Origin of the sequence: Bacteroides faecis MAJ27, from assembly GCF_900106755.1 — a bacterium.
In the GTDB taxonomy this organism is placed as follows: domain Bacteria; phylum Bacteroidota; class Bacteroidia; order Bacteroidales; family Bacteroidaceae; genus Bacteroides; species Bacteroides faecis.
In genome coordinates this window covers 403,700-461,370 of sequence record NZ_FNNN01000001.1, presented here as the reverse complement: position 1 = coordinate 461,370, position 57,671 = coordinate 403,700, and the positions used below count along the sequence as shown (strand labels likewise).

The 57,671-nt window shown below is 45.1% G+C and carries 52 protein-coding genes (2 of these 52 running past the window's edge); 34 read left to right on the top strand and 18 right to left on the bottom strand.

The window, feature by feature from the left end; translation table 11 throughout:
* The 7 genes from BLW31_RS01465 to BLW31_RS01435 all read left to right on the top strand — a co-directional run.
* Window positions 1–1,144: the 3' portion of a S8 family peptidase gene (locus BLW31_RS01465; protein WP_010536517.1), read on the top strand. It extends 212 nt beyond the left edge of the window; 1,144 of the gene's 1,356 nt are visible here — the last part of the coding sequence; its start codon lies off the left edge, out of view; the stop codon is at window positions 1,142–1,144.
* 42 nt (window positions 1,145–1,186) lie between these two features.
* A complete protein-coding gene (gene xseA / locus BLW31_RS01460; protein WP_010536518.1) occupies window positions 1,187–2,422 on the top strand; it encodes an exodeoxyribonuclease VII large subunit in 1,236 nt (411 codons plus the stop codon).
* Window positions 2,423–2,515: 93 nt separating this feature from the next.
* Window positions 2,516–2,725: an exodeoxyribonuclease VII small subunit gene (gene xseB, locus BLW31_RS01455; RefSeq protein ID WP_010536519.1), complete on the top strand. Its 210-nt coding sequence runs from the start codon at window positions 2,516–2,518 to the stop codon at window positions 2,723–2,725.
* Window positions 2,726–2,773: 48 nt separating this feature from the next.
* Window positions 2,774–3,793 carry a branched-chain amino acid aminotransferase gene (locus BLW31_RS01450; RefSeq protein WP_010536520.1) on the top strand — a complete coding sequence of 340 codons (1,020 nt, stop codon included), beginning with the start codon at window positions 2,774–2,776 and terminating at the stop codon, window positions 3,791–3,793.
* Between the two features lie 40 nt (window positions 3,794–3,833).
* A complete protein-coding gene (locus tag BLW31_RS01445) occupies window positions 3,834–4,457 on the top strand; it encodes a DUF975 family protein (protein WP_022300863.1) in 624 nt (207 codons plus the stop codon).
* A 108-nt stretch (window positions 4,458–4,565) separates the two neighbouring features.
* Window positions 4,566–5,324, top strand: a complete 759-nt coding sequence (gene trmB, locus BLW31_RS01440) for a tRNA (guanosine(46)-N7)-methyltransferase TrmB (protein ID WP_010536522.1) — start codon at window positions 4,566–4,568, stop codon at window positions 5,322–5,324.
* Window positions 5,325–5,414: 90 nt separating this feature from the next.
* The gene (locus tag BLW31_RS01435) at window positions 5,415–6,515 is read left to right on the top strand and encodes an Mrp/NBP35 family ATP-binding protein (RefSeq protein ID WP_010536523.1); all 1,101 of its coding nucleotides are present in this window, start codon (window positions 5,415–5,417) and stop codon (window positions 6,513–6,515) included.
* Between the two features lie 120 nt (window positions 6,516–6,635).
* Here BLW31_RS01435 and BLW31_RS01430 read toward each other — a convergent pair whose 3' ends face one another.
* From BLW31_RS01430 to BLW31_RS01420, 3 genes are all read right to left on the bottom strand, one after another.
* Window positions 6,636–8,558: a TlpA disulfide reductase family protein gene (locus BLW31_RS01430; protein WP_029425276.1), complete on the bottom strand. Its 1,923-nt coding sequence runs from the start codon at window positions 8,556–8,558 to the stop codon at window positions 6,636–6,638.
* A 140-nt stretch (window positions 8,559–8,698) separates the two neighbouring features.
* Complete coding sequence (locus BLW31_RS01425; RefSeq protein ID WP_010536525.1) at window positions 8,699–10,528, bottom strand: M56 family metallopeptidase; 1,830 nt, start codon at window positions 10,526–10,528, stop codon at window positions 8,699–8,701.
* A gap of 17 nt (window positions 10,529–10,545) precedes the next feature.
* Window positions 10,546–10,911 carry a BlaI/MecI/CopY family transcriptional regulator gene (locus BLW31_RS01420; RefSeq protein WP_010536526.1) on the bottom strand — a complete coding sequence of 122 codons (366 nt, stop codon included), beginning with the start codon at window positions 10,909–10,911 and terminating at the stop codon, window positions 10,546–10,548.
* A gap of 391 nt (window positions 10,912–11,302) precedes the next feature.
* Between BLW31_RS01420 and BLW31_RS01410 the strand changes: the two genes are divergently transcribed.
* Window positions 11,303–11,863, top strand: a complete 561-nt coding sequence (locus tag BLW31_RS01410; protein WP_010536527.1) for a porin family protein — start codon at window positions 11,303–11,305, stop codon at window positions 11,861–11,863.
* 169 nt (window positions 11,864–12,032) lie between these two features.
* On the opposite strand, the gene BLW31_RS01405 is transcribed toward BLW31_RS01410, so the two are convergent.
* The 4 genes from BLW31_RS01405 to BLW31_RS01390 form a co-directional block, all read right to left on the bottom strand.
* Window positions 12,033–13,292 (bottom strand): ABC transporter permease, encoded by a 1,260-nt coding sequence (locus tag BLW31_RS01405; protein ID WP_010536528.1) that lies wholly within the window; start codon window positions 13,290–13,292, stop codon window positions 12,033–12,035.
* Window positions 13,292–14,473: an ABC transporter permease gene (locus BLW31_RS01400; protein ID WP_010536529.1), complete on the bottom strand. Its 1,182-nt coding sequence runs from the start codon at window positions 14,471–14,473 to the stop codon at window positions 13,292–13,294. Before BLW31_RS01400 ends, BLW31_RS01405 begins: the two co-directional genes overlap by 1 nt.
* 2 nt (window positions 14,474–14,475) lie before the next feature.
* A complete protein-coding gene (locus tag BLW31_RS01395; RefSeq protein WP_022300855.1) occupies window positions 14,476–15,468 on the bottom strand; it encodes an HlyD family secretion protein in 993 nt (330 codons plus the stop codon).
* 78 nt (window positions 15,469–15,546) lie between these two features.
* On the bottom strand, window positions 15,547–17,001 hold the full coding sequence (locus BLW31_RS01390; RefSeq protein ID WP_010536531.1) for a TolC family protein: 1,455 nt from the start codon (window positions 16,999–17,001) through the stop codon (window positions 15,547–15,549).
* 236 nt (window positions 17,002–17,237) lie between these two features.
* On the opposite strand from BLW31_RS01390, the gene BLW31_RS01385 reads away from it, so the two are divergent.
* Genes BLW31_RS01385 through BLW31_RS01365 form a run of 5 tightly spaced genes read left to right on the top strand, consistent with a single transcriptional unit; the run spans window position 17,238 to window position 24,510 of the window.
* Window positions 17,238–18,566 (top strand): SWIM zinc finger family protein, encoded by a 1,329-nt coding sequence (locus BLW31_RS01385; RefSeq protein ID WP_010536532.1) that lies wholly within the window; start codon window positions 17,238–17,240, stop codon window positions 18,564–18,566.
* Complete coding sequence (locus BLW31_RS01380; protein WP_010536533.1) at window positions 18,553–20,028, top strand: DUF5691 domain-containing protein; 1,476 nt, start codon at window positions 18,553–18,555, stop codon at window positions 20,026–20,028. The genes BLW31_RS01385 and BLW31_RS01380 overlap by 14 nt, the downstream gene beginning before the upstream one ends.
* 18 nt (window positions 20,029–20,046) lie before the next feature.
* Window positions 20,047–21,126, top strand: a complete 1,080-nt coding sequence (locus tag BLW31_RS01375; RefSeq protein ID WP_010536534.1) for an ATP-binding protein — start codon at window positions 20,047–20,049, stop codon at window positions 21,124–21,126.
* Between the two features lie 14 nt (window positions 21,127–21,140).
* On the top strand, window positions 21,141–23,369 hold the full coding sequence (locus tag BLW31_RS01370; protein WP_010536535.1) for a DUF5682 family protein: 2,229 nt from the start codon (window positions 21,141–21,143) through the stop codon (window positions 23,367–23,369).
* A gap of 10 nt (window positions 23,370–23,379) precedes the next feature.
* Window positions 23,380–24,510 (top strand): vWA domain-containing protein, encoded by a 1,131-nt coding sequence (locus BLW31_RS01365; protein ID WP_010536536.1) that lies wholly within the window; start codon window positions 23,380–23,382, stop codon window positions 24,508–24,510.
* Between the two features lie 87 nt (window positions 24,511–24,597).
* Here the strand turns inward: BLW31_RS01365 and mdh are convergent, their stop codons facing one another.
* Window positions 24,598–25,539: a malate dehydrogenase gene (gene mdh, locus BLW31_RS01360; protein ID WP_008760830.1), complete on the bottom strand. Its 942-nt coding sequence runs from the start codon at window positions 25,537–25,539 to the stop codon at window positions 24,598–24,600.
* A gap of 183 nt (window positions 25,540–25,722) precedes the next feature.
* Here mdh and BLW31_RS01355 point away from each other — a divergent pair, with 183 nt between their 5' ends.
* The 5 genes from BLW31_RS01355 (at window position 25,723) to BLW31_RS01330 (ending at window position 30,668) form a co-directional block, all read left to right on the top strand.
* Window positions 25,723–26,595, top strand: coding sequence for a DUF8429 coiled-coil domain-containing protein (locus BLW31_RS01355; protein ID WP_008764168.1), 873 nt, complete (start codon window positions 25,723–25,725; stop codon window positions 26,593–26,595).
* Between the two features lie 108 nt (window positions 26,596–26,703).
* The gene (locus tag BLW31_RS01350; protein WP_008760832.1) at window positions 26,704–27,279 is read left to right on the top strand and encodes a DUF5034 domain-containing protein; all 576 of its coding nucleotides are present in this window, start codon (window positions 26,704–26,706) and stop codon (window positions 27,277–27,279) included.
* Window positions 27,280–27,290: 11 nt separating this feature from the next.
* Window positions 27,291–28,193, top strand: coding sequence for a hypothetical protein (locus BLW31_RS01345; protein WP_011109018.1), 903 nt, complete (start codon window positions 27,291–27,293; stop codon window positions 28,191–28,193).
* Between the two features lie 783 nt (window positions 28,194–28,976).
* A complete protein-coding gene (locus tag BLW31_RS01335; protein ID WP_010536539.1) occupies window positions 28,977–29,927 on the top strand; it encodes a tyrosine-type DNA invertase cluster 3b in 951 nt (316 codons plus the stop codon).
* Window positions 29,928–30,476: 549 nt separating this feature from the next.
* The gene (locus BLW31_RS01330; protein ID WP_074759417.1) at window positions 30,477–30,668 is read left to right on the top strand and encodes a hypothetical protein; all 192 of its coding nucleotides are present in this window, start codon (window positions 30,477–30,479) and stop codon (window positions 30,666–30,668) included.
* 308 nt (window positions 30,669–30,976) lie between these two features.
* Here BLW31_RS01330 and BLW31_RS01325 read toward each other — a convergent pair whose 3' ends face one another.
* Entirely contained in the window at window positions 30,977–31,885 is a 909-nt protein-coding gene (locus BLW31_RS01325) for an NAD kinase (protein WP_008760837.1), read from the bottom strand.
* A gap of 112 nt (window positions 31,886–31,997) precedes the next feature.
* On the opposite strand from BLW31_RS01325, the gene BLW31_RS01320 reads away from it, so the two are divergent.
* The 14 genes from BLW31_RS01320 (at window position 31,998) to folE (ending at window position 43,629) form a co-directional block, all read left to right on the top strand.
* The gene (locus tag BLW31_RS01320) at window positions 31,998–32,711 is read left to right on the top strand and encodes a pyridoxine 5'-phosphate synthase (RefSeq protein WP_008760838.1); all 714 of its coding nucleotides are present in this window, start codon (window positions 31,998–32,000) and stop codon (window positions 32,709–32,711) included.
* Window positions 32,711–33,430, top strand: a complete 720-nt coding sequence (locus tag BLW31_RS01315; RefSeq protein ID WP_010536542.1) for a MotA/TolQ/ExbB proton channel family protein — start codon at window positions 32,711–32,713, stop codon at window positions 33,428–33,430. The genes BLW31_RS01320 and BLW31_RS01315 overlap by 1 nt, the downstream gene beginning before the upstream one ends.
* Window positions 33,431–33,475: 45 nt before the next feature.
* Window positions 33,476–33,892 (top strand): ExbD/TolR family protein, encoded by a 417-nt coding sequence (locus BLW31_RS01310; protein WP_008760840.1) that lies wholly within the window; start codon window positions 33,476–33,478, stop codon window positions 33,890–33,892.
* 41 nt (window positions 33,893–33,933) lie between these two features.
* On the top strand, window positions 33,934–34,812 hold the full coding sequence (locus tag BLW31_RS01305) for a TonB family protein (protein ID WP_008760841.1): 879 nt from the start codon (window positions 33,934–33,936) through the stop codon (window positions 34,810–34,812).
* 25 nt (window positions 34,813–34,837) lie between these two features.
* The gene (locus BLW31_RS01300) at window positions 34,838–35,389 is read left to right on the top strand and encodes a DJ-1 family glyoxalase III (RefSeq protein WP_010536543.1); all 552 of its coding nucleotides are present in this window, start codon (window positions 34,838–34,840) and stop codon (window positions 35,387–35,389) included.
* A 7-nt stretch (window positions 35,390–35,396) separates the two neighbouring features.
* Entirely contained in the window at window positions 35,397–36,056 is a 660-nt protein-coding gene (locus BLW31_RS01295; RefSeq protein ID WP_010536544.1) for a 2-C-methyl-D-erythritol 4-phosphate cytidylyltransferase, read from the top strand.
* Complete coding sequence (gene recG, locus BLW31_RS01290) at window positions 36,057–38,153, top strand: ATP-dependent DNA helicase RecG (protein ID WP_010536545.1); 2,097 nt, start codon at window positions 36,057–36,059, stop codon at window positions 38,151–38,153.
* A gap of 223 nt (window positions 38,154–38,376) precedes the next feature.
* A complete protein-coding gene (gene ndk, locus BLW31_RS01285; protein ID WP_008760845.1) occupies window positions 38,377–38,841 on the top strand; it encodes a nucleoside-diphosphate kinase in 465 nt (154 codons plus the stop codon).
* A gap of 18 nt (window positions 38,842–38,859) precedes the next feature.
* Window positions 38,860–39,732, top strand: coding sequence for a peptidoglycan DD-metalloendopeptidase family protein (locus BLW31_RS01280; protein WP_010536546.1), 873 nt, complete (start codon window positions 38,860–38,862; stop codon window positions 39,730–39,732).
* 108 nt (window positions 39,733–39,840) lie between these two features.
* Complete coding sequence (locus BLW31_RS01275) at window positions 39,841–40,383, top strand: DUF1599 domain-containing protein (RefSeq protein ID WP_010536547.1); 543 nt, start codon at window positions 39,841–39,843, stop codon at window positions 40,381–40,383.
* Window positions 40,373–41,689, top strand: a complete 1,317-nt coding sequence (locus BLW31_RS01270) for a BT_3928 family protein (RefSeq protein WP_010536548.1) — start codon at window positions 40,373–40,375, stop codon at window positions 41,687–41,689. The genes BLW31_RS01275 and BLW31_RS01270 overlap by 11 nt, the downstream gene beginning before the upstream one ends.
* A 28-nt stretch (window positions 41,690–41,717) precedes the next feature.
* Window positions 41,718–42,476, top strand: coding sequence for a triose-phosphate isomerase (gene tpiA / locus BLW31_RS01265; protein ID WP_010536549.1), 759 nt, complete (start codon window positions 41,718–41,720; stop codon window positions 42,474–42,476).
* A gap of 105 nt (window positions 42,477–42,581) precedes the next feature.
* Window positions 42,582–43,031, top strand: coding sequence for an SPOR domain-containing protein (locus BLW31_RS01260; protein WP_008760850.1), 450 nt, complete (start codon window positions 42,582–42,584; stop codon window positions 43,029–43,031).
* A 7-nt stretch (window positions 43,032–43,038) separates the two neighbouring features.
* Window positions 43,039–43,629, top strand: a complete 591-nt coding sequence (folE, locus tag BLW31_RS01255; protein ID WP_008760851.1) for a GTP cyclohydrolase I FolE — start codon at window positions 43,039–43,041, stop codon at window positions 43,627–43,629.
* A 113-nt stretch (window positions 43,630–43,742) separates the two neighbouring features.
* On the opposite strand, the gene dnaG is transcribed toward folE, so the two are convergent.
* The 8 genes from dnaG to recJ form a co-directional block, all read right to left on the bottom strand.
* Window positions 43,743–45,911 (bottom strand): DNA primase, encoded by a 2,169-nt coding sequence (gene dnaG, locus BLW31_RS01250; protein WP_010536551.1) that lies wholly within the window; start codon window positions 45,909–45,911, stop codon window positions 43,743–43,745.
* 449 nt (window positions 45,912–46,360) lie between these two features.
* Entirely contained in the window at window positions 46,361–47,134 is a 774-nt protein-coding gene (locus BLW31_RS01245; RefSeq protein WP_010536552.1) for a prephenate dehydrogenase, read from the bottom strand.
* A 100-nt stretch (window positions 47,135–47,234) separates the two neighbouring features.
* Window positions 47,235–48,296, bottom strand: a complete 1,062-nt coding sequence (locus BLW31_RS01240; RefSeq protein WP_010536553.1) for a bifunctional 3-deoxy-7-phosphoheptulonate synthase/chorismate mutase type II — start codon at window positions 48,294–48,296, stop codon at window positions 47,235–47,237.
* Window positions 48,297–48,386: 90 nt separating this feature from the next.
* On the bottom strand, window positions 48,387–49,568 hold the full coding sequence (locus BLW31_RS01235; RefSeq protein WP_010536554.1) for a pyridoxal phosphate-dependent aminotransferase: 1,182 nt from the start codon (window positions 49,566–49,568) through the stop codon (window positions 48,387–48,389).
* Window positions 49,543–50,391, bottom strand: coding sequence for a prephenate dehydratase (locus tag BLW31_RS01230; protein WP_010536555.1), 849 nt, complete (start codon window positions 50,389–50,391; stop codon window positions 49,543–49,545). Before BLW31_RS01230 ends, BLW31_RS01235 begins: the two co-directional genes overlap by 26 nt.
* A gap of 350 nt (window positions 50,392–50,741) precedes the next feature.
* The gene (locus BLW31_RS01225) at window positions 50,742–51,704 is read right to left on the bottom strand and encodes a tetratricopeptide repeat protein (protein WP_010536556.1); all 963 of its coding nucleotides are present in this window, start codon (window positions 51,702–51,704) and stop codon (window positions 50,742–50,744) included.
* 39 nt (window positions 51,705–51,743) lie between these two features.
* On the bottom strand, window positions 51,744–53,648 hold the full coding sequence (locus BLW31_RS01220; protein ID WP_010536557.1) for a RecQ family ATP-dependent DNA helicase: 1,905 nt from the start codon (window positions 53,646–53,648) through the stop codon (window positions 51,744–51,746).
* Complete coding sequence (recJ, locus tag BLW31_RS01215) at window positions 53,641–55,359, bottom strand: single-stranded-DNA-specific exonuclease RecJ (protein WP_010536558.1); 1,719 nt, start codon at window positions 55,357–55,359, stop codon at window positions 53,641–53,643. The genes BLW31_RS01220 and recJ overlap by 8 nt, the downstream gene beginning before the upstream one ends.
* A gap of 436 nt (window positions 55,360–55,795) precedes the next feature.
* Between recJ and BLW31_RS01210 the strand changes: the two genes are divergently transcribed.
* Window positions 55,796–56,650, top strand: a complete 855-nt coding sequence (locus BLW31_RS01210) for a phosphodiester glycosidase family protein (RefSeq protein WP_010536559.1) — start codon at window positions 55,796–55,798, stop codon at window positions 56,648–56,650.
* 232 nt (window positions 56,651–56,882) lie between these two features.
* On the opposite strand, the gene BLW31_RS01205 is transcribed toward BLW31_RS01210, so the two are convergent.
* Window positions 56,883–57,320, bottom strand: a complete 438-nt coding sequence (locus BLW31_RS01205; protein ID WP_010536560.1) for an acyl-CoA thioesterase — start codon at window positions 57,318–57,320, stop codon at window positions 56,883–56,885.
* A 78-nt stretch (window positions 57,321–57,398) separates the two neighbouring features.
* Here BLW31_RS01205 and BLW31_RS01200 point away from each other — a divergent pair, with 78 nt between their 5' ends.
* A protein-coding gene (locus tag BLW31_RS01200) for an L-threonylcarbamoyladenylate synthase (RefSeq protein WP_010536561.1) crosses the window boundary here: on the top strand, window positions 57,399–57,671 show its beginning. It continues 291 nt past the right edge of the window; 273 of the gene's 564 nt are visible here — the first part of the coding sequence; it begins with the start codon at window positions 57,399–57,401; the stop codon falls past the right edge of the window.

The window sequence follows — 57,671 nt, the reverse complement described above, 5'->3', positions numbered from 1 at the left end:
GGTCTGTAAGAAGTATGTAGATGCCATACGCAAGAAAGGCGTCCATATTCTCGTTACTGGGAAGTGGGACAATTTTGTGACAGTTTCCTGCAATGACAGTATGCTGATCCACCAAATAGCCAAACTGCCTTTTGTCCGTTCCATTGAGCAAGTATGGCAAGGCAAAGTGACGGCAGCTACAAAAAGAGATTCGTTGATTAATAATCCGCAGCGTTCGGACAGTCTGTATGGTCCTGCTATTACCCAAATAGAAATGAGCCGTGCGAACCTTCTCCACGATGCCGGATTTAAGGGGCAAGGCATGACCATTGCCGTGATTGATGCCGGATTTCATAATGCGGACAAAATCGAAGCGATGAAGAATATCCGTGTGCTTGGGACACGTGACTTTGTGAATCCCGAAGCGGACATTTATGCTGAAAGCAACCACGGTATGTCGGTACTGTCTTGTATGGCAATGAATCAGCCGAATGTCATGATCGGTACAGCGCCGGAAGCCTCCTACTGGCTACTCCGTAGTGAGGATGAATCTTCTGAACACTTGGTAGAACAGGATTATTGGGCGGCAGCCATCGAATTTGCCGATAGCGTGGGCGTGGACGTTGTGAATACGTCACTGGGGTATTACACTTTTGACGATCCGACAAAAAATTATCGCTACCGTGATTTGAACGGACACTATGCACTGATGTCACGGGAAGCTTCGAAAGCGGCTGATAAGGGTATGATCGTTGTTTGCAGTGCCGGAAACTCCGGTGGTGGTTCGTGGAAGAAGATTACTCCTCCGGGTGATGCGGAGAATGTGCTGACTGTGGGAGCTATTGATAAAAAGAAGTTGCTGGCTTCTTTCTCTTCTATCGGCAATACAGCCGACGGACGCGTAAAACCGGACGTAGTAGCCGTCGGTTCCAAAGCAGACATCATAGGTACAGACGGTAATCTTCGTCTGGCAAACGGGACTTCTTTTTCTTCGCCTATCATGTGTGGAATGGTAACTTGTCTTTGGCAGGCTTGTCCGAACTTGACTGCAAAAGAAGTGATCGAACTGGTCCGCAGTGTAGGCGACAGATCCGATTTCCCGGACAATATTTACGGTTATGGCATTCCGGACCTTTGGAAAGCTTATCAAATGAACAAGGAATAACGCTTATTCTTTATTCATTATTCATCATACTTCATTCAAACTATGGATTCTCTTTCCCTTTTAGAACTAAATGCGCTTGTCAGGCGAAGTCTGGAACAATGTCTTCCCGACGAATATTGGATACAGGCAGAATTGAGCGATGTCCGTTCCAATACTACGGGACATTGTTATCTGGAGTTTGTGCAGAAAGACTCTCGCAGCAATAATCTTGTAGCCAAGGCGCGCGGCATGATATGGAGCAATATCTATCGTTTGCTGAAACCTTACTTTGAGGAAACTACCGGACAGTTGTTTACTTCCGGCATTAAAGTACTGGTGAAGGTTACGGTTCAGTTCCACGAACTTTATGGTTATAGTCTGACTGTGCTCGATATTGATCCTGCCTATACATTAGGAGATATGGCTCGCCGCCGTCGCGAGATACTGTTGCAGCTGGAAGAAGAAGGGGTGCTGACATTGAATAAAGAACTGGAAATGCCGCTTCTGCCTCAACGTATTGCAGTCATTTCCTCTGCTACCGCAGCAGGATACGGAGATTTTTGTCATCAGTTGCAGCACAATCCCGGCGGATTCTTTTTCTATACCGAACTATTTCCGGCTTTGATGCAGGGCAATCAAGTGGAAGAATCAGTACTGGCAGCATTGGATCGTATTAATGACCGGATTCATGAATTTGATGTAGTTGTCATTATACGGGGTGGAGGGGCGACCTCGGACTTGTCCGGTTTTGATACATACCTGCTGGCAGCTGCGTGTGCACAGTTTCCGTTGCCCATCATTACCGGTATCGGCCATGAACGGGATGATACGGTACTCGACTCTGTTGCACATACGCGAGTGAAAACACCGACGGCTGCTGCTGAACTTCTGATCCACCGCATCACCGAGTCGGCAGACCGTCTGGAAGAGTTATCCGCCCGCCTGCAACAAGGGGCATATTCCCTGCTCGAACAGGAGTGGCGGAGGCTGGAAATGATTCATTCCCGTATCCCGAGCCTTGTTCATCGGAAACTTACGGATGCCCGTTTCACTTTGCTGACAGTCCAAAAGGATTTGTCACAAGGGGTGCAGGCTCTGTTGTCCCGCCATCATCATCGGTTGGAACTGTTACAGCAGCGTGTAGCGGACGCCTCCCCCGACAAACTGCTGAGTCGTGGATATAGCATCACGCTGAAAGATGGAAAAGCGGTCACGGATGCCGCTTCATTGCTCCCCGGAGATCAGCTGGTTACTCGTCTGGCTAAAGGAAGTTTCACTTCTGAAGTCCGGCACCGATGAAGCCACCCTCCGGCACCGATGAAGACGCCCTTCGGCACCGATGAGCGACGCCTGCCCCACCGAGCATTATTATTCATCTTAAATACAATAAATATGGTAGCTAAAAAAGAAACATACTCCCAAGCGATGGAACGTCTTGAAAAGATAGTTCGCCAGATAGACAACAATGAACTGGATATCGACATTTTGAGCGAAAAAATCAAAGAAGCCAATGAAATTATTGCCTTTTGTACCGAAAAACTGACGAAAGCGGATCGGGAGGTCGAAAAATTGTTGCAAGAAAAGCGGCAGTCTGAAGAATAAAAGTTATTTTTGCGAATCAAAGCGTAAAATAAACTAATACATAACGATATGAAAGAAATAGACTGGGCGAATCTGTCGTTCGGATACATGAAGACAGATTACAATGTGAGAATTAATTTCCGCAACGGTGCATGGGGTGAACTGGAAGTTAGCAGTGAAGAATACCTCAACCTGCACATGGCGGCTACTTGCCTGCACTATGGTCAGGAAGCTTTTGAAGGATTGAAAGCTTTCCGCGGCAAAGACGGCAAAGTGCGTATTTTCCGTTTGGAAGAAAATGCGGCACGTCTGCAATCTACTTGTCAGGGGATCTTGATGGCTGAGTTGCCGACCGAACGTTTTAAGGAAGCTATTCTGAAAGTTGTGAAATTGAACGAGCGTTTCATTCCTCCTTATGAGACCGGTGCTTCTCTCTATATTCGTCCGTTGTTGATCGGAACAAGTGCTCAGGTAGGTGTGCACCCTGCTGACGAGTATATGTTTGTCGTATTTGTAACTCCGGTAGGTCCTTACTTCAAAGGAGGTTTCTCTACCAATCCGTACGTTATTATTCGCGAATTCGACCGTGCAGCTCCTCATGGAACAGGTATCTATAAAGTGGGTGGTAACTATGCAGCCAGTCTGCGTGCCAACAAGAAGGCGCATGATTTGGGCTATTCTTGTGAATTCTATCTGGATGCCAAAGAAAAGAAATATATCGATGAGTGTGGCGCGGCCAACTTTTTCGGAATTAAAGATAATACTTACATTACTCCGAAATCATCTTCTATCTTGCCTTCTATCACCAACAAGAGTCTGATGCAGTTGGCAGAAGATATGGGTATTAAAGTAGAACGCCGTCCGATACCGGAAGAAGAACTGGAAACGTTTGAAGAAGCGGGCGCTTGCGGTACTGCTGCGGTGATCAGCCCGATTCAGCGTATCGATGATTTGGAGAATGGAAAATCATACGTTATCTCTAAAGATGGCAAGCCGGGACCGATTTGTACGAAACTATATAATAAGTTACGTGGTATTCAGTATGGTGACGAACCGGATACACATGGCTGGGTGACGATTGTAGAATAATTGATTTTTAAGTATAATCTCTTTTAATTGCGTAATTACTATGTTAAAACAAAATTCAGAATTGCGTGCCCAGGCACGTGAAGCCCTTCGGGGTAAGTGGCCTATGGCAGCCGTTGCTGCTCTTATTTATTCGGCTATTGCCGGTGGTCTGTCTTCTATTCCTTTTATTGGATGGATAGGTTCGTTACTGGTCGGTCTGCCTGTTGCGTATGGCTTTGCTGTTTTAATGCTTGGCGTGTTCAGAGGAGCGGAAGAAGTTGATCTGGGAGTACTGTTTGCAGGATTTCAGGAATACAGCCGTATCTTGAGTACTAAGCTGTTGCAAGCCGTTTATACCTTCCTGTGGTCATTATTGCTTCTGATTCCGGGTATTATTAAGCATTATTCTTATGGAATGACAGACTATATCCTGAAAGATGAACCTGAATTGTGTAACAATGCTGCAATTGAAAGAAGTATGGCGATGATGGAAGGCAACAAGATGAAATTGTTCCTGCTCGATTTGAGCTTTATCGGTTGGGCTATCCTTTGCCTCTTTACTTTTGGTCTCGGATTCTTCGTTCTGCAACCTTATATGCAAGTAGCCCGTGCTGCTTTCTATGAAGATCTGAAGGCTCAGCAGGGCGGTTTCAATATCAATGTCGAAGTGAATATCGAAAGTTGATAAACGAATAAATATCATCATGAAGAATGGAGTACGGAGCAATCTGTACTCCATTTATTTTTGTTGTTTACGAAAAGTAAGTACCTTTGCATCCTAATCAGTAATGAGATGGGAAAGAATAAATTAGAGAAGTTTGCCGATATGGCGAGTTACCCGCATGTATTCGAATATCCTTATTCGGCGGTGGATAATGTGCCTTTTGACATGAAGGGAAAATGGCATCAGGAATTTTTCGGAAACGATCATCCGATAGTGCTCGAACTTGGCTGCGGACGGGGTGAATATACCGTCGGGCTGGGCAAAATGTTTCCCGACAAGAACTTTATAGCTGTTGATATCAAAGGCTCTCGGATGTGGACCGGTGCGACGGAATCCCTGCAGGCAGGAATGAAGAATGTTGCTTTTCTTCGCACAAATATTGAGATCATCGAACGCTTTTTTGCAGCAGGTGAAGTCAGTGAGATTTGGCTGACCTTCTCTGATCCGCAGATGAAAAAGGCTACCAAGCGACTGACCTCCACTTATTTTATGGAGCGTTACCGTAAGTTTTTGAAGCCGGATGGAATCATCCATCTGAAGACCGACAGCAACTTCATGTTTACTTATACGAAATACATGATAGAGGCAAATAATCTTCCGATAGAATTTATGACGGAAGACTTATATCACTCCGGCTTAGTGGATGACATTCTTGGAATCAAGACTTATTATGAACAACAATGGCTTGATCGTGGTTTAAATATCAAGTATATTAAATTCCGGCTTCCGCAGGAAGGTCAATTGCAGGAACCGGATGTAGAAATAGAACTTGATCCCTATCGTAGCTACAACCGTAGCAAGCGTAGCGGATTAACCACAAGCAAGTAGCTTGTCAGCATAATCACCGTAAAGTGAACAGCCAACTGACCGAACGGTGAATTTAAATAGTAAATAGTAAATAGTCAAATAGTAATTAAAATGACCCTTTATCCGAAATTAATATTGGATGCACTGGCAACGGTGCGTTATCCCGGTACGGGAAAGAATCTGGTGGAAGCGGAGATGGTTGCAGACAACCTGCGTATTGACGGTATGACAGTCAGTTTTTCTTTGATCTTTGAGAAGCCGACCGATCCGTTTATGAAATCAATGCTGAAGGCTGCGGAAACAGCCATTCATACCTATGTATCACCGGATGTACAGGTAACTATTACAACAGAAAGTAAACAGGCAGCTCGTCCGGAAGTGGGCAAACTGCTTCCGCAGGTGAAGAATATTATCGGCATTTCTTCCGGCAAAGGAGGGGTGGGTAAGTCTACCGTTTCTGCAAATCTGGCAGTTGCTTTGGCTAAGTTGGGCTACAAAGTCGGTTTACTCGATGCCGATATCTTCGGTCCTTCCATGCCGAAGATGTTTCAGGTGGAAGACGCCCGTCCGTATGCGGAGAAGATTGATGGACGTGATCTGATTATTCCGGTAGAGAAATACGGTGTGAAACTGCTTTCTATCGGTTTCTTCGTTGATCCTGATCAGGCTACACTTTGGCGCGGCGGTATGGCGAGCAATGCATTAAAACAGCTGATTGGTGATGCTGACTGGGGTGATCTTGATTATTTTCTGATTGATCTTCCTCCCGGCACAAGTGACATTCATCTGACCGTTGTTCAGACATTGGCTATGACGGGAGCGATTGTCGTCAGCACTCCGCAGGCTGTTGCACTGGCGGATGCCCGTAAAGGAATCAACATGTTCACGAATGATAAAGTGAATGTACCTATTCTGGGATTGGTTGAGAATATGGCTTGGTTTACGCCTGCCGAACTGCCGGAGAATAAGTACTATATCTTCGGTAAAGAAGGGGCTAAGAAATTGGCTGAAGAAATGAATGTACCTTTACTTGGCCAGATCCCTATTGTGCAAAGCATCTGTGAAGGTGGGGACAATGGGACTCCGGTAGCGTTGGATGAAGATACGGTAACGGGACGTGCTTTCTTGTCTTTGGCAGCCAGCGTCGTTCGTCAGGTAGATCGTCGGAATATAGAGATGGCTCCGACCAAGATTGTAGAGATGCATAAATAAATGTTCTGATACTGAACTTACGCTGAATATAAAACCTCCCGATGAGATGTGTCTTGCTTCATCATCGGGAGGTTGTTTCATTGATTGGTATAGCTTTGGGTTACTTTGTGATGAATACCCTTATTTCTCCAATGCTTTCATTAATTGTTCTTTCATGGCATCTACCCCGGGAAATCCTGTTTGTTTATAAGTGATATTTCCTTCTTTGTCCACAACAAAGTAAGTAGGGACACCCCGGATGTTGAGTTTCTCACCCAGGTAACTCCATTGTTCTTTTGTCACACGGAAATGCTCTCCGTGAATATCAGGAATCATGTTCTTCCAAGTTCCCAATGGAGACGTTTCACCTGTAATGTAAAGGTAGATGATATCTTTGTCTTTCAGTTCTTCTTTCATAGGGAGGATTTCTTTGTTGGCAGAACGGCATGGACCGCACCAGGTTGCCCAAAAATCGACTAGCAAGGTATGGCCGCGAAATTTGGAGATAATAGATGGAAATAAATCTTCGTTAGATACTTCTCCGGCATCATTGATGGTAAATCCTGTTTTCTTTTTATTTATTTCTATTTGCTTCAATAGGTCACTGTTCATAGCCAGAACCACTTCATTGTATGCTGGAGGCATGGTAACTAATTCTGCCTTTTGTTCATCGTTGAGTGGATTGAGGTCTCTCATGGAAACTCCGATCATATGTGCCTTTAAATTTTGGGTCAGGAAACCGGCTGCTGTATGACTATCCAGGTGCTTAAGTATTTTATCATTGATGCCTACACGGCGTATGATGTCAAACAATGCAGGATATCTGCTGTTGTAGCACGCTTTGGGCGAAAGAATAGATGTGAAGTCCAGAAGCCCTTCATAATATCCTTGGGGAATGTTTATCTGAGTTTCAGCATAATATTTGTTTGCTTTCTCTCCTTCCAGTCCATTAGCCATGATATAGGCTAATTTCAGGTTCCTTTCGGTTTCGATCACCTTTAGTGCGGCAGACAATTCGAGATCAGTGTTGATTATCTCTTTATAGGCAGGGCTGCCTTTCGACTGCATGATTTGTTTTTTGAATTCGGGCAGCCGGGCAAGTATTTGAGCCTTGTACTCTTCGGCTGTTTTCCCGTTCAGTTGTTTTATTTGTTGTTGATAGTCCTCGTAGCTGTTGCCTTCAGTAAAACTGAAACTCATGGGATTATCCGCTAGTTCTTGCTGCAATCCGGCTAAGTATCCTCCATAATAGACTTCTTTTCCGTATGGCTTTTCTGTTTGGCGAAGGTGAGATTGCTTTCGGGCGTTTTCGCGGAGATTGATGACAATAGAAGTAGTTTCTCCCGGTGCCAGTAAGTACTCGATGGTTCCAAAAGGAGACATGATCGTACACGGAGTAATCATGAAAACATTCATTTCATGATAAAATGTTCCATCGTCTTGAATTCGAATTTTTCCTTCCTGGGCTCCTTCCCTTATGACGTCCTGGTAGTAAAGACTGCCTTTGTCGGGCATTCCTTTTTGGTAGTCAAGGATTCTTCCTTTCAGAATAGCCTTGTCGTATTTGACAATGGGATCGGGCAGCGTCATTTTATGGTCTGCTTTTGGAACTATAACATCCTTAGGTAATTTGAATTTGCCGAATGACTTCTTGTCCAATTGTATCCCCCATATTTTATATGCCCCTTCAAAGTCTCCTTCGGAGAAATCCAGCCGGGTCACATTCTGAGGAATAGGTGGAAAAGTTAATTGGAACTCGGCTTCGCCGGATTCCGGCATCCAGAATTCTTTGTCCAGTGTAATACCTATTCCTTTCCGGATGGGGTATAAGATACCGTTATTATCTTTCAAAACACTGCCGGTTGCAATCTTTATCCAGTATTTAGGGCGATAGAAAGCCTTGATATATACCGTTGTGACTGTGTCACTCATCACTATTTTGTCTATCTCTATACTTGAGGAGTTTTGAGCTAAAAAGGGAGGACGTTCTACGATTCTGTCTTTAGCTTGTGCCATGCAAAGCATACCTAGCAGCATACTTATTATTAATGCGGATCTTTTCATATGAATAGGTTTTATCTCCAACAAATGTAATCATATTATTGTAATTTATTTATGTAATTATAGAAAAAAGGAGCAGAATCGCATGCGATTGCTCCTTTTTCTGTTATTTGTCAAGAGAATAATGCTATTTCCGGTTTAGCTTATTGGAGTCGGAATGTGATAGGGAATGTATATTCTACGGCAACGGCTTGGCCGTTCTGTTTGCCCGGTTCCCATTTCGGCATACCCCGCACCACGCGAATCGCTTCAGCATCCAGCCAAGCTGACGCACCTTTTAATATTTTTATATTTGACACGTTACCGTCTTTGCCAATGACAATTTGGACGAGTACTTTTCCTTGTTCCTTGTTCTGCTGGGCCATAGTTGGGTACTTTATATTTCTGGCTAAGTAGCGCATTAATCCTTCCTGTCCTCCGGGAAATTTAGGCATTTCATCTACGACTTTGAAAGTCGGCTCATTATTGGGCGCCTCTTCTTTAGGTCCATAGCCTACCACTACAACCTCTTCAAACTTTTCTATTGCTACTGCTTCGGGAGTTTCTGCTGGTTTTGCAGGTTCCGGACCGGACAAACGGAAAGTTACGGGAACGGTGAATCTTACGTTCACAGCTTGTCCTCTTTGTTTGCCGGGTTTCCAATGGGGCATGGCGGCAATCACACGTTCAGCTTCCTGGTCGAGATAGGGATCTACGCCCCGAACAGTTTTAACGTCGGAAATGCTACCGTCTTTTTTGACTACAAACATCACAATCACACGTCCTTGCTTTCCATTTTCATGGGCTGTTGCCGGATATTTGATATTCTTGGCAAGATATTCCATCAGTGCCGATTGTCCACCAGGGAAGTCGGGCATCTCTTCTACCACTTCAAATACGACAGAATCGTTTACAGTAGCACTTTTAACGGGTGCCGGAGGGGGAGGAGGAGCTACCTCTTTTGTTTTCTGCGTTCCTTTCTTATCCTGTAATGTCGCTACTTCCGTCATTCCGTCGGGAAGTTCCGGACCATTGGCGAGTTCAGCTTGAGAAACACTTTGCTCTGTCGGTGTTCCCATCACTTCCTTAGCAAATTCTTTCGTTGTGCGGGCTACTACTTCGATGTTGCTGATAATCATCAACAGGGCAGCCAAGGGAAGGAACATCAGATACTTAGTCCTTCCTATTTCTTTGGTTCTTCGTTTATTCATCATTTTGATACGATTTTTAAGTGGTAAAACATTGAAACTATTAGATAAATTTGCTGCAGCCTTGTGATGTGCCAGTCCCAACAAGTGGTACTGGTATGATTTACTATCATGCCCCGTCTCCAATACGCGGTGATCTGCCATGTATTCCAGATTTCCTCTGACTTCTCGTTTCATTAGCCAGATGAAGGGATTGAACCAGCAGAAAATGCACATAAACTCACTGATAAGTACGTCTGCTGAGTGGTATTGACGGGCATGGGTTTCTTCATGCGTGATTATTTCGCTGATTTCGGATTCCGTATGCGATTCCGGGTGTATGAATATCCAGTGAAAGAAAGAAAAAGGTCCTGTGCCTGTCTTTAATATATGTACGCGTGATCCCTGTATCGTGCTTTTCGGACATAGGAAATGCAACCGTATGATACTGCCTAGCTGGATTAAAAAGCGTATGGCAAGGAGCAATACACCACTCCAGTAGATAACTCCCAGAATTTGTGGGATTAGTTCCTGCCAGGTGACGGTTGTTTCCTGTGGTGCCTCAATGATTTGCTCCGGAAGAATGATTGTGGCATAAAGATCCGCCATTGCCACCATAGGCTCCTGTTCCTTTATCCACTCTTGAATATTCAATAAGGGATAAAGCAGGGAAATGCCGAAGAAGCATAACAAAGCGGTTCGTCGCCAGTGAAAGAAGGTGTCTTTATGAAAAAACAACCGATAGAAAGCGTAAAACAATGCGATTGCTACGTTTATCTTTAGGAAATAGGCTAGTTCCGGAGTCATATCGATAAAGTTTCAGTTTATTTTTCTTTTCCTTTCTCTATCAGTTCGATAATGTCTTTAAGGTCATCAGTAGATATCTTTTGATCTTTTGCAAAGAAAGAAACCATTTCCTTATAAGAATTCTCGAAATAGTTGCGGACTACTCCACTCATGAAGTGGCGTTTGTATTCATTTTCACGAATTGCGGGAGTATATTGATAGGTATTTCCTATATGTTTCGATTTTACGTATCCTTTCCGCTCGAGATTTTTCACGATGGACGCAACGGTAGTATAAGGTGGCGCCGGTTGCGGATACTTAGATACGATGTCCTTTACGAAACAGTCCTGTAACTCCCAAATGTAGATCATTACTTCTTCTTCTTGTATAGTTAACTTTTCCATGGAGATGATGTTTAATTACGATTCTTTCGCAAATCTACGAATATTTCGTAATAAAGCAATAGTTAGATGGTTAAATGTTGTAAATGCCTATAGGAAAGGTGTCTGTTTGCGGGTAAACTCCCTTTGGCTTACGTGGTATGAAAATAATGTGGATAAAAGTTATTTTCGTCCAAATAAGCAATCTTTCGGACATTTAGGTGAACAAAACTGCTTTCATCTTTTTTTATATAAAATAAATGAAATACTTTTGTAGAGCATAAAACGAATGTTAATAAAAGAAGGGTGCGTTTCAATACAAATCAATGTTTGGAAAGATTCCCCGTACTCAATAAAGAAACTATTAACTATGCAGCCCAGAGGGAGGAGGGAGGCGAACTAAAAAATGACAGATATGAAAAAAGGTTTGATTTTTGTGCTGTTTGCACTTGTTTCTATCGTTTCTTATTCTCAGATTTCCTGGAATGCTAAGGTAGGTATGAACATGAGTAATTTCACAGGAGACGCTGATACGGATATGAGAGTAGGTTTTAATCTTGGAGTTGGAATGGAGTATCAGTTTACTGATATGTGGTCTCTTCAGCCTTCTTTGATGTTTACTCAGAAAGGTGCCAAATTAGGCGATATGAAGGCTAATCCGATGTATCTGGAATTGCCGGTAATGGCTGCTGCAAGATTTGCTGTAGTAGATGGACAAAACGTAGTTGTAAAGGCCGGTCCGTATCTGGCATGCGGTATTGCAGGCAAATACAAGATAGCTGGTGTGAAAGAAGATTTCTTTGGTGATAATGGTGGTGGCAAAAGATTTGATTTTGGACTTGGAGTAGGTGTTGCTTACGAAATCAACAGATTCTTTGTCGATCTGACAGGAGAATTTGGCTTGACTAAAGTCTATGATGCCAGCGGTTCTCCTAAAAATCTGAACTTCTCCATCGGAGTAGGTTACAAATTCTAATTGAATCATATCCTCTTTATAATACCATTCATAAAGTCCCCTGCCCAATCGATGGAGCGGGGGACTTTTCTATTTCTTCTCCATAAAGAAACTCTCTCTTCCTATAAAGAAAAACGATGTATACCTCCGCAGAAGAATACATCGTATTTAACTCTCTCTCTTAATAGTCTCAATCGCTGATCTGTTTGGCCAGATTCGCTTTTTCTTTTAGTTCTTTATATCGTTCTATTGCATGTTTCCGACTCATCAGTATCTGCCAGCGATATACCCAGCAAGTGGTAAGGAAATAAACACCTGCTTGTATCCACAAGGCTTTATATTCAAAGGCGACTTCACTGAGTGTAGCTCCCATATTATTGATTTTCACAAAGCCATTGATACCGAATGTAGACGGGAAGATGTAAGATACATATTTCCAGAACGGAGGAATTGCCGCTCCCGGCCATGAGATGCCGGAAATAAACAGCAACGGTACGGAGGTGAATACAAAAATCAGCATACAGGTTTCCCGGTTGCGAATGGCAATGGAGGTAGTCATTGCAAAGAAAATGCAGGCTGCCAGATAGGGGACAACGAATAGTATCAGTGAACCGGGTTGTCCGATCTGGTTGAGGCTGAATAGTCTTGGCACGATATACAGCACGTAAAACGATACTAGTACGTATACAAGGAAATAACTCAATCCTTTGCCAAGCACAATTCGTAGTGTACCGTTATAATGTCGGTTGATGGGCACAAGATCCTTAAACCGGTTATTTTCACGGGCGGTTCCCGCTGCAAGTCCGATGCCGAGCAATAATGTTTGCTGTATAATCAATACCAATACGGCAGGAATCAGGAAGGCTGCAAAACCTGCTGTGGGGTTGAATATGGAAATCTCTTCATATTCTATCGGGTAGCCGGTGATTTCATCCTGTCGTTCGGTCGTGTTACCGCTACGCGCGATCTTTATATCTTTATTCATATCCAGTGAAACTGCTGTATTGGCGATCAGCATGGATTTATAATACAACAATCCGCTCATATCGCAGTAGATGCTGACTTGTGTCTGCTTCCCTTTGGCAATGTTGTCACTAAAATCTGAAGGTATATAGATAATGCCATAGGCGAGGCGGTTCTTCAGCATCTGCTTGGCTTCCTCCATATCGGCACAATAGGCAATGATCTGAACGTCCGGTGTAGCATCCACTTTTCTGAGATATTCGCGACTCAGGGATGAATGCGAGTCATCGACTACAACGGCAGGAACTTCGCGTACTACTTCATTGTCATAGATAAAGCTGTACAATAACGGATAACCGAGTGGGACGAGAATAAAGAAAATCAGTACCCCCTGGTCACGGAAAGTTGTCTGGAACTCCCGCTTCCAGATATAAAACAGGTCGTTGATGCCTTGGGCTATCTTATCTTTAAATTTTATATCTTTCATTAGGGTATGTATTTATAGTAAACCAATGCTTCTTTCAAGCGGTGGACCACAAAGAAAGGAAGCATCATGAATATTAGTAATGCCATATAGTTGGACCATGAATAGGCCATACTGTACCCGTTGAGCGCCTGATCTACGTAAATCAGGAAATAATGACGTAACGGAAACAGATTACTCAGAGCCTGCAAGACAGGATTCATCGCCATCACCGGAAAAGAAAAACCGGAGATAGAGAATGAAATCACTCCCCACAAGGAGGCGAAACTTAATCCGAGGCGGAGTGTAGGCAGTGTACCTATCATGACAATACCGCAGCACTGAGATGCCAAGACGAGGCAGAGTGTGGCGAATATCATCGGAAAAATGCCGCTGTTGCAAGGGAAATGCAGAAAGCCATACAGGTATACATTATAGAATATTCCCATTATGAAGAAGACTACCGTATGCGGAAGCAGTTTGCCTGCCAGTGCGATGTAAATGGAATTGTTGCTCATCCGCAACCATTCACGGGCGGTACGGTCTTTGATTTCTACACCAATAGAATAAACGGTGACCATAAAAATAAGCAGCATGAGTACTCCCGGTATCAGTGTGTTACACAGGTATACCGAATAATTCAGCCACGGATTGTTCAGTGGATGCGTGTCTATTACGATTGGTTGCAGGAAACCCATTGCCTGATCTTCCGTAGCTCCTTTGGCATACAGTATACTTCTGGCAGCAGAGCCGGCAGTAAGTTCTCCCATCATTTTCATATCTCTGAATAGCAAAGAGCCTGCAATCAGATAGGAGTAATTGGTATAGAAAGAGATTTTGGGTTGCCGCTGACTTTGTGCTTCTGCCGACAAGCCTTTCGGGATATAGAAGAAACCGTAAATTTTTCCTTCCTGCACAGCGATGCGTGCATCCGTAACATTGCTGTAATGAGCCACGACACCTGTTTGCGAGAAAGCATCCAGGTTGCGGACAATGTTGCGTGAAGTGGATGAGTCATCCATGTCTACCACACCAGCCGGAAGATTCTGCGGAAGTCCCGAGTCCATCAAAGTCGTGAAAAATATATAGCAGAACAACGGAGCGATGACCATGCAGAAGAGATAGAGCGGGCGTGATACTAACCGCCTGCATTCTCTTTGCATGACTTGCCATAAAGCTATATATTTCTTCTTTCTCTCTTTCATGACTATTTGTTAATGATGACGGACATACCCGGACGAAGATTCTCTACTTTTTCCATTGGGGAAGCTTTGACTTCAAATGTCTTTAAGTCGAACTGACCGGTGGTTTTGGTTGCCTTCCAAGCAGCGTACGTACCTAAATCTTTCAGATGATATACTTTGAGTTTGACTGTTTTATTGTCCAGTGCGGGAACAACTGCTTCAAATTCTGCTCCCATCGTCAGATTCTTGAGCAGATCTTCACGTACATTGAAAGTCACCCACATGTCATTGAGTTCGGCAATGTTCATGATAGGAGCACCTGTACCTACCAATTCGCCTACTTTGGGGAAGATCTCGGAAACTTCTCCGGCTGCCGGAGCAATCAGATACGTTTCTTTAATATAAGATTCTACTTCGGCAACAGCTCCTTTTGCACGGTTCACCAGTGCTTCGGCAGCCATCTTGTCTTCGCGTTCCGCACCGTTCTTTGCCATTGTATATTGTGCTTTGGCTGCTTTTTCAGTGGCAATGGCAGCGTCACGTTGTGCGGTAACCTCGTCCAGCTTTTGTGCGGGCATCACTCCTTGCTCGTACAGGTTCTTGACCCTTTTATATGATTTCTCGGCAATCGTGACACCAGCCTGAGCTTTCTGCCACATTTCGTAGGCTGCCTGAATTTGTTCTTCGCGTGCGCCTTTGATTGCTTTTTCGTTTTGTGCTTGTGCGGCAGCTTCGGCGGCACGTGCCTGCTCCATCTTAGCCACTACATCGGGAGCTTCGAGAATAGCCAGCGTGTCGCCGGCATTTACGCTTTGTCCTTCTTTAACACGAAACTCCAGTATACGTCCCGGAACTTTGCTTGAGACGCGGTATTCAGTAACTTCAGCCTGCCCCTGAATAATCTCAGGGCCTTTGCGAAGCATGAAAAAGCCAACGACTGCAACGATTGCAATAACTCCCAGTAAAGTAAGAAATGCAAGCAGCATATTGCTGTTTTGTGATTTTATAGGTGCCATATTATTGATGAATTATAAATTACGAATAATAAATTGATTGAATACCTCAGTCTTTAATTGTCAATAGTCAACTGTCCATTATTTCAGCGTTCCCAAAGACTTCTTCAGATAAATCTCCGTCAGCTTCACGTCGATTTGTGCGTCAATCTTTTCCGATTGGGCGGACAGCCATGCCGTTTGTGCTTCCAGGACATTGCTGGTGGCAATGACCCCTTCTTTGAAGCCTAAGGTGGCATAACGGAGATTTTCGTCAGCCTTTTCCATATTCTTGGTTGCCATTACCAGTTTTTTGCTGGCTTCCTTTACTTTAAAAGCGGATTGGTTAACTTGCAATTCGATCTTTTCTCTCGCATCCTGAAGCTGATATTGTGCGATTCGTGCTTCTGCCTTGGCGGCTTTGGTCTTGTAAATGCCTTCCCCCCAATGCCAGATAGGTATCTGTACCATAACGCCCACATTCCACATTCCTTTGAATTTATTCTCAAAGCTGTTGAATACGGAAGGATTGGTCACCATATAATTTCCCATCAACGCAATGGACGGAAGATGTTCGGCGCGGGTAACATTTATTTTCTGTTTATAAATCTGAGTAGCCAGTTCAAGGCTGCGTATCTCCGGACGGTTGGCGTAAGCGGTGGACATGTCGAAGTGGGTCTCCGGTGTGAGCAGTGGAATGTCCTCCATATTTTCGTCTGCCAACGTGATAGGAGAGCTGAGATCAATGCCACATAGTTGACACAACAACATTCGGGCCAGGCTTAATCCGTCTTCCACTTTAGTCAGTGTCATTTCCGCTTCGTTGACTTTCACACGCACGGACAAACCGTCGGCTTTTGTGGCAACTCCTTCGGCAATCATCTTTTCCACATCGCTGTCCAGCTGCTGCAAAAGTTTGAGATAGCCTTCGGCCAGTTTCTTCTTGTTCACTAAGGATATGACTTGCCAGTAAGCCTGGTCAGTGCTCATGATAACCTCCTGCATGCCTCCTTGATGTTGCTGTTGCGCTAATTCTTCGGCATACTTTGTGATTTTATTATATGCACGGATTTTGCCGCCCATGTATAATGGCTGTGTCAGCGTGATGGCACCTGCATATACATTTCTCGTATCGGTGCGGAGTGCATCGACCAGTGAACTTCCGGCTTCATTAAAAGCCGAAGTCAGGCTAGCGCCCAAGGCTGGAATCTGGGATGCAATTTCCGGATGTAATTGAGCGATAATTCCTGCGGCTTGTTGTAATGGACCGGCCAGATTAGTCCCCAATCCCGAAAGCGCCGCTTTCTGGTCATTGTTCAATAATGAAAATTCTTTTTGATTTCTCATGTAAGTTCCCGTAGCCGAGAAACTGGGCAGGTAATTGGTAAATGCAGCTTTGTGCTGATAATGAGCGGCATTTATTTTTTCATTGCTTATCAACAGATCTTTGTTGTTGGCAAGAGCTAATGCGCGGCAACTATCTAGGCTTAGGAAGCTTTGCGCTTTTACTATAAAAGTCAGGCTCAACAGAATTGTCAGAAGAAATAGTTTTTTCATCGCATCTTACATATTAATAAGGTGATACTTCTTTTTTAAATAACCCCGTTATCATATAAATTGTTTATTGAAATAGTTCATTTTTTTGTACTTGTTGACTTAAACAATAATTGCATAAACAACGATGCAAATGTATGTGCTTTCTGTGAAAACGCAAAATGAATTAGCTTTTTTTAAATGCTTCTCTTTGGAAAATATGCTATACTTGTATTTTGAAACATGATAAACATACTATAATGTTATTAAATCTGACAGAAGAACAAATCACTCAACTCGCTCCGGACGCTGCGTCTGTCAAAGCAGGAAAAGGGTTGGCGAACCGGACTAAGTGGGTACTTCTGGAGCATAGTGACCGCGCCATCTGGGGACACTGCCAAGGAAGTGGAAAAACGCCTTATCAAACAGTAGTTGATACAAAGAATATTGCATTCAAATGTTCTTGTCCCAGCCGTAAGTTTCCGTGTAAACATGGGTTGGGGCTTTTATTTATGTATGCTTCCCATGCTGATCTTTTCAAGGAAGCGGAGGAACCGGACTGGGTAACGGCATGGCTCTCCAAACGTGAAGAGAAGGCGGAGAAGAAAGAACAGAAAGAGAAATCGGAAACTCCGGTGGATGAAGCGGCACAGGCCAAGAGGCAGGCCGTGCGCCATCAGAAGGTACTGGCCGGAATTGATGATCTTCAGATCTGGATGAAAGACTTGCTCCGCAACGGGCTGCTGAATATCCCGGAAAGAGCATATACACTATTTGAACCCATATCCCGCAGGATGATTGATGCGCAGGCCGGTGGATTGGCGGGCAGGTTACGATCGCTACAGGAAATCAATTACTATACAGACAGTTGGAAATATGAGCTTACCGACAAATTGAGTAAACTGTATCTTCTGACAGAAAGTTATAAGAATTTGGATTCTCTTTCTGCTGAGTGGCAAACGGAAATCCGTACTCAGGTAGGATATCCGCAGGCGAAGGAAGAAGTGATGTCCGGCGTGCCGGTGGCAGACCAATGGATCGTTTTGCATACCAGAAGCCGGAAAATAAATGAGCTGCGGACAGAAACTTTCTGGTTGTACGGGAAGTCCAGTCACCGTATGGCCCTCTATTTAAACTTTCTGGCTCCCGGAGCGTTGCCGGAATTTAATATGGTTCCCGGTGGCGTCTATGAAGGAGAGTTGTATTTTTATCAGGGCGTTGCTGCCTTGCGTGCCCTGCCCCAAAACATGAAATGGCTGGATAGTACCTTCCTGCCTTCATTGTGTTCCGATATACCGGTTGCCATGCAATCTTACAGAACGGTTATGCAGACTCATCCGTTTGCGGAGGAAGTTCCTCTCTTGGTGGACAATGTCAGACTGGTAACAAGCGGAAATACGCACTATCTACAGGATGCCGCAGGTATGGCCGTTCCGGTGCATATCGAAGAGACTGCACGTGTTGACATACTGGCTATAACAGGCGGAAAACCCTTCTCGGCTTTTTTGCTGGCAGACGCCGTTTCCTGTGAATTGAAAACAATCTGGTATCAATCTGAATTTTATTTTTGGAAAGATGAACTTAACTGATCATATCATCAATGTGGCATTGCTTGGCACTGCCACCCGTGAACTGATAACGACTGATTTTCCGGAAGAGTTGCAAGAAACTCTCCGCGACATTCAGGCGAAAGCAGAGGATGCGGAAGCTCTCTTCTATCAGCAGTCCGCTTTGGGCTTTGCCTTTGCACGTGCCGGAGTGGAAGCGCAATCCATTGCAGGAGTTGCAAATGTGACAGAAGCTCCGGAAGAAGACAAACCTTACTTCCTTCGTGAAGTGGGAGAGTTGCTTACTTCTCTGTATCTCAATAAAAATCAGTATCTTTTGCTGTATGCTTACCGGAAAGCTGCCGACAAAGGAAAATTGATCCCTCCTGCCTATCTGCAAACTTTATTGCGAAGAGCTTTTGACCGGAATAATCCCTACAGGTATGAGGAACAGCACTGGCTGTCTCTGCTGACAGGGCAAAGAGGACGTTGGCTTCTTCCGCAAATGGGATTTCCTGTATGGGGAGAATCCGGCAACGAAACTTGGGAAACCGCCTCTCACGAAGAACGGAAACGAATGTTGACCAACCTGCGGAAAAATAGTCCGGAGCAGGGGCTTGCCTTATTGCAGACCGAACTGAAGAATGAGCCGGCTGCCCATCGGGATGAACTGATTCAGTGTTTGCGGTGGGGGTTGAGTAAATCAGACGAAGCATTCCTGCAAGAGATCGTGGCGACCGACCGGAGCAGTAATGTCAAAGAAACGGCCCGGCGATTATTGTGTAGCCTGCCGGACTCCGAACTGGTGAAAATATACGAAGAATTATTGCGGGGGAAATTACATTTCAATTTCCTTTTGGGATGGTCGTATGATAAGATTGAATTTACCCCTGAAATGAAGAAACTGGGACTTGAAGAGGTGAGTTCCAATAAAAACGAGAAGGATGATCGTTTCTTGTTACGCCAGTTGGCGGAACGTGTTCCATTAAGTTTCTGGAGTGAGTTTTATGACTGTGCGCCGGAGAAGGCTGCCGGCAAACTGGCGAAGAACCCTCCTTTTCAGAAACTGTTCGACCTGTCGAAACCGATTCTGAATTTCAGCGACTCCGGTTGGGCATATCATACCTTGAAGGAGAATGCGGATGAAAAAATGGCGGACGCGTTGATGGGGTTATTGCCTTCCTCCCAACGTGAGGAAATAGCTTTTCAGTCAGAGAGAGGCGGCTATATTCCGGATAGCTGGTTCAACGAAGACGGCATCGGATGGGGAATGAAATTCTCCACCCGTGTATTCCAGCGGATGCTTCGGAATAATTACTATCTCCCTAAGGAGACAGCCGAACAACTGGCATTATACTTCCCGTCCGAGATGAGAAAACCCATCGAACAGACAGCGCTTTCAACGGCCGCACAAGAGAATAATACCTCCACCCGTTTTTGCCGGTTGATGATGGAATACATGGATTTGAAGCAGAGAATAGATACCTTATTAAATAATGACTAATAAAAACAGAAAGAAGATATGAGCACTTTATTAAGACAACATGCTGAACAGCAATTTGCAGAAGAACTTCACGAGTTGAAACAGAATGAAACAAATCCCGTTCCGGAGAATTGGGAGATGTCTCCGCAGTCAGTGGTTACCTACCTGATGGGCGGTAAATTGAAAAACGGATTTGAAGTTTCTCCTAAATATATAGGTAACCGTCGTCTGATGGAAATAGCTGTGGCAACCCTTGTCACCGACCGTGCGCTACTGCTTTACGGACTGCCCGGAACTGCGAAAAGCTGGGTGAGCGAGCATATTGCCGCTGCTATTTCCGGTGATTCCACTTTGATAGTGCAGGGTACGGCCGGCACCGGTGAAGAAGCGATCCGTTATGGGTGGAACTATGCCCGTTTGCTGGCGGAAGGGCCGAGTGTGGGAGCATTGGTGCAAACTCCGGTAATGAAAGCTATGCAGGAAGGTAAGATAGGCCGTATTGAGGAGCTGACACGCATCGGTTCCGATGTGCAGGATACACTGATCACCATTCTTTCTGAAAAGACATTGCCCATCCCGGAGCTGAATACAGAAGTACAGGCAATCCGCGGTTTCAATATCATCGCTACTGCTAATAATCGGGATAAGGGAGTCAATGATCTGTCAAGCGCCTTGAAACGCCGTTTCAATACGGTCATTCTTCCCTTGCCGGATTCTATTGATGAAGAAATAGATATTGTGCGCCGACGGGTAGAGAACTTTGAGAAAGTAATGCAGCTCCCGGCTGAAAAGCCTGCTTTGGAGGAGATTCGCCGTGTCGTTACTATCTTCCGTGAACTTCGTCAGGGCGCCACTGCCGACGGTAAGACGAAACTGAAGACTCCGAGCGGAACGCTTAGCACGGCAGAGGCTATTTCGGTGGTAAACAATGGACTGGCGATGGCAGGTTATTTCGGTGACGGAGAAATTCATGCCGAAGATCTCGTATCCGGTATTTTGGGTGCAGTGGTCAAAGACCCCGTACAGGATAAAGTCGTTTGGCAGGAATATATGGAAACGGTCGTGAAGAATCGGGACGGCTGGAAAGATATTTACCGTGCTTCAAGGGATATGATTTAAAAAGAAAGGAAGAAATGGCTATTCATTTACTAGGCATCAGGCATCATGGTCCCGGCTCGTGCCGCAATGTGCTGAACTACTTGCAGGAACTGCAACCGGATCTGATTCTGGTAGAAGGTCCGGCAGAAGCCGAAGCGCTGCTGCCCTGTGTGGAAAATCCGCAGATGACGCCTCCGGTAGCTTTGCTGGCATACCAGCCGGACGAGCCTCAGAATGCAGTGTTCTACCCTTTTGCGGAGTTCTCGCCCGAGTGGCAGGCGATGCGTTATGCCGTACAGAACCGGATACCTTTCCGCTTTTTCGACTTGCCTCTGGTCTATTCGCTGGCTCTTCGGGCACAAAAGACCTCTGAACAGGAGACGGAAACGACCGCTGAAGTCGCAGAAGCCGGCGACCCGTTCGACTGGCTGGCTCATGCCGCAGGATTTACTGATGGTGAATCCTGGTGGGAAACTATGATTGAACACCGGCAAGAACCTGCCGATATCTTTCAGGCGGTACAAGAGGCTGTGACTGCTCTTCGGGAAGAACTTCCGGGGCACACCTCTCCGCGTGACCTGATACGTGAAGCGTGGATGCGTAAAATGATACGTGCGGCACAGAAGGAGAATTTCGAACGCATTGTCGTCGTCTGTGGTGCATGGCATGTACCCGCACTGGACGATATGCCCAAAGTAAAGGACGATAATGAACTACTGAAGGGACTTCCCAAAGTAAAGGTAGAATGTACATGGATTCCGTGGACGTATGACCGGCTTGCTTTCCGCAGCGGGTACGGTGCGGGAATCGAATCTCCGGGCTGGTATCATTATCTCTGGCATCATCCGGAGGATGATGGCACGCTTTGGGTGAGCCGGATCGCCTCTCTGCTGCGGCAGAAGAATATGGATATCTCGGTAGCCCATGTTATTGAAACCGTCCGTCTGGCACAGGTGACGGCTGCTTTGAGAGATCTGCCTTATCCTTCTCTGAATGAATATAACGAAGCCGTCACTACGGTGATGGGCTTCGGAGATGATATTTTGTTGCAGATTATCAAAGAAGAACTGATCATCAGCAACCGTTTGGGAAGTGTACCTGATGACGTTCCCAAAGTACCTCTGCTGGTAGACGTGGAGAAAATACAAAAACGTCTGCGTGTTCCGTTCACCGCCGAGATCAAAGAACTGATATTAGACCTCCGCAAGCCGAATGATCTGGAGCGAAGTATCTTCTTCCATCGCCTGCAACTGCTGGGCATCGACTGGACTATCCTCGGACGGATAGACGGGAAAGGTACTTTCAAGGAAAAATGGACCTTGTATCACAAACCGGAACAAATCATCCAAATCATTGAACGGGCTATCTGGGGAAACACGTTGATGGAAGCTACGCAGAAATATCTGCTGAAACAGATGGCGGAGATTCAGCATATCCCGGAACTGACAGCTTTGTTGAGTACGGTCCTCCCCGCCGATCTTCCGGCGTTGGTAGAAGCGATGACCGTACAGTTGGACCGTCTTTCGGCTGCTTCCACCGATATTCTGGAAATGATGGAGGCGGTCCCCGATCTGGTGAATATCGTCCGTTACGGAAACGTGCGTGATCTTGATTTCTCGAAGGTCGGTGATATGCTTGAAGCCATGATTGCCCGTATTCTTGCGGGTGGTGTATTGGTGTGTATCAATATCGATGAAGAGGCTGCCGGTGATCTTCTGAATAAATTGGTTGCCACGGACTATGCGCTCTCCATTCTGAATCGGGAAGAACTGAACCTGATGTGGCGCAATTTCATCGGTCAGGTACGTTCTTCTGCCAATGTGCATCCGTTGTTGTCCGGTTATGCTACCCGTCTGCTGAATGACAAAGGGGAAATCTCCGCAGAGGAGATGGAGACGACACTTAGTTTTTATTCTTCTGTTGGCAATGCTCCGGCAGATATGGCATACTGGTTCGAAGGCTTTTTGCGTTCATCCGGTTCGATCCTGTTGCTGGACGACCGTCTCTGGAATTTGGTGAATAACTGGGTATGTTCGCAGGACAAAGACACATTTATGGAGCTGTTGCCTGTATTGAGGCGTACTTTCAGCGAATTTACCTCTGCCGAACGCCGTAAGCTGGGTGAGAAAGCCCGTCGTACGGATTCTACGGGCACATCATCTGCCGTAGGAGCTTCGGTAACGGAGAATGAATGTCTGAATCGGGAAGAAGCAAAGAAGGTAATCCCCGTGATTCGTCAATTATTGGGACTGGAAACAAAGTAAAGGAAAGAAGATGGAAGAAGAATTACTGAAAAGGTGGCGTCTGATACTGGGCGGTGATGAGGCTGACGGTACAGGCGTGACATTGAATCTGGAAGAACAGCGGATAGACCATTCTCTGGAAGCTGTATATGATAGTGACAGAAGAGGGGGGCTGGGTTCCTCGGCTCCCAAAGTAAGCCGATGGCTTGGAGATATCCGTGAGTTCTTTCCGCAGACAGTGGTACAAGTGATTCAGCGGGATGCTATAAAACGTCTGAATCTGACTAGTCTGCTTACCGAAAAAGAAATGCTGGAAACGGTCGTCCCCGATGTTCATCTGGTTGCCACCCTGATGTCGTTAAGCCGGGTGATTCCCGAAAAGAATAAGGAGATGGCACGCCAGGTAGTCCGCAAGGTGGTTGAGGAGTTGCTTCGCAAACTGTCGGCTCCTACGCAACAGGCGGTAACCGGTGCTTTGAACCGTTCCAGCCGTCGCAGGAACCCGCGTTACAATGAAATAGACTGGAAAACGACCATTACCAAGAACCTGAAAAACTACCAACCGGACTATAAGACGATTATTCCCGAAATCCGTATTGGCTACGGGCGTAAACGGAAAGCGATGAAAGACATTATCCTGTGTCTGGATCAAAGCGGTTCTATGGGGACATCGGTCATTTATTCCGGCATATTCGGTTCTGTGTTGGCATCCATTCCGGCGGTATCTACCCGTATGGTGGTTTTTGATACGGCAGTCGTTGATCTGACGGATGATTTGCAAGATCCCGTGGATCTGCTTTTCGGGGTACAGCTCGGGGGAGGAACCGATATAGCCCGTGCGCTGACTTATTGTCAGGGAGTCATTACCCGTCCGCAGGACACGGTGATGGTGTTGGTGACTGACCTTTACGAAGGAGGAGACTCCAGAGAAATGAGAAAGAAATTTGTCTCGTTGGTCAATAGCGGTGTGCAGTTGATTGTCCTTCCGGCGTTGAACGATGACGGTGCTCCGTCCTACGACAAGGGGCATGCTGAGTTTCTCGCTTCCATAGGAGTGCCGACATTTGCCTGTACTCCGGATAAGTTTCCGGACCTTATGGCGGCTGCTTTGAGTAAACAGGACATTGGAATGTGGGTTTCTCAGAATGTAAAGAGTGAATGACAACTATTGGATAGAAAAGAAAGAAGGCTGTCCCTCATAGTGGAGGACAGCCTTTCTTAGCTTATATAAATGTAAGGGGATTGCTAATTACAGAGCACCTACTTCTTTCAAAGCAGCGTTTGTTCCGTGAACAGCTTTTGCGCTGGCAGCGAACTTAGCTTTTTCGTCAGCGTTCAGATCCAGTTCAACGATCTTTTCGATACCGTTCTTGCCAAGGATTACAGGAACACCGATGCAAATGTCTGATTCACCGTATTCTCCCTCCAGATATACTGAACAAGGGATCATCTTCTTTTGGTCGTGAAGGATAGATTCAACTACGAATGCTCCTGCTGCACCCGGTGCATACCATGCAGAAGTACCCAGCAACTTAGTCAGAGTAGCACCACCCACCATAGTAGCAGCAGCCACTTCGTTCAGTTTTTCTTCAGAGATGAAGTTAGTTACAGGCATACCTTTGTAAGTAGCGAAGCGAGTCAAAGGAATCATAGTAGTATCACCGTGACCACCGATAACCATACCTTCTACTTCGTTGGCGTTGCAGCCCAAAGCCTGAGACAAGAAATATTTGAAACGAGAGCTGTCCAGTGCGCCACCCATACCGATGATGCGGTTCTTCGGCAAGCCCAGAGCTTTCAATGACAGGTAAGTCATTGTATCCATCGGGTTAGAGATAACAACAAGGATTGCATTGGGAGAATATTTCAAGATGTTTTCTGCCACTGATTTAACGATACCAGCGTTTACACCGATCAGTTCTTCGCGAGTCATACCCGGTTTACGAGGAATACCTGAAGTAATTACAACAACGTCAGAGTTAGCAGTCTGAGCATAGTCGTTAGTGCAGCCTACTACAGTTGTGTCGAAACCCAACAGTTGAGCTGTCTGCATCATATCCATTGCTTTACCTTCTGAAACGCCTTCTTTAACGTCCAGCATTACTACTTCGTCTGCTACTTCATTGAAAGCAAGTACATTTGCACATGTAGCACCTACGTTACCTGCGCCTACTACGGTTACTTTTGACATAATACTATATATTTAAAAAGTTGATAATTTATTTCATGCTTTTTAGCGCGACAAAATTACAACGATAATCCTAATTAAAGAAATTTTTCCGTAATAATTTTCGTTAAAGAAAATGCCCAAGACTATGTTACTCTGTTACGAAATGATTACTTTTGTGCCCGTTATCGATTAACAATTGGAACTATGAACAAAAAAAGCCTTCTTATTGCAGCTGTAGCTGTTTTGGTGATAGCGATTATCGGCATCACTTATTTGTTGTTTACTGAAAAGAAAGCCAATCGCGAGCTGGTACAGGAATTTCAGTTGGATAAGGAAGATTTGGAGAATGAGTATAGCCAGTTTGTGCAAAAGTATGATGAGTTAAAGTTTACGGTAACTAATGACTCTCTCGCACTGTTGCTGGAGCAGGAACAATTGAAAACTCAACGATTGCTCGAAGAACTCCGTACCGTGAAAAGCTCGAATGCAACGGAAATCCGTCGTTTGAAAAAGGAGCTTGCCACTTTGCGTAAGATATTGGTAGGCTACGTCAATCAGATAGACTCACTGGACAGAATCAATAAACGCCAACAACAGGTGATTGCAGACGTTACGCAGAAATACAACACTGCTTCACAGCAAATCAGTACACTTTCCAAAGAGAAGGAGAATCTGGATAAGAAGGTGACACTGGCTGCCCAGCTCGATGTGACCAATATCCGTATCGAACCGCGCAATAAACGGGGGAAGGTTGCAAAGAAAGTGAAAGACATCGTGAAGCTGGCTATCAGCTTTACAGTCGTGAAGAATATTACGGCAGAGAATGGCGAACGTACCATCTATATACGTATCACCAAACCGGATAATGACGCACTGACCAAGAGTGCATCCAACACTTTCTCTTACGAAAACCGTACACTGACTTACTCCATCAAAAAGTATATCGAATACAACGGTGAGGAACAGAACGTGAATGTATTCTGGGATGTGGAAGAGTTTTTGTATGCCGGAAACTATCGTTTGGATATCTTCGAGGGCGGAAATCTGATCGGCTCTCAGAAGTTTACGCTGGACTAACCGATATAAATTCAAGAAAAAAATGCGCCAATAAGCAGTAAAAGGCTTTTTGGCGCATTTTTCTATTAGAAAAAGGTTAACTTTGTGAAAACTAATAGAATAATACGTATGAAAAAGCACTTGACTCAGCTACTGCTATCATTACTGTTTCTGGTGGTGACAGCCATGACTTGCGATGAACAGGATTTGGCTGAACCGATAGACATCTCCTGTACTTTGAAAGAAGTGGAGTTATATCATTGGGATAATGCAGGTGAGAAACCTAAGGAGGCTCTTGATAACAAAGTTCTCAAAGAAGCTTATATGATGGAGATTCGTTTGCTGACAGATGCGGGGGAAAAAGATCCGGAATCTTATGACGCCGATCATTATCTTCGCCATGTATTATCGGATGGCATCAAAAAGATTCAGATATTTACGGAAACAGCTTTTAATGAAGAATTTCCCGCAGGAGCAGAAGTCACTTCCTGCTTTTATGACTATCCAAAGACGTTTGTTAAAGATCAGCAGACAGATTATACTGTTAATGGAGGGGTTATATCCATGATAGATGAAGTAAACAAGATATATAAGGCGTTATTGACCATTCCCCAATCAGGCGGAGAGTTCCGTTTTCGTGTAGTGCTGACAATGGAAAGCGGTGAAACGGTTGAACGGCTGAGCGATCCGGTTACTTTCTATTAAATCTGCTGTCTATGAAGAAAGTACATTTATTAGCCATGCTATTGTTTACTGCATGTGTTGTGCCTGTATCGCAGGCGCAGGAAAGCCTGTTTCTTAAAGATCCATCTACCAAGAATAAGTTGCTACAGTTAGACTTGGATGTGGGAACCTGTTTTGACCTGGCTTATCGGGGGAAGGGAAATATGTACACTGCAATGTCGGACCGGAAATCAGTGTTTCCTGCTATCAACCTTCGTTTGCAACATTTCTTTTCGCGTAAATGGGGATGGTATACGAATATCCGTTTGGGGATTCCCGTGAAATATAGGCGGGATTGTTATACTGAATTAGTCCATGCAGTCGAAGCGGATTACTATGTGAATAATCTCATACCGGGAACGCAAAAACCGGACGTTAATCCCTGTCTGGATTTTGGTGTTGCTTATCGCTTTGAAAATTCCCATTGGGCTTTTTATCCTCGTTTGGGGATTGGTGTGAATAGCATTTCCTATCAGCGTGTTTGTGCGGAACTAAAGAAAAAAGGAGGAAATGAATTATATAAGATAGAGTATAGAGGGGATGATGAAAGTAACTATGGTAGTGAGAGTATCGATGCTTTTATTCTTTCGGCAGGTATTACCGCCAACTATAAGCTCAGTCGAAATTGTTTTTTACTGTTGAATGTCAATTATATACAGCCATTGGGGAGATTTACTTATCGTAAATATGTAACAGACCTTTATACGGGAGAAAAGGTGGAGAGAGGAGTCTATAAAAGTTCTACATTCGCCCGTGATCTGAATGTAAGTGTCGGATTCGGATTCCCTTTTTATCTGGGAAGAAAGACTAATAGAAAATCATCGCATAGAGAAAGAACCAGGCAGCTAATGGAACAGAAACGGAAAACATACGGGTTGTTTCCGGGAAATAAGTAGCCATTTAATCATTTCTTTGCAATGATGAGCGAATAGAATTTAGCCTTTATACAAAGTTTGAAAAAGAAAAAACTCTGCCATCCGTAACAATTGGATTAACATTCTTATGATATACTTACGTGTCAGCTAGTCTCTCTATAAAAATAAAAAACTATAAATTGCTGTCATCTGTCACTTTGTTGGGTATAATATCTTGAATATGAGTGATTAATGAGGTGACGGCAGTAGGTGACGGCAGTGTGACGGCAAATTTTGCTGTCACACTGCCTTGTTTTCAATGGTTCCTTATGGTCTGTTTGTAGTTCTATATAGAGCTTTTTAGTTTTTCCCGTTTGAAACTTTTGTTTCTTCAGCTTGGAACTAAAGTTTCATCGGCTTGAAACTAAAGTTTCAAAGCCTTGAAACCAAAGTTTCGGACGCTTGAAAACATTGGTTCCAGCGTATGGAAACTAGTTATACTAGAGTGTATGATGTCAAAAGTCAATAGTAGCGAGTTCAGTGTAGTCGATGTGCGTGTGACGGCAATAGTTGTCATCACCGTGCCGTCACCTGTTGCCGTCACAGCGTTAAGCCTTGACTATGAGTGTGTTATTTGTGTTTTTGTGATGGGTGACAGCAGTAATTGGATAAACAATACATAGAGAGAGAAGCCGGTTGATACATCTATTATGATAGGATTTATCAGATTGATAATCGTTTAAGAGCTTTTTAGGTGCCTTAACAACAAAACAAGTGGCTGATTGTGTTATATTCCCTAAGTAACCAAATAAAAATAACAAGATTATGAAACAGAAAAGAGCTAAAATTGGATTTACTGGATGTGCCAAAGCGTATATCCGGAGTTTGCAGGAAGAAGGGCGCTATTCTACGGCACATGTGTATAAGAATGCGGTTCTTTCATTTACGAGATTTCATGGCAGTACGTATATTGCATTCGAGCAGATCACTCGCGAGTCTTTGCGACGTTACGGACAATATCTGTACGATTGCAAACTGAAACTCAATACGATCTCTACCTATATGCGAATGCTGCGCTGTATTTACAATCGTGGTGTGGAAGCTGGTATCGCCCGTTTTATCCCCCGATTGTTTCGTGATGTATATACCGGTGTGGATGTCCGGCAGAAAAAGGCAATGCCCGTAAAGGAACTGCATACACTTCTTTATAAAACACCCCAGTCTAAGCACTTGCGGCGTACTCAGGAGATTGCCCGACTGATGTTCCAGTTCTGCGGAATGCCTTTTGCGGATTTTGCGCATTTGGAAAAGTCGGCATTGGCACAAGGGGTATTGAGATATAACCGTATCAAGACAGGCACTTCTGTAAGTCTTGAGGTGCTGGAGTCATCTCTGCCCACGATCAGTAAACTTCGCAATAATGACCCTGTTCGGGAAGATGGAACGAATTATTTATTCAGTATTCTGAGAGGGAATAAAAGCCCAAAAGGTGAAAGCATGTATAAAGAATACCAGTCGGCGCTTCGTCGGTTCAATAATCAGCTGAAAAGTCTTTCAAGGGAACTTCACTTAAAGTCGGCTGTCACCTCATATACCATCCGCCATTCTTGGGCAACGAATGCCAAATACCAGGGTATACCTATTGAAATGATCAGTGAATCATTGGGACACAAATCTATTAAGACGACTCAAATCTACCTGAAAGGTTTTGAACTGGAAAAGAGAACAGAAGCAAATCGGTTGAACTGTTTTTACGTTGAAAACTGCAATAATTAGAATAAAATATAATCAGATTGCTGGTTATTAGTGTGTTATCATGTCTATTACTTCTTAGGTAACGGAAATAAATACGACGCAAAGATATATAAAAAGAATCTCATATCCCAAACTTATTATACATTATTTTATTTCTCTGACTTAAGAAAATAAAATAACACTATGAGAACACGAATACCACTGACTTCATGTTCTGAACCCTTATTGTTTGTCATCCGACAAAATCTCCTTCATAACCCTTTTATACAGTGCTTCTCGCAAAGGCCGCTGCCTTTTTCGCTTCTTTTCCCCTATGTGCAAAGTCCGGTAATGGACTTCCGTTACCTAAGAAGTAATAGATAAATGTAAGTAGTAAATTGTGACACGCAATTCAAACAACAAGCTCATTTTGCATGCCTTCTATTTACTTTGGTTCTGAATTTATCCATTGGGATATATGCTTGTAAAGGTACACACACAGTGACAAAATAAAGAGAATGAACATTGCTTCGATGTGGGCAATGTCTTAAAAAGGGTTTTTAGTTTACTTATTTAAAAGTAAAAGAAGAAATGGAAAGTTTATGGAAAGTCTGGTTCTCCAGAAGGAGAAAAGTGTATGTTCGGATAGCCCGTCGATATGGTTCCACTCCGTGGCGGGTGTATTATTTAGGACATGGAGGCAGGTGCAGGTCGCTCAAAGACATACAGATATTGGAAGCGTTACAGCGGCAGGGAGTTATTTCGCATATTTACCCTTGGTGATAATTGACTGAAAAATACTTGAACATATTTAATTATGTGTCCGACAGAAATATGAATAATTATAAAATATGGGGTGAGATGTTTTTCTAAAAAGGTTACTGTGAAGTACCCGAACGGGGATAAACCCTTTATAGCATGTGTATGTTTCCCACAACATGCTTATTGCTTATATAAACGGAGTCTCTTGGATGCCCGTTTTATATAATTGTTTGTTTTTGTTTAAGTACATTCTGTCCTGGTGAGGAAGGATGTACTTTTTTATGCCCGAAGGTCCGGAATCAGATAGTCACGAAGGTCCGGTCGGAAGATCAGCGCCTTCCGTCCGCTCCCCACATCATCTTGCTGCGGAGGGTATCGAAGAAAATATGATTGAACCGTTTCACTACTTTTATACTGTAGTCTGCCCGGCGAATGGTCAGTTGGGTTGTCTCCTTGCACGTTTCGCTGCTGCCATCGATGGCAACGAGGAAGTTATGGCTGCGGCTTTCCACGTCCAGCGTGATTTCCCAGTCGTCACGAATGACGATAGGACGGACGTTGAGGCTGTGCGGAGCTACCGGGGTAATGGCGATCGTATTGGAATGAGGAACGATGATCGGGCCGCCTACGCTTAATGAATATGCAGTAGAGCCGGTAGGAGTGGCAATCACCAGTCCGTCTGCCTGATAAGTATTCAGATAAGCACCGTTGATCGCAGTGCGGATGCTGATCATGGAAGAACTGTCCCGCTTGAGCACCGCAATTTCGTTGAGGGCATAAGGCGATTCCTGGAGATTTCTGTCATTGCAGATAAGCTGCAACACACTTCGTTCCTCCACACTGTATCTGCCTGCCTGAATCTCTTCGAAAGTCACCTCCATCTCTTCGGGTGAAACATCGGCAAGAAATCCCAGCCGCCCTGTGTTGATGCCTAGAATGGGGATTTGTTTTCTACCCACCCGGCGGGCAGCTTTCAGAAATGTGCCGTCACCTCCGATGCTGATAACCATATCGGCTGTGAAGTCGTTGCCTTCGAGCAGGGCGTCGACAGGCACTTCCATTTTTAAATCTGCCGTCAGGAACTGGTAAAACTCCCGGCACATACAGATTTCCGCTCCCTGCTTCTTGAGAAGCTCGAACAGTCTGAGTGCATGCAAAGACTTTTTAGGCTGATACGTATTTCCGAAAATGGCAAATTTCATAAGCTGTTTCATTAGTTTCGGTTGCAAAATTGGCATTTTTTCTTGGATTTCTACTTTAAATAACCAAAAAAGAACTGAGAATGCGTTTCGTATTATTAGGCAACTAATAATAATATTTGTATTTTTGCGGCAAATATTGCGTAAAACTATGACTAAATTAAGTGTAAACATAAACAAGGTTGCTACATTGAGAAATGCACGCGGAGGGGATACCCCCAATGTGGTGAAGGTAGCACTTGATTGTGAAGCTTTCGGGGCTGACGGTATTACTGTTCATCCCCGTCCCGACGAACGCCACATCCGCCGGGCAGATGTATATGATCTGCGTCCGTTGTTGCGGACTGAATTCAATATCGAGGGCTACCCGTCGCCGGAGTTTATAGACCTGGTATTGAAAGTGAAACCTCATCAGGTGACGCTGGTTCCTGACGATCCTTCGCAGATTACTTCCAACTCCGGTTGGGATACAAAAGCAAATCTGGAATTTCTGTCGGAAGTTCTCGATCAGTTCAACAGCGCAGGCATCCGTACTTCCGTCTTTGTTGCCGCCGATCCGGAGATGGTGGAATATGCGGCAAAAGCAGGTGCCGACCGTGTGGAACTTTATACGGAACCCTATGCTACGGCATATCCGAAGAATCCGGAAGCGGCTGTTGCCCCATTTGTGGAAGCAGCCAAAACAGCCCGCAAACTGGGTATCGGCTTGAACGCCGGACACGACTTGAGTCTTGTGAATTTAAACTATTTCTATAAAAACATTCCTTGGGTGGACGAAGTATCCATAGGTCATGCCTTGATCAGCGACGCATTGTATCTGGGACTGGAACGTACTATTCAGGAATATAAAAACTGTCTACGCTAATGAATGTATTGATGTTATTGGCCCAGGGTGCCATGAATATGGCCGACTCGCTGGCAACTGCCAACCCGGTGCTGACTCCGGTCAGCGCTCCCGAGATGAATATGCTTGATATGGCTGTCAAGGGTGGTTGGATTATGATTGTACTGGGTGTACTGTCTGTAGTCTGTTTCTACATCTTATTTGAACGTAACTATATGATCCGTAAAGCGGGAAAAGAAGACCCGATGTTCATGGAACGGATCAAGGACTATATCCATAGCGGTGAAATCAAAGCGGCCATCCAGTATTGCCGCACGATGAACACTCCTTCGGCACGCATGATAGAAAAAGGAATCAGCCGTCTGGGGCGTCCTATCAACGATGTGCAGGTTGCCATTGAAAATGTCGGTAACATCGAAGTGGCCAAACTGGAAAAAGGACTGACGGTGATGGCAACCATTTCCGGTGGTGCTCCGATGCTCGGATTCCTCGGTACGGTGACCGGTATGGTACGCGCATTCTACGAAATGGCGAATGCGGGAAGCGGAAATATTGATATCACACTGCTTTCCGGCGGTATCTACGAAGCTATGATCACCACCGTAGGCGGTCTGATCGTGGGTATCATTGCCATGTTTGCTTACAACTACCTGGTGATGCTGGTAGACCGTGTAGTAAACAAAATGGAAGCTCGTACGATGGAATTTATGGATCTCTTGAACGAGCCTGCCCAAAAGTAACCCTGAGACGTTAATCACTATCATTAACCACTAATCAATAATAAAGTGGGATTAAAAAGAAGAAATAGAGTATCGCCCAATTTCAGTATGGCATCCATGACGGACGTCATCTTCCTGCTGCTGATATTCTTTATGATTACCTCTACGGTGGTGTCGCCCAATGCCATAAAGGTGTTGTTGCCGCAAGGCAAACAGCAGACTTCGGCCAAACCGCTGACAAGAGTCGTGATCGATAAAGACCTGAACTTCTACGCTGCTTTCGGCAATGAGAAGGAAAAGCCGCTGTCGTTGGACGAACTGACTCCGTTCCTGCAAGGTTGCGCGGAGAAAGAACCGGAGATGTATGTGGCATTGTATGCAGATGAGTCGGTGCCTTACCGTGAAATCGTGCGGGTGCTGAACATTGCGAATGAGAATCATTTTAAAATGGTGCTGGCTACACGCCCGCCGGAAAACAAATAAAGTAAGTAGTTGCTACTTAACTACTAAAAAAAGAAACAATTATGGACGACAGAAGAAAAAAGGGTGAATTCGTCGGCGCGCTGGGTGCACTGTTGGTACACGTGGCAGTGATAGCTCTTTTGATTCTGGTGAGCTTTACGGTTCCCCAGCCGGATGAAGACGCAGGCGGCGTACCTGTGATGCTGGGAAATGTGGAGTCTGCCCGAGGCTTTGACGACCCTTCGCTGGTGGACGTGGATATACTGCCCGAAGAACCGGAAGCACCTGCACCCGCGGAAACGCAGCCGGAACTGCCCTCGGAACAGGATCTGCTGACACAGACCGAAGAAGAAACGGTAGTGCTGAAACCGAAAACGGAACCTAAAAAGGAGACCGTGAAACCCAAAGAGGTAGTGAAGCCCAAAGAACCGGTGAAGAAACCCGAAAAGACGGAGGCAGAGAAAGCTGCCGAAGCGAAACGTCTTGCCGAAGAAAAAGCGGAACGTGAACGGAAAGCCGCCGAAGAAGCTGCGAAGAAAAAGGTTGCCAACGCTTTCGGAAAGGGAGCGCAGATGGGAGGCAGCAAAGGTACTTCCGCCAGCGGCACGGGAACGGAGGGCAGCAAGGACGGTAATTCATCCACCGGAGCGAAGACCGGAACCGGAGGTTACGGAACATTTGACCTCGGCGGACGTTCTTTAGGTACGGGCAGTCTGCCAAAGCCTGCCTATAATGTGCCCGAAGAAGGACGTGTGGTAGTCAATATCACCGTCAATCCGGCGGGAGTAGTCATTGGAACCAGTATCAATCCTCAAACGAACACCGTGAACTCCACCCTGCGGAAGGCAGCGGAAGACGCGGCGAAGAAGGCTCGCTTCAACACCGTGGAAGGACCGAACAACCAGACTGGAACCATCACTTATTATTTTAACCTGAGATAGTATCACTAATCAAAAATATAGGATTATGGGAACTGTATATGCTTTTTTTGCAGATGGCTTTGAAGAAATAGAAGCCTTTACTGCTGTCGACACTTTGAGACGTGCCGGACTGAATGTGCAAATTGTATCTGTCACTCCGGATGAAATTGTAATGGGCGCTCACGATGTGTCATTGCTCTGTGATATAAACTTTGAGAACTGCGATTTTTTTGATGCCGATCTGCTGTTGTTGCCGGGAGGAATGCCGGGGGCAGCTACGCTCGACAAACATGAAGGACTGCGAAAACTGCTTCTTGACTTTGCTGCCAAAGGAAAACCGATCGCAGCGATCTGTGCGGCTCCGATGGTATTGGGCAAATTAGGTTTGCTGAAAGGAAAGAAAGCAACTTGCTATCCCGGCTTCGAACAATATCTGGAAGGTGCGGAATGTGTCAGTGAACCCGTAGTTCGTGACGGAAGCATTATTACAGGTATGGGACCGGGGGCTGCTATGGAGTTTGCTTTGGCTATCGTAGATATGCTGGTAGGCAAAGAAAAAGTAGACGAACTGGTAGAAGCGATGTGCGTAAAACGCTAAGCTGTCTATGAAACAATCTGTGATTATTGTCGCCGGTGGAAAGGGCTTGCGAATGGGAAGTGATCTTCCCAAACAATTTCTTCCTGTCGGTGGCAAACCTGTGTTGATGCATACGCTGGAAGCATTCCGCAAGTACGATGCGATGCTTCAGATTATTCTGGTACTTCCCCGCGAACAGCAGGACTTTTGGAAACAGCTTTGCGAAGAACATCATTTTTCGGTGGAACACCTCATTGCGGATGGTGGCGAGACCCGCTTTCATTCGGTGAAGAATGGGCTGGCACTCGTGGAGGCTCCCGGTCTGGTAGGAGTGCACGACGGAGTTCGTCCGTTTGTAACCCTTGAAGTGATTCGCCGGTGTTACAAGCTGGCGGAACAGCATAAAGCTGTGATTCCGGTGGTGGATGTAGTCGAAACGCTGCGCCATCTGACGGATGCCGGAAGCGAAACGGTGAGCCGTACTGAATATAAGTTAGTGCAGACTCCTCAGGTTTTTGAGGTGGAGCTGCTGAAACAGGCTTATGGACAGGAGTTTACTCCGTTCTTTACGGACGATGCTTCGGTGGTCGAAGCAATGGGCGTACCCGTATATCTGGCAGAAGGTAATCGTGAAAACATAAAAATAACAACTCCCTTTGACCTGAAGATCGGGAGTGCTCTCTTGTAAATGTTCGATTTAACCACACGCGACATCAAATTTATCTCCGGTGTAGGGCCTCAGAAGGCCGCAGTATTGAACAAGGAGTTGGAAATCTACTCGTTGTACGATCTGATTTATTATTTCCCTTATAAATATGTTGACCGGAGCCGCATCTATTACATTCACGAAATAGATGGCAACATGCCGTATATCCAGTTGAAAGGAGAAATTCTCGGCTTCGAGACGATAGGAGAAGGACGGCAGCGACGCCTGACTGCTCATTTCTCAGACGGTACGGGAGTCGTCGACCTTGTGTGGTTTCAAGGCATCAAGTATATATTAGGTAAGTACAAACTTCACGAAGAATATATCATTTTCGGTAAGCCTACCGTTTTTAACGGTCGTATCAATGTGGCACATCCCGACATCGATAAGCCGGATGATCTGAAACTTTCTTCCGTCGGACTGCAACCTTATTATAATACGACGGAGAAAATGAAACGGAGTTTTCTCAATTCGCATGCGATTGAGAAGATGATGGCTACGGTGATCCAGCAGATACAGGAACCGCTGCCGGAAACGCTTTCTCCCAAGATTTTGTCGGACCATCATCTGATGCCTCTGACAGAAGCACTACGGAATATTCATTTCCCTACCAATCCCGATTTGCTGCGCAGAGCTCAGTATCGTCTGAAATTCGAAGAACTGTTTTATGTGCAGTTGAATATTCTCCGCTATGCGAAAGACCGGCAAAGAAGATATCGCGGATACATCTTTGAACGGGTGGGGGATATTTTCAATACATTTTATTCGCAGAATCTTCCTTTTCAGTTGACCGGTGCTCAGAAACGGGTACTGAAAGAAATCAGGAATGATGTGGGAAGCGGCAGGCAGATGAACCGCCTGCTTCAAGGAGATGTCGGCAGCGGTAAAACGCTGGTGGCATTGATGAGTATGCTGCTTGCTTTGGATAACGGTTTTCAGGCATGTATGATGGCTCCCACCGAAATTCTGGCCAATCAGCATTACGAAACAATCAGGGAATTGCTTTTCGGTATGGATATTCGTGTCGAACTGCTGACCGGGTCTGTCAAAGGAAAGAAGCGGGAGGCGATTCTGTCCGGACTGCTGACGGGAGACGTGAAGATCCTGATAGGTACGCACGCGGTCATTGAAGACACGGTGAACTTCTCTTCCTTGGGACTGGTGGTTATTGACGAACAACACCGTTTCGGTGTGGCACAGCGTGCCCGTCTCTGGACAAAGAATGTGCAGCCGCCACATGTGCTGGTGATGACCGCCACGCCTATTCCGCGTACATTGGCCATGACGTTATATGGTGATCTGGATGTTTCTGTCATTGATGAACTGCCGCCGGGCCGAAAACCGATAACGACCATCCATCAGTTTGATAACCGCAGGGAAAGTATGTATCGCTCGGTACGCAAACAAATAGAAGAAGGGCGTCAGGTGTACATCGTTTATCCTTTAATAAAGGAAAGCGAGAAAATCGACCTCAAGAATCTGGAGGAAGGCTATCAGCATATTCTGGAAGAATTTCCCGGCTGCACCGTTGCCAAAGTTCACGGCAAGATGAAGTCTGCGGAGAAAGATGAGCAGATGCAGCTTTTTATTTCCGGGGAAGCTCAGATTATGGTTGCCACCACCGTTATCGAAGTCGGAGTGAATGTACCCAATGCTTCTGTAATGATTATTGAGAATGCCGAACGTTTCGGACTTTCACAACTCCATCAGTTGCGTGGCCGGGTGGGACGTGGCGCTGAACAGTCTTATTGTATCCTTGTGACGAACTACAAACTGACTGAAGACACGCGGAAACGGCTGGAAATAATGGTGCGCACCAATGACGGCTTTGAAATAGCGGAAGCGGATTTGAAACTGCGAGGTCCCGGTGATCTGGAGGGTACGCAGCAAAGCGGCATTGCCTTCGATCTGAAGATTGCGGACATCACCCGTGACGGTCAGCTGTTGCAATATGTCCGTTCGATAGCCGAAGAGATCGTAGATAACGACCCGTCAGCTCAGCATCCGGAGAACGAAATCCTGTGGCGGCAACTGAAATCTCTTCGGAAAACGAATGTTAACTGGGCGGCTATAAGTTGAAAAACGGTTAAACATGCAGTTTATTTACGGAAATGTGTTGCAAAACATATTTCATTCTTATCCCTCCTATTTATAGGGCTTTAACGTCGCTTATTCTGTCCTTTTCATCTCTGTACTTCTGAAAAATAGTTAATGACTTACTTGCCCTTTCGTCGGAAAATACTATCTTTGGGGGAATTTTTTATAGTAAGTGTATAGTTTAATCTTTTGAAAGTCACACATCATGATCGAAAAAACGCTGGTTATTTTGAAGCCGTGTACCCTTCAACGGGGATTGGTTGGTGAGATTACTCATCTCTTTGAACGTAAAGGACTACGGTTGGCCGGCATGAAAATGATGCAACTGACGGATGAATTATTAAGCGAACATTATGCCCACCTGAGCAGCAAGCCTTTCTTTCAGCGCGTGAAAGATTCGATGATGGCAACTCCTGTCATTGTTTGTTGTTATGAGGGTGTGGATGCTATTCAAGCAGTCCGTACGTTGGCGGGACCAACTAATGGACGTCTGGCTGCGCCGGGAACCATTCGTGGGGATTATAGTATGAGTTTTCAAGAAAACATCGTTCATACTTCCGATTCTCCGGAAACTGCGGCTATCGAATTAACGAGATTTTTTAAACCTGAAGAAATATTCGACTACAAACAGGCGACTTTTGATTACCTGTATGCGAATGACGAGTATTAATTGAATTGACAAGAACGAATGAATTTCAATTGCATTATTAAAACAGGATTGGTAGCTGTAGCAGCTATGGTCAGCCTGAGCTCTTTCTCTCAAGACCTGATTGCCCGCCAAGCTCCGATAGACAAGAAATTAAAAACCGTAGACTCTTTGGCACTGCAGAAACAGATCCGTGCCGAACAGTCGGAATATCCCGCCTTAAGTCTTTATCCGAACTGGAACAACCAGTATGCGCATTCTTATGGAAATGCCATTATTCCGGATACTTACACCATCGACTTGACAGGTTTCCATATGCCGACTCCGAGTACGAAGATTACTTCACCTTTCGGACCCCGTTGGAGAAGAATGCACAACGGCCTCGACTTGAAAGTTAATATCGGTGATACAATTGTTGCTGCTTTCGATGGTAAAGTGCGTATCGTGAAATATGAACGCAGAGGATATGGAAAATATGTGGTGATACGTCATGACAATGGATTGGAAACCATATACGGACACTTGTCCAAACAACTCGTTGAAGAAAATCAATTGGTAAAAGCCGGCGAAGTGATCGGTCTGGGTGGTAACACCGGACGTTCAACCGGTTCTCATCTTCATTTCGAAACCCGCTTCCTGGGAATTGCAATCAACCCGATTTATATGTTCGACTTCCCGAAACAGGATATCGTAGCCGATACTTATACTTTCCGCAAAACGAAAGGGGTGCGTAGTGCCGGTTCTCATGACACTCAGGTAGCTGACGGAACAATCCGTTACCATAAAGTGAAGAGTGGAGATACATTGTCACGTATCGCTAAAGTACGTGGAGTATCAGTCAGCACACTGTGTAAGCTGAACCGTATCAAGCCGACGACTACATTGCGTATCGGACAAGTTTTACGCTGTTCATAAAGATGTAATACAATATAGCTTTAGAAGAGGGCACTTTAATATAATTTAGAGTGCCCTCTTTCTGTTTTTACTTAATTATTGTTACCTTTGCGCACTATTTGGAATAAGATGAAAGATACCAAGCAACAATTTGAACATGTCATCGCATTGTGCCGTGACTTATTTTCCAAGAAGCTGCACGATTACGGGCCTGCGTGGCGTATCCTGCGTCCGGCTTCGGTTACTGACCAGATTTTTATCAAAGCTAACAGGATTCGCAGTATCGAAACCAAAGGGGTGACTCTGGTTGACGAAGGAATCCGTTCGGAATTTATTGCGATTGTCAATTATGGTATTGTCGGACTGATTCAGCTGGAACTGGGTTATGCCGAATCTGCCGATATCAGCAATGAAGAGGCGATGTCTTTGTACGATAAGTATGCGAAGGAAGCACTGGAGTTGATGCTTGCCAAAAATCACGACTATGATGAAGCTTGGCGCAGCATGCGTGTGAGTTCCTACACAGACTTGATTCTGATGAAGATATACCGTACCAAGCAGATTGAAAGTCTGGCGGGAAATACGTTGGTTTCGGAAGGTATCGACGCCAACTATATGGATATGATTAATTATTCTGTTTTCGGATTGATCAAGATAGAATTTGAAGGATAAGAACTTACATATCATCCAGAAGATAGGAGCGAACGTCTGTCGTTTTCTCTTAGCAGCCTCGTTTATCTTTTCCGGCTTTGTGAAAGCTGTTGACCCGCTGGGTTTTCAGTATAAGATACAGGACTATCTGGCTGCTTTCGGAATGACTTCCTGGTTCCCTTCTTTCTTCCCGTTATTGGGAGGTATCCTATTATCCGCTGCTGAATTCTCAATTGGTATCTTCCTGTTTTTCGGCATCAAGAGAACACTTTCCACCACATTGGCATTGATGCTGATGATTTTCATGACACCGCTGACGTTGTATCTGGCGATTTTCGATCCGGTGTCAGACTGTGGTTGTTTCGGTGACGCATGGGTGTTGACTAACTGGGAGACATTCGCCAAGAATATAGTACTGCTGATTGCAGCAATCGCTGTATTCCAATGGAGGAAAATGCTGGTCAGATTCGTGACTCTGAAGATGGAATGGCTGATTTCTCTGTACACGGTATTCTTTGTATTCACATTGTCGTTCTACTGTCTGGATCGTCTGCCGGTCCTCGATTTTCGTCCTTACAAGATCGGACAGAATATCATGCAGGGCATGAGTATCCCCGACGGTGCGAAGCCGAGTGTATATGAGAGTGTCTTTATTCTGGAAAAGAATGGCGAAAAGAAGGAGTTTACGCTGGAGAATTATCCGGATAGTACGTGGACCTTTGTCGATACCCGTACCGTTCTGAAAGAAAAAGGATACGAGCCTTCGATTCACGATTTCTCCATGATGGAGCTGAGTACGGGCGATGATATCACCGAGGATGTGCTGACGGATATGGGGTATACTTTCCTGCTGGTGGCGCATCGTATCGAAGAAGCGGACGATAGTAACATCGACTTGATTAATGAAATATATGATTATTCGGTAGAGCATGGCTATAAATTCTACTGTCTTACTTCCTCACCGGAAGAGCAGATAGAGTTGTGGAAGGATAAGACCGGTGCGGAATATCCTTTCTGCCAGATGGACGACATCACATTGAAGACGATGATCCGCTCTAATCCGGGACTGATGCTGATAAAGAATGGTACGATTCTGAACAAATGGAGTGATGAAGACATTCCTGATGAATACGTCCTGACTGACAAACTGGAAAATATTCAGCTTGGTCAGCAGAAGGTTCGAAGTGATATACATACGATCGGGTATGTATTCTTGTGGTTTGTGATTCCGTTGGTACTGGTGCTGGGAGTGGATATCCTGATTATCCGCCGCCGCGAACGGAAGCGGGAAAAGCGGAAACAGCAACAGGAAATGAAAGAACAGTAATTTATTAACCCTTTAAATAAAGAACAAAATGAGAAAGAACATTGTTGCAGGAAACTGGAAAATGAACAAAACCCTTCAAGAGGGTATCGCTTTGGCAAAAGAACTGAACGAAGCATTGGCTAACGAAAAGCCTAACTGTGATGTAATCATCTGTACTCCGTTTATTCACCTCGCTTCTGTAACTCCGTTGGTAGATGCAGCTAAGATCGGTGTAGGTGCGGAAAACTGTGCAGACAAAGCATCCGGTGCATATACCGGTGAAGTTTCTGCTGAAATGGTAGCTTCTACAGGTGCAAAATATGTAATCCTGGGTCACTCAGAACGCCGTGCTTACTACGGTGAAACTGTTGCTATCCTTGAAGAAAAAGTAAAATTGGCTTTGGCTAACGGTCTGACTCCGATCTTCTGTATCGGTGAAGTGCTGGAAGAACGCGAAGCTAACAAGCAGAACGAAGTAGTAGCTGCTCAGATGGAATCTGTATTCTCTCTGTCTGCTGAAGACTTCTCTAAGATCATCCTTGCTTACGAACCGGTTTGGGCTATCGGTACAGGTAAAACTGCTACTCCTGAACAAGCTCAGGAAATCCACGCTTTCATCCGTTCAATCGTAGCTGACAAATATGGCAAGGAAATCGCTGACAACACTTCTATCCTTTACGGTGGTAGCTGCAAGCCTTCTAATGCGAAAGAACTGTTCTCTAACCCCGACGTAGACGGTGGACTGATTGGTGGTGCTGCTCTGAAAGTTTCTGACTTCAAGGGTATCATCGATGCGTTCAATGCATAATTATAATTTTTAGGCACGGATGACACGGATGACACGGATTTAAAGACTGTGCGCAGCTAACCGTGAAATCCGTGTAATCCGTGCCTGAAATTAAACTTTTATCGAATGAGAAAACTAGGTTTACTTTTATGGATGCTGGCTTTTACCGCTGTTGGTGCACAGGCGCAGAACATCATCAAGAGTCTGGAGCGTACAGTGCCGGGACAGGGAAAGGTGACGATTCATCAAGACCCTAAGATAGAGGCATTGATAGGCGTGGAACGTCCTTCTATGGGCGAACAGAAAGTGTTGAAGGCAGCCGGATTCAGAATACAGGCGTATGCCGGCAATAATACCCGTGAGGCAAAGAATGATGCTTATCGTGTAGCTTCCCGCATCAAAGAGTATTTCCCCGAACTGACGATTTACACTTCGTTCAATCCTCCCCGCTGGCTCTGTCGTGTGGGTGATTTCCGGAGCATTGAAGAGGCGGACGCGATGATGCGTAAACTCAAGGCAACCGGTGTATTCAAAGAGGTCTCTATCGTCAAAGACCAGATCAATATTCCTTTATAATTGTATCATGTTAGAAAAAGAAGAAATTGTCTCTCCGAATTTGGAGGAGTTGAAAAGTCATTATCACAGTATTATAACTTTGTTGGGTGAAGATGCCGGACGGGAAGGCTTGTTGAAGACTCCCGAGCGTGTTGCCAAGGCTATGCTGAGTCTGACGAAAGGTTATCACATGGACCCTCATGAAGTGTTGCGTTCGGCTAAGTTTCAGGAAGAATACAGTCAGATGGTGATAGTGAAAGACATCGATTTCTTCTCTCTCTGCGAACACCACATGTTGCCGTTCTACGGAAAAGCACACGTGGCATATATCCCTAACGGCTACATCACGGGATTGAGCAAGATTGCCCGGGTAGTCGATATCTTTTCCCATCGCCTGCAAGTGCAGGAACGCATGACGCTGCAAATCAAAGATTGCATCCAGGAAACACTGAACCCATTGGGAGTGATGGTGGTAGTGGAGGCAAAGCATATGTGTATGCAGATGCGCGGCGTGGAAAAACAGAATTCTATTACTACTACTTCAGACTTTACAGGAGCTTTCAATCAGGCCAAGACTCGTGAAGAGTTTATGAATCTGATTCAGCACGGCAGGGTGTAATACGCTTTACAAAATGTGGACGATGTAGTTCCCCACCGATGAGGGCTGTCTCCGGCACCGGGGAAGGAGTGCTTCGGCACCGATGAGGAGGGGGAGCGGCACCGATGAGGAATTTAGCGTAATACAACACGGTCGCCCAGGCGTTTCGCCATCAGACTTTGTACTTCCCGCAATTCATTGTAACGTTGCATCAGCGAATTACATTTCTCATTGTCATGGGCTAATGCCGGATCTTGCAGTGCATAAAGCATGTGCTTTAACTCTTCCGTAACGATCGCATATTTGAAATTGATCATCAGCATCGGGACGAGTTCGTAGAGACGCTCTTCGTCTGTTACGAGTTTCTGTGATTTCGAGTGATATTTACTTAGCTGGTAACGTACATTGATCAGATCCACGCTCAATCTGCTGATGGTCTGGTCGGGATGTGCCAGAAAGTAGCGTTCTGCGATGAATCCGGCATCGTGTATATGCGTAGCGGCTTCTGTCAGAATCTGCCGGTGTAACGGATTATGGAAAGCTAAATCATCTTCTTTCAGGTCATTAATCACGTATTCGATAACGGTTACCGGAACTTCATTTCCTTCCTCGTCAGTAAGGTTGCACATGATCTTTTCACCATAACGGACCACTGCTTGTAAGATCAGTCGCTCGAACTTGTAAAACTCCTGGCCCTCTTTTCCTTCCTGCGGAATAAAAGAGGTATAAGAATCGCTGGAAACAGCTGTATTAGTGGAAGGAGAAACCTCTCCGGGAGGAAATCCTGTTACGCCTTCTGAAGCGGCAGGCATCGGATCTGCAAAGGATACGATATTACCTTGATCATCATAAACGGGTTCCGGTGGCATTCCGGTACCGTAAGGACCTGAGCCGCCGGGATAACCCGGAGTATCGGATACATTAGAAGCCTCGGAACTGCTGTTGGTGGTTGAAGTTGTATTGTTGTAGCTGGGGCGGTTCGCTTTTTCGGCTTGCGCCTCTCTTAACTTGGCCACTTCCGCTACCAGTAACTTTTCTTCGATGCGCAGGTGCTGACTACATTCCTTGATGTAGACATCTCGTATAATGGCTTCCGGTATGACGGAAATACTTCGTACGATATTAGATATCAGTTCCGCTCGTTTGATCGGATCTTTACCCGCATCTTCCATCAGAAGATCCGTCTTGAAGCGGATAAAGTCTTTTTCGTGTTCACGGATGAATGTTTGAAACTCCTCCGAATTATGTTTGCGGGCAAAAGAGTCCGGGTCGTCTCCGTCCGGCAACAGACATACTTTGATATTCATGCCTTCTTCCAGCAGCATGTCAATCCCTCGGATAGAGGCTTTGATGCCTGCTACGTCACCGTCATAGAGTACGGTAATGTTGTTGGTGAAACGATGAATCAGACGAATCTGCCCCGGAGTCAGTGCGGTTCCCGAAGAGGCAACTACGTTTTCTATGCCCGATTGGTGCATAGAGATAACGTCCGTGTATCCCTCGACCAGGAAACATCTGTCTTGCTTGACAATAGCCTGTTTGGCAAAATAGATTCCGTATAGCTCGTTACTCTTGTGGTAGATTTCCGATTCGGGAGAGTTGACGTATTTTACTTTCACCCCTTTGGTGGCAGTACTTAATACACGTCCGCCGAATGCGACCACTTTCCCCGAGAGCGTATGAACAGGGAAAATCACACGTCCCCAGAAGCGGTCACGAAGACGATGGTCGTCCGTCTCGTAGCAGATGCCTGTTTTTACAAGGAACTCTTTTTTGTAGCCTTTGCGCAATGCTTCTTGTGACATGGCATCGTGGCTTTCCGTACAGTAGCCTAACTGGAATTTTTCGATGATGTCATCACGGAATCCACGCTGGCGGAAATAAGCCAAACCGATGCTGCGACCGTCTACATGATTCTTTAAGATATTCTGGAAGTAATCACGGGCGAAGTTATTGACAATGAACATACTTTCACGCGTTGTCTGCGCTTGTTTCTCTTCATTGGTCAGTTCCCGCTCTTTGATTTCGATGTTGTATTTCTTGGCAAGATATTTCAGTGCCTCGTAATACGACATCTGTTCGTGCTCCATGATGAAGTGGACTGAGTTTCCACCTTTGCCGCAGCTGAAACATTTACAAAGTCCTTTGGCTGGAGAGACACTGAATGACGGAGTCTTTTCGTTGTGGAACGGGCACAGACCTACATAATTCACTCCGCGTTTGCGCAGCGTGACAAACTCAGATACTACATCTACAATCTGTGCGGCATCTAAAATACGGTCTATGGTGGTTTGATCTATCATTCTTCTTTTCTCCTGTCATTCCGTTTTTGCGGATACAAAGGTACATATAAAAAAATCCCCTGCAAAGAACTTTTTTGCAGGGGATCGTTAAATCTTATCTAATGCGGGATCGATCCGAAACCCCGGTTGTTTTCAGTTTGTTTCTTTCTGTACGGAAAAGAATATATTTAGGCACGGATGACACGGATTTCACGGTTTTAGTGCTATGATTACGTAAAACAACCGTGAAATCCGTGTCATCCGTGCCTAATCCTTAATTTATAATTTAGTTCATTTCGGTACAGTATGGAGCTCAAACAGGCTTTTCGGACTGCCCCCTAATGTGTGTCCGATATAAGAATTAACCTATGAGGGCATAGAAATGAAGAATGATGGATGAAGAATTACTTTGCAGCGTGATAGCGCAGCTAATTCTTCATTCATCATTCTTCATTCTTCATTCAAAAGGCTTATTTGATCTTTTCCCGAATTTTCGTAAGATAGGCTTTCATGCCATCCGCGTCTTTCTTTTCGATGATTTCGAGAAGATTTTTCAACTCCGTCCGGATATTGGTTACTTGTCCCGGGGTGCGTGGGTTGAACAGGATTTCCTGAAGGAGGTAATCATCTTCGCTCAGTAGTCCTTTTGCGATAGCCATATGCTTCTTGAAAGTAGTTCCTGGAGCTTCCTGATGCTTCATCACTGCAGCAAAAACGAAAGTCGAAACGAACGGAATGGAGAGCGAGTATGCTACCGTTTCATCATGTTCGTCGAACGTGTATTCAAAGATATTCAGGCGTAGCGTCTGGTAGAGATCTTTGAAGAAAATCTTTCCCAAGTGGTCTCCTTCACTGATGATAATTGCGTTCTCGCTGCTCAGATTGCTGAGGCTGGCAAATGTCGGACCGAACATCGGGTGACTGGAGACATACCGGAATCCACTTTCTTCGTAGAACTTCTTCAGTCCTGTCTTTACGGAAGCGATGTCACTGATGATACAGTCTTTGGGAAGCACAGGCAATACTTTACGGAAGGCGTCCAGCGTATACTTTACTGTAGCGGCATTGATAACCAGTTCCGGTTCGAAGTCCTTGATCTCTTCCAATGTGGTGAAGCGATAGGTATTATACACGAAACGCAACTGGTGCGGGTTGACATCGAACACGGCTGTCTCATGCTGAAAGCTCAGTATATCAGTAAAGAAGGAGCCCATCTTACCGGCTCCGAGGATTAATATTCTCATATCTATTATTTATTGGAGAGTTTTGAGTTACTATTGACTTTCTGGTCGGCCTCAGTTTATTTGTTAGTTTCCATTTGATTCTTGATTTCTCTTTCGCTTTTTATTTATTGATAATCTCGACCTGTTGGCGGACAGACTCTTCGTGGATTGCTTCGAAGATAAGCTTCATAAAGTCTGCGCTCATACCACATTGTTCTCCTTGCGCACCGCGTTTCTCCAGAATTTCATTGTAGCGTCCGGCTTGAAGAACGGTGATTCCATGTTCTTTCTTATAAGTACCGATTTCACGTGCTACGCGCATTCTTTTTGCCAGTTCCTGAATAATGTTGTCGTCACATTCGTCGATTTGCTTACGCAACTGAGTCAGACTTTCTGTGGTCTGGGTTTCTGTACGGATCACCAGTAAATTGAGAATGTAGTCGAGTACATCCGGAGTTACCTGCTGAGAAGCATCGCTCCATGCACAGTCCGGATTACAGTGGCTTTCTACGATCAGACCGTCGAAGTTGAGGTCCATTGCCTGTTGGCAGAGCGGGGCAATCAGTTCGCGTTTTCCTCCGATGTGGCTCGGGTCGCAGAAAATCGGCAGATTAGGCAGACGGCGGCGCAGTTCGATAGGAATGTGCCATTGCGGAAGGTTGCGGTATATCTTTTTGTCGTAGCTGCTGAAACCACGGTGGATAGCTCCCAGACGTTTCAGACCTGCATTGTTGATGCGCTCCAGTGCGCCGATCCATAATTCCAGGTCAGGGTTTACCGGGTTCTTTACCAATACGGGGATATCAACGCCTTTCAATGCATCGGCTATTTCCTGCACGGCGAAAGGATTGGCTGTGGTACGTGCACCCACCCAAAGGATATCGATTCCGGCTTTCAGACATTCGTAAACGTGTTTGGCAGTCGCTACTTCGGTAGAAACATACATACCTGTTTCTTTCTTTACTTCCTTCAGCCAGGCAAGTCCTTCTACACCGATTCCTTCGAAACCTCCCGGTTTGGTACGCGGTTTCCAGATGCCGGCGCGGTATATCTTTTGTCCTTTAGCTGCCAGCTGTTTGGCGGTGTCCATTACTTGCTCTTCAGTTTCTGCGCTGCACGGACCAGCAATAACAATCGGTCTTTTAGCTTCAATACCTGGTAATAAAATTGATTCGAGTTCCATATTCTTATTGTTTTTATTTTATTCTTGTTCTTATTCTTTGGGACAGACGTTTGTCTGGTCTGCCTTTTGAGTTATTCTAATCGGTCTTTTTTAAGAAAGTTTCTTGATTCTTTCTAATGCCTCCGCTAACTTGGCATCTTTGCAGCAAAGAGAAATACGGATGTATCTTGCTCCGTTGCTGCCAAAGATAAATCCCGGAGTGATGAAGACTCTTGCTTCATGCAATACTTTTTCAGTCAGTTCCTCTACGTCTTTGCAGGAAGCGGGAATCTTTCCCCAAAGGAACATTCCCACTTGGTTTTCATCGTAGGTACACCCCAGCGTTTTCATTATTTCACCGGCCAGATGGCGGCGGCCACGATAGTTGTGGTTGTTGCCTTCGTACCAGTCCGCTTCGGCTTCCAGAGCTGTGGCAGCTGCCAGTTGCATGGCACGGAACATTCCGCTGTCGATATTGCTTTTTACTTTCAGTATCCATTGTACGAATTCTGCATTCGATGCCAACATTCCGATACGCCATCCCGGCATGTTGTGGCTTTTGCTCATGGAGTTGAATTCGATGCAGCACTCTTTGGCTCCCGGTACACTGAGAATACTGATCGGCTTTTCGTTCAGGATAAAGCTGTACGGGTTGTCATTCACGATGACGATATTCTTGCGGCGTGCGAAGTCTACCAGACGTTCGTAGAGTTCCGGAGTGGCGTTGGCTCCTGTCGGCATATTCGGATAGTTGGTCCACATTAGTTTCACGCGGCTCAGGTCCATCTTTTCTAATGCTTCAAAGTCGGGCATCCATCCATCCTCTTCTTTCAGGTCATAGCTGATCACTTCCGCACCGAGTATTTTACTCAGTGAAGTATAAGTAGGGTATCCCGGATTGGGTACCAATACCTGTTCACCCGGATTAACGAAAGCCAGTGTGACATGAAGGATACCTTCTTTAGAACCAATCAGTGGCTGTATTTCCGTATTCGGGTTCAGTTCTACTCCATACCAGCGTTGATACCAGGCTGCGAAACCTTTCCGAAGTTCCGGTATGCCCACATACGGTTGGTAGCCATGTCCGTTGGGATCGTGTGCATTGTTGCACAATGTTTCGATTGTTTCTTTGGAAGGAGGCATATCAGGACTTCCGATACCCAGACTGATAACGTCCTTTCCTTCTGCATTCATTTGTGCTACCTCTTTCAGTTTCTTCGAGAAGTAGTATTCGCTGACACTTGCCAATCTTTCGGCAGGAGCGATTTTATACGTTTGACTTTCCTTCTGCATATTCGCCTAATATTTTAAGTTCTTTGGTTAATGGAGTAATTGCTGCAATAGATTGTTTATATCTCAGATAATCATTGAAAGACACGTCAACGTAAAATTGATATTCCCATTCCCGTCCGATGATCGGCAGGGATTGTATCTTTGTCAGATTGATGTTGTAGAACGAAAGAATGGATAATACTTGTGACAGGCTTCCTTCTGTGTGTGGCAATGTGAATACCATGCTTGCTTTATTGGTCGCTTTTGCGTGATGCTGGCGAAGTTCGTCTACCTGCCATGGATCGGCAACTACCAGAAAACGGGTGAAGTTGTGTTTATTGGTTTCGATGCCTTCTTGCAGCACTTTCATTCCATACCGTTCTGCCGCAGCTTTTGAACAGATAGCTGCATGCCCTTTCAGGTTTTCTTTCTTGATGATTTCCGCGCTGCGTGCCGTATCTTCTCCTTCCACTACTTTGAGTTGCGGATGCTGATTCAGAAAATCACGGCATTGCATCAGGGCGATAGGGTGGGAGTTGACTTCTGTCAGGTCTTCCCAGTTTTCTTCGGGCAGACAGACGAAGCTATGTGAGATGCGCAGCTTGTATTCACCGATAATCTGTGTGCCGCTTTGTCTCAACAATTCATTGTTGTGCAGCAGGCTTCCCGCTATCGTATTTTCGATGGCTAGCATTCCGATAACTTGGCTGTCTTTCCGTATCGAAGTAAACACGTCTTCGAAGCTGGCACAACAGATTAACTCTATTTCTTCTCCCTCGAAGTACTTGTGTGCGGCGATATCGTGATATGAGCCGAGTGTTCCTTGAATTGCTATCTTTTTCATTGTTCTAATAGGGTTATATAAAAAAATCCCGCGTCCATATGGAAGCGGGATTTATATGATTAATTTCTTCATCTCAGTCCTTAAGCATCATGTCACTTGATACATACAAACTCCCGCTCTACTTTCTGGCTAAAGTAAAAGTAAAAAAAGAAGTAATATGCATAAGAAAATGATTTCATACGAATCTTTGTTTCTGCTTTGGTTTCTAATTCTGGGGCAAAAGTAATAATTTTCTGTTAGATGCAAACAAAAAGCGATACTTTTTTTGTTTTCTTCCCTAAAAAAGATGAAAAGGTCACCTGATATGACAGTAATGTTTCAGTTGAAAATGAGTATATACTGCTGTCTGCTTAGAAGATTCCCGGAAGTGCTTCCGGCTTCGGTCCCAGATTCTTGAATTCTCCGTTCAGACCGGCTTCATCTTTCGGGTTCAGCTCCAGTGACTTCTTCATATCTTCTACGGAGCCGTCTTTATCACCGCTCAATAGCTTGGCACGTCCGCGTTCTTTATAGGCTTCGGCGAAATTCGGGTTCAGTTCGATGGCTTCGTCAAACAGGCTGATAGCTTCTGTCAGTTTCTTCTGATTGATATAAAGCTGTCCCAGATAGAGGTAGGCTTGTTCGTTGAATGGGTTTATTTCCGTTACAAATTTGTAGTCCGTTTCTGCTTCTTCTTCCTGTCCGTTGGCTTCTTTCACCTTGCCACGCAGCAGGATGGCGGTCTCTTCTTCCGGATTCTGGGCGATTACGGTGTCTATGTCCTCCATTACTTCCTTGTATTGCTTCATTTGTAGCAAAGCCTCTGCGCGCATCAGACGAGCTTCGATGAAGTCGTCTTTCAGAGTGATGGCTTTCGTCAGATGGGCAATGGTCATGATTTCGTCATCCTGTCCTTTGCGGGCTTTTCCCAGCAGGAAGTGTGCGACTGCATTTCCTTCTTCGATGGCGATTGCTTTGCTGGCAGCTTCTTCCATAGCTTTGTAGTCTTCCTGGATGTAGCAGACATTGGCCAATGTGAGGAATGTGCTGGTGACATGGGGCTCCATCACTGCCATTTTTTCCAGAATTTCGCGAGCCTTTTCTGTTTCTCCCATTGGGATATAGAGTTGGCTGAGGTAACCCATTGTCTCGAAGTCCTCTTCGATGGCAAGTGCCTTGGTGAAGCATTTTATGGCATAATCCGGACGTCCCATGCGCTGTGCGCGCAGGCCGTCATATTTGAATATTTCGAAGTTTTTCTGATCGTTCTTTTGTTTTTCACTTTCCGGTGTTTCAGACTTACCGGAGAAAAAAGATTTAAAAAAGTTCGGCATGGTTGCGTTATTTTAGAGTTTGTCTGCAAATGTAATAACTTATTTTGAAATATGTAGCATTCCGTCCTGCATCTTCAGTCCGTCTTCGTCTAATAAATATCGGATTACTTGCCCGATATCTTCTTTTTCCGCTTTTATCTTATCGGCAATTTCGGCAGGAGTTAGTGGACTTTGACCAAGCAACTCCAGTATTTGCCTTTTCAATTCCTCATAAGATTTCTCAGATAAGTCGTTGCTGGCACGGTTGCTGAGGCAGACATCACATTGCCCGCAGTTATGTTCGTTTTTCTCTCCGAAGTAGTGGAGAAGCATCCGGCTCCGGCATACGTTTTCGGTAGTGACATATTCTTCCATAGCCTTGATACGTGCTTCATAGCGTGCCTTGCGCTCTTCGTAGACAATAGGGGGAATGTGCAGAAAGCGCAGATCCAATCGTTCGCGTGTATATATAATATAAGGAGTCTTTTTGCGGGGAATGTAATCGACGATGCGGCGTTTGGTTAATGTTACCAGTATGTTATAGATTTGCTGGCGTGTCAGTCCGGTGCGTAGGGCAAGCGATTCTTCACTGATATAGGCGTAATCAGTGAAAACTCCCGTATACGAACGAAGAATCGTTTGTATCAAGGCATCCGCTTCTTTTCCCATTTCCCGCAGTTTATACAGTTCGTCCCGACGGATGGTAAAGAGGATTCGTGATGAATTATCCTGTTCGTCCGTGTATTCCAGATAGCCAGCCTGTGTCAGTATTTTCAGGGCACTGTCTACCGGCACCGGGAAGTATTTGAACTTCCGGCAAAATTCTTCCAGGTTGAATTCCCGGATACATTGAAATCCGTCACCCATCGCCATTTGATAATAATACTGAAGATGTTCGTAGACATTCAGGATGTATTCTTTTTCGGGAAAGGTGTCGACAATACGTTTGTGGAGTGTCATCTTGTCGGATTTGGCGTACAGGATGACGGCATAAGCTTTCTCTCCGTCTCTTCCGGCACGTCCGGCTTCCTGAAAATAGGCCTCGGGTGAATCGGGCAGGTCGAGATGCAGCACGATACGTACATCGGGCTTGTCGATACCCATGCCGAAAGCATTGGTTGCCACCATGACACGGACTTCTCCGCTTTGCCAGCGTTTTTGCCGAAGGTCTTTGACGGCATTGTCCAGGCCGGCATGATAAAAGTCGGCAGTTATTCCTTCGTTTGTCAACAGTTCGGTGATTTCTTTGGTGCGGCGTCTGTTGCGGACGTAGATAATTGCACTGCCCGATATCCGTTGGAGGATATGCAGCAATTCTTTGGTTTTGTTATCCGTTTTGCGTACGATATATGCCAGATTCTTTCGTTCAAAGCTCATGCGAAAGACATTTCCTTCCCGGAAGTTCAGTCGGGTCTGGATATCTTTTACGACTTCGGGAGTTGCTGTAGCTGTCAGTGCCAGTACCGGTACTCCAGGCAACAGCTCCCGTATTTCTGCGATTTTCAGATATGCCGGGCGGAAGTCGTATCCCCATTGTGAGATACAGTGGCTTTCGTCCACCGTAATCATGGAGACTTTCATCGAACGCAACTTGGTACGGAATATTTCCGTATCCAGCCGTTCCGGAGAGATATAAAGGAACTTGTAATTGCCGAAGATGCAGTTTTCGAGTGCGGTAAGTATTTCTTGCCGTGTCATGCCCGAATAGATGGCAAGGGCTTTGATTCCCCGTTTCCGCAAGTTCTGCACCTGATCTTTCATCAAGGCGATAAGTGGGGTGATGACGATACAAATACCTTCCTGAGCGAGAGCGGGCACTTGAAATGTAATAGACTTACCGCCTCCGGTAGGCATCAGTCCCAGTGTGTCTTTGCCTTCGCCGATACTGGTAATGATCTCCTCCTGCAAGTCGCGGAAGGAGTCATAACCCCAGTATTGTTTTAATATCTCCTGATACTTATTCAATCGGCTTTATATCCTCGATTTGAAGTTGGACTTCGCCACGCTTATGCGTGTTCTCTTCGATTGTATAGCAGATGTCGAATGAACGCTTCGTCTTGATATAGCGCACATGAGAACTTTGTCCGAATGCGATACCGTTCATAACGTTATTCGATTTGTTGTCAACCAGTTCCAGTTTGATATGTTCCTGATCGCGTCCAACCACCTTGCTGGTACCGTAATCATAGACATGATGTGTGCAGAAGATCGGTTTGATGTTGTCCGGACCGAAAGGATTGAATTTCTTCAGGTCATTGAAGAATTTTGATGTAATATCCCTGAAATCAATCTCCGCATCTATGTTGATTACGGCACTGGTTTGTTCCGGCAGGATATGTTGTGACACATACTCTTCGAATCTTCGGGTAAAGACTTCCACATTTTCCACTTTCATGGATAATCCGGCTGCATACGTATGTCCGCCGAAGTTCTCCAACAGATCACGGCAATATTCGATTGCCTTATACACATCAAATCCGGAAACGGAACGTGCGGAACCGGTTGCCATGTCATCTGTTCGGGTGAGTACGACTGCCGGTCGGTAGTAAACTTCTGTCAGACGGGAGGCTACAATGCCGATGACACCTTTATGCCATTCCTCGTTGTAAAGCACGATGGAACGGCGTTCGGAGAGTCCTTCCAGATTGGCAACAATATTGTTGGCCTCTTCTGTCATGCTTTTGTCGAGATCTTTCCGGGTTTCATTGTATTGGTTGATTTGTCCGGCTTTCTCCAATGCTGCCGAGAAGTCCTTTTCCGTGAGCAGGTCTACGGCCTCTTTCCCGTTCTGGATACGTCCGGACGCATTGATGCGTGGTCCGATCTTAAAAACAATATCACTGACGGTAATTTCCTTCTCGGAAAGTCCGCATACGTCGATGATGGCTTTCATGCCAACGCTGGGATTACTGTTCAGTTGTTTCAGACCGTGATAGGCGAGAATACGGTTTTCACCCATGATGGGGACAATGTCCGATGCAATACTCACCGCTACAAGGTCGAGCAGCGGAATCAAGTGATGAAACTCAATACCGTTGTTGATTGCAAATGCCTGCATAAACTTAAAACCGACTCCACAGCCGGAAAGGTGTGTGTATGGATAAGTGTTGTCCAGACGTTTGGCATTCAGAATAGCGACGGCAGGGGGGAGGATATCGTCTGGTACATGATGGTCGCAGATGATAAAGTCGATTCCCTTTTCTTTCGCATACGTGATTTCCTCTACTGCTTTTATGCCGCAGTCGAGTACGATAATCAATCCTACGCCGGTTTCAGAGGCGTAGTCGACTCCTTGTTTAGAAATGCCATACCCTTCGTTGTAGCGGTCGGGTATGTAATAGTCAATGTTCGAATAGAACTGTTGAATGAACTTGTAGACCAATGCTACGGCAGTAGTACCGTCTACGTCATAATCTCCATAAATCAGAATACGCTCTTTCTTTCCCATCGCCCTGTTCAGACGCTCCACTGCAATATCCATATCCTTCATCAGGAACGGATCGTGCAGGTCGGGCAACTGCGGGCGGAAAAACTTCTTGGCATCTGCTGCCTTCGTTATTCCCCGCTGCACCAGAAGTTGTCCAAGTATCGGGCTAATGCCTAATTCCTGGGCCAATATCTGGCTTGTCTCTGCCTGTTCGGGTGTAATGGGTTGATAATTCCATTTGTGATTCATTTTATATATTGTTTTTTCTTTTTCTGTTCTCAGGGGCTGGAAAGGCACTACTTTCCAACAAGGGGTAAAAGTACGAAAAAAAGCGGAAGGGTACAGTAGTTATGACGAAAATATTTCAAAACCTGCGGAATTAGCTCCTTACGGGGTTGGTATTCAAATGGAGTAAATTCGTACAGAAATGAACTAAATTATAAATTGAGGATTAGGCACGGATTACACGGATTTCACGGTTTTAGTGCTATGATTAATTACGTAAAACGACCGTGTTCATCCGTGTCATCCGTGCCTAAATATATTCTTTTCCGATTCAGTTTGCCTCAAATCCGTACAAATGAATTAATTTATATCCGGGTATATTGGTAATATGACAGGAGAAGTATATCTTTGTATAATTAGTTATTACACGAAATGTGAACCCAAAACTTACAGACTGTTTATGAGAAGAAATCTTGTTGGTATCATTGTTCTAATCTTGTTGTCCGTTAAAGTCGTAAATGCACAGACTGTTGCTGATTCTATAGCAATAGTGACAGCTCCTTGGGAAGTGGTGACCGTAGAAAATGGAATTGTACATAAGCGGGCTTCCATCCCTTTTCTTTATCAAGGCACTCAGTCCATTAATATATTGGAGATAAATCCGAAGGCTGGCAAAAAGGTCGGTATTGCCTTTACCGGACAATTGGAGAAAATAAGCCGGATTGCCCCGAAACATCAGGCAATCGGAGCCATCAACGGTTCTTATTTCGATATGACGAAAGGAAACTCTGTCTGTTTTCTGAAGGTGGGAAGTCAGGTTGTGGACACTACTTCGTTGGATGAATTGAAGTTGCGGGTGACAGGAGCGGTTTATGAGAAGAAAGGAAAAGTGAAGCTCATTCCTTGGGACAGGCAGATCGAGAAGAACTACAAGAAAAATAAAGGTTCCGTGTTAGCTTCCGGTCCGTTGATGTTGAAAGACGGGAAGTACTATGATTGGAGTCAGTGCGATGCCAATTTTATAGAAACCAGGCATCCGCGTAGTGCTATTTGTCTGACTGAAGAAGGAAAGATTCTGTTTGTTACTGTCGATGGGCGATCTCCGGAAAATGCTGTCGGAATCAACATTCCGGAACTGGCACATCTGCTTCATGTATTGGGTGGAAAAGATGCGCTGAATCTGGATGGAGGAGGTTCTACCGCCTTATGGCTGTCCGGGGCACCGGAAGAGGGAATTGTGAACTTTCCCTGTGATAACAGAAACTATGATCATCAAGGAGAGCGTAAGGTGGCAAACTTCCTTTATGTTCATTAAGAGAGTATTCACATGGTTGCCGTTCACTTTTGGAGAGAGGAATTATATATAATATAATGTATAGGCAAGTAATTTCTATTATATAGCGGACATGATTCAGTATAAAACTTTTTTTATCACTCAGGTTTGGGCTCTCCAAAGTCAGGCACCGATGAGGAATGGTCCCGGCACCGGGGAAGGCCCCCTCCGGCACCGATGAGGAGTATCCCCGGCACCGGGGAACTTATTTCTTTCAGTTTTTCTTCTTGCGTAAGTCTTTTCCTTCAAATTTGCAGATTGCTTCTATCCAATCTTCGGTTAGCGGCATCGATTCATGTTTTTCCAAGTCGAAAGTAACCATGATCGATTGGCAGACACATTTGACTTCCTGCGTTTTCGTGTCAATCACCCGTTGAATGAGATGAAAGCTTTTAGTCCCAATTTCAGAAACAGCGGTTTGTACAGCGATATGATCAGATGCGAAAATCTGCTTTACAAAGTTGGCTTCGATATGAACAACGACTATGCCGATCTTTTCCCAGTCCACTCCCGGACATACGGAAGCAAAGTATTCAGTCTTCCCCAAATCATAGAAAGAAAAGTAAACGGTATTGTTGACGTGGCCGAATTTGTCTACGTCGTTGAAGCGCAACTGGATAGGCAGTGCATGATGAAATACGATTTCTTCCATTGTTTTCCCTTAATCTTTTTTATTTCGATGCAAAAGTAGTACTTTTGCGTGTTATTCTCAACAGAAATAGTTCAAGAAATGATAGAAGATATTAAAAAAGCCTGTCAGGTGATGAATGAAGGAGGTGTTATCCTTTATCCCACCGATACCGTATGGGGTATAGGCTGCGACGCTACTAACGAAGAGGCTGTACGCCGGGTGTATGAGATAAAAAAACGTGCCGATAGTAAGGCTATGCTGGTACTGGTGGACTCTCCCGTGAAGGTGGATTTTTATGTACAGGATGTTCCTGATGTGGCATGGGATCTGATAGAAGTAGCCGACAAACCATTGACTATTATTTATTCCGGT

Excerpts from the sequence above, each read along its gene's own strand:
- BLW31_RS01260 (WP_008760850.1), top strand. The coding sequence starts at position 42,582 with ATGAGAAAACTAGGTTTACTTTTATGGATGCTGGCTTTTACCGCTGTT.
- BLW31_RS01325 (WP_008760837.1), bottom strand. The coding sequence starts at position 31,885 with ATGCCAATTTTGCAACCGAAACTAATGAAACAGCTTATGAAATTTGCC.
- BLW31_RS01355 (WP_008764168.1), top strand. The coding sequence starts at position 25,723 with ATGAACAAAAAAAGCCTTCTTATTGCAGCTGTAGCTGTTTTGGTGATA.
- BLW31_RS01380 (WP_010536533.1), top strand. The coding sequence starts at position 18,553 with ATGAACTTAACTGATCATATCATCAATGTGGCATTGCTTGGCACTGCC.
- BLW31_RS01385 (WP_010536532.1), top strand. The coding sequence starts at position 17,238 with ATGTTATTAAATCTGACAGAAGAACAAATCACTCAACTCGCTCCGGAC.
- tpiA (WP_010536549.1), top strand. The coding sequence starts at position 41,718 with ATGAGAAAGAACATTGTTGCAGGAAACTGGAAAATGAACAAAACCCTT.
- BLW31_RS01420 (WP_010536526.1), bottom strand. The coding sequence starts at position 10,911 with ATGGAAAAGTTAACTATACAAGAAGAAGAAGTAATGATCTACATTTGG.
- BLW31_RS01425 (WP_010536525.1), bottom strand. The coding sequence starts at position 10,528 with ATGACTCCGGAACTAGCCTATTTCCTAAAGATAAACGTAGCAATCGCA.
- xseB (WP_010536519.1), top strand. The coding sequence starts at position 2,516 with ATGGTAGCTAAAAAAGAAACATACTCCCAAGCGATGGAACGTCTTGAA.
- BLW31_RS01230 (WP_010536555.1), bottom strand. The coding sequence starts at position 50,391 with ATGAAAAAGATAGCAATTCAAGGAACACTCGGCTCATATCACGATATC.
- BLW31_RS01350 (WP_008760832.1), top strand. The coding sequence starts at position 26,704 with ATGAAAAAGCACTTGACTCAGCTACTGCTATCATTACTGTTTCTGGTG.
- BLW31_RS01445 (WP_022300863.1), top strand. The coding sequence starts at position 3,834 with ATGTTAAAACAAAATTCAGAATTGCGTGCCCAGGCACGTGAAGCCCTT.
- folE (WP_008760851.1), top strand. The coding sequence starts at position 43,039 with ATGTTAGAAAAAGAAGAAATTGTCTCTCCGAATTTGGAGGAGTTGAAA.
- BLW31_RS01280 (WP_010536546.1), top strand. The coding sequence starts at position 38,860 with ATGAATTTCAATTGCATTATTAAAACAGGATTGGTAGCTGTAGCAGCT.
- dnaG (WP_010536551.1), bottom strand. The coding sequence starts at position 45,911 with ATGATAGATCAAACCACCATAGACCGTATTTTAGATGCCGCACAGATT.
- BLW31_RS01390 (WP_010536531.1), bottom strand. The coding sequence starts at position 17,001 with ATGAAAAAACTATTTCTTCTGACAATTCTGTTGAGCCTGACTTTTATA.
- BLW31_RS01395 (WP_022300855.1), bottom strand. The coding sequence starts at position 15,468 with ATGGCACCTATAAAATCACAAAACAGCAATATGCTGCTTGCATTTCTT.
- BLW31_RS01210 (WP_010536559.1), top strand. The coding sequence starts at position 55,796 with ATGAGAAGAAATCTTGTTGGTATCATTGTTCTAATCTTGTTGTCCGTT.
- BLW31_RS01345 (WP_011109018.1), top strand. The coding sequence starts at position 27,291 with ATGAAGAAAGTACATTTATTAGCCATGCTATTGTTTACTGCATGTGTT.
- BLW31_RS01335 (WP_010536539.1), top strand. The coding sequence starts at position 28,977 with ATGAAACAGAAAAGAGCTAAAATTGGATTTACTGGATGTGCCAAAGCG.
- recJ (WP_010536558.1), bottom strand. The coding sequence starts at position 55,359 with ATGAATCACAAATGGAATTATCAACCCATTACACCCGAACAGGCAGAG.
- BLW31_RS01375 (WP_010536534.1), top strand. The coding sequence starts at position 20,047 with ATGAGCACTTTATTAAGACAACATGCTGAACAGCAATTTGCAGAAGAA.
- BLW31_RS01295 (WP_010536544.1), top strand. The coding sequence starts at position 35,397 with ATGAAACAATCTGTGATTATTGTCGCCGGTGGAAAGGGCTTGCGAATG.
- trmB (WP_010536522.1), top strand. The coding sequence starts at position 4,566 with ATGGGAAAGAATAAATTAGAGAAGTTTGCCGATATGGCGAGTTACCCG.
- BLW31_RS01430 (WP_029425276.1), bottom strand. The coding sequence starts at position 8,558 with ATGAAAAGATCCGCATTAATAATAAGTATGCTGCTAGGTATGCTTTGC.
- BLW31_RS01240 (WP_010536553.1), bottom strand. The coding sequence starts at position 48,296 with ATGGAACTCGAATCAATTTTATTACCAGGTATTGAAGCTAAAAGACCG.
- BLW31_RS01330 (WP_074759417.1), top strand. The coding sequence starts at position 30,477 with ATGGAAAGTTTATGGAAAGTCTGGTTCTCCAGAAGGAGAAAAGTGTAT.
- BLW31_RS01370 (WP_010536535.1), top strand. The coding sequence starts at position 21,141 with ATGGCTATTCATTTACTAGGCATCAGGCATCATGGTCCCGGCTCGTGC.
- recG (WP_010536545.1), top strand. The coding sequence starts at position 36,057 with ATGTTCGATTTAACCACACGCGACATCAAATTTATCTCCGGTGTAGGG.
- BLW31_RS01275 (WP_010536547.1), top strand. The coding sequence starts at position 39,841 with ATGAAAGATACCAAGCAACAATTTGAACATGTCATCGCATTGTGCCGT.
- BLW31_RS01365 (WP_010536536.1), top strand. The coding sequence starts at position 23,380 with ATGGAAGAAGAATTACTGAAAAGGTGGCGTCTGATACTGGGCGGTGAT.
- ndk (WP_008760845.1), top strand. The coding sequence starts at position 38,377 with ATGATCGAAAAAACGCTGGTTATTTTGAAGCCGTGTACCCTTCAACGG.
- BLW31_RS01305 (WP_008760841.1), top strand. The coding sequence starts at position 33,934 with ATGGACGACAGAAGAAAAAAGGGTGAATTCGTCGGCGCGCTGGGTGCA.
- BLW31_RS01225 (WP_010536556.1), bottom strand. The coding sequence starts at position 51,704 with ATGCCGAACTTTTTTAAATCTTTTTTCTCCGGTAAGTCTGAAACACCG.
- mdh (WP_008760830.1), bottom strand. The coding sequence starts at position 25,539 with ATGTCAAAAGTAACCGTAGTAGGCGCAGGTAACGTAGGTGCTACATGT.
- BLW31_RS01245 (WP_010536552.1), bottom strand. The coding sequence starts at position 47,134 with ATGAGAATATTAATCCTCGGAGCCGGTAAGATGGGCTCCTTCTTTACT.
- BLW31_RS01205 (WP_010536560.1), bottom strand. The coding sequence starts at position 57,320 with ATGGAAGAAATCGTATTTCATCATGCACTGCCTATCCAGTTGCGCTTC.
- BLW31_RS01410 (WP_010536527.1), top strand. The coding sequence starts at position 11,303 with ATGAAAAAAGGTTTGATTTTTGTGCTGTTTGCACTTGTTTCTATCGTT.
- BLW31_RS01315 (WP_010536542.1), top strand. The coding sequence starts at position 32,711 with ATGAATGTATTGATGTTATTGGCCCAGGGTGCCATGAATATGGCCGAC.
- BLW31_RS01235 (WP_010536554.1), bottom strand. The coding sequence starts at position 49,568 with ATGCAGAAGGAAAGTCAAACGTATAAAATCGCTCCTGCCGAAAGATTG.
- BLW31_RS01320 (WP_008760838.1), top strand. The coding sequence starts at position 31,998 with ATGACTAAATTAAGTGTAAACATAAACAAGGTTGCTACATTGAGAAAT.
- xseA (WP_010536518.1), top strand. The coding sequence starts at position 1,187 with ATGGATTCTCTTTCCCTTTTAGAACTAAATGCGCTTGTCAGGCGAAGT.
- BLW31_RS01400 (WP_010536529.1), bottom strand. The coding sequence starts at position 14,473 with ATGAAAGAGAGAAAGAAGAAATATATAGCTTTATGGCAAGTCATGCAA.
- BLW31_RS01300 (WP_010536543.1), top strand. The coding sequence starts at position 34,838 with ATGGGAACTGTATATGCTTTTTTTGCAGATGGCTTTGAAGAAATAGAA.
- BLW31_RS01450 (WP_010536520.1), top strand. The coding sequence starts at position 2,774 with ATGAAAGAAATAGACTGGGCGAATCTGTCGTTCGGATACATGAAGACA.
- BLW31_RS01405 (WP_010536528.1), bottom strand. The coding sequence starts at position 13,292 with ATGAAAGATATAAAATTTAAAGATAAGATAGCCCAAGGCATCAACGAC.
- BLW31_RS01435 (WP_010536523.1), top strand. The coding sequence starts at position 5,415 with ATGACCCTTTATCCGAAATTAATATTGGATGCACTGGCAACGGTGCGT.